Here is a 49,407-nt window from a genome sequence, read left to right on the forward strand (position 1 = left end):
ACAGCTGGTGTTAACAACCGTATGCAAGGTCGTTCTAAATACGGTACGAAGAAACCTAAAGCAGCAAAGAAATAAAAACACAATTATAAGCTTCTTTGAAAGGAGGAAGAAACATGCCACGTAAAGGTCCTGTAGCAAAAAGAGACGTATTACCAGATCCAATTTATAATTCAAAGTTAATCACTCGTCTAATCAACAAAATGATGGTTGACGGTAAAAGAGGTAAGTCACAATCTATCCTTTACTCATCATTTGATATTATTCGTGAACGCACTGGCAAAGACCCAATGGAAGTATTCGATCAAGCTCTTAAGAACATCATGCCTGTTCTTGAGGTAAGAGCACGCCGTGTAGGTGGATCTAACTACCAAGTACCAGTTGAGGTGCGTCCTGAACGCCGTACTACTCTTGGTCTTCGTTGGTTAGTAAACTATTCACGTCTTCGTGGTGAAAAGACAATGGAAGAGCGTCTTGCTAACGAAATTCTTGATGCAGCTAACAACACTGGTGCATCAGTGAAGAAACGTGAAGATACACACAAAATGGCTGAAGCTAACAAAGCATTCGCTCATTATCGTTGGTAAAATCTATTTCATAATAAAAAATACACTCAAACATGGAAGGAGAAATACCAAATGGCAAGAGAGTTCTCCTTAGAAAATACTCGCAATATCGGCATCATGGCTCACATCGATGCCGGTAAAACAACAACAACTGAGCGTGTACTCTACTATACTGGTCGTATTCATAAGATCGGTGAAACTCATGAAGGTGCATCTCAGATGGACTGGATGGAGCAAGAACAAGAACGCGGTATCACAATTACGTCTGCAGCAACAACTGCACAATGGAAAGGTCACCGCGTTAACATCATCGATACACCAGGACACGTAGACTTCACAGTTGAAGTTGAACGTTCTCTTCGTGTACTAGATGGTGCTGTTGCTGTTCTTGACGCACAGTCTGGTGTTGAACCACAAACTGAAACAGTTTGGCGCCAAGCAACAACTTACGGAGTTCCACGTGTCGTATTCGTTAATAAAATGGATAAACTAGGTGCGGACTTCCTTTATTCTTTAAAAACTCTTCATGATCGTCTACAAGCTAACGCTGTAGCCATCCAATTACCAATTGGGGCTGAAGACGAGTTCGAAGGAATCATTGACCTTGTAGAAATGAAAGCTACTTTCTACGGTAATGACCTTGGAACTGAAATTGAAGAGCGCGAAATTCCAGCTGAGTACATGGACCAAGCTGAAGAATACCGCGAAAAATTAATTGAAGCAGTTGCAGAACTTGACGAAGAATTAATGGAAAAATACCTTGGTGGTGAAGAAATCACTACGGACGAGCTTAAAGCTGGTATCCGTAAAGGTACTGTTAATGTTGAGTTATACCCAGTTATCTGTGGTTCTGCTTTCAAAAACAAAGGTGTACAAAAAATGCTTGATGCAGTAATTGCATACCTTCCATCACCATTAGATGTTCCTGCGATTAAAGGTACACTTCCAGATAGTGATGAAGTTATTGAGCGTCATTCTGACGACAACGAGCCATTCTCTGCACTTGCATTCAAAGTTATGACTGACCCTTACGTCGGTAAATTGACATTCTTCCGTGTATACTCTGGTACATTAAGCTCAGGCTCATATGTACAAAACTCTACAAAAGGCAAGCGTGAGCGTGTAGGACGTATTCTACAAATGCATGCGAACAGCCGTGAAGAGATTTCAATGGTATACGCTGGAGATATTGCTGCAGCAGTTGGTTTAAAGGATACAACTACTGGAGACACTCTATGTGATGAAAAGAATCTAGTTATTCTTGAATCTATGGAATTCCCAGAGCCGGTTATCCAATTATCTATCGAGCCTAAATCTAAGGCTGACCAAGATAAGATGACAACTGCACTTCAAAAGCTACAAGAAGAAGATCCTACATTCCGTGCGCATACTGATCAGGAAACTGGCCAGGTTATCATTGCCGGTATGGGTGAACTTCACTTAGATATCCTTGTAGACCGTATGAAGCGTGAATTCAAAGTAGAAGCAAATGTTGGTGCACCACAGGTTGCTTATCGTGAAACAATCCGTAATTCTGCACAAGTAGAAGGAAAGTTTGCGCGTCAATCAGGTGGTCGTGGTCAATACGGACACGTTTGGATCGAATTCTCACCAAACGAAGAAGGAAAAGGTTTCGAATTTGAAAATGGTATCGTCGGTGGTGTTGTTCCTCGTGAATACATCCCTGCTGTTCAAGCTGGACTAGAAGATGCTCTTGATAGAGGACTTCTTGCTGGATACCCAGTAGTAGATATCAAAGCGCGTCTTTATGATGGATCATACCATGATGTTGACTCCTCAGAAATGGCGTTCAAAATCGCTGCTTCTATGGCTTTAAAAAATGCAGCGTCTAAATGTAACCCTGTTATTTTAGAGCCAATGATGAGAGTTGAAGTTATCATCCCTGAAGAATACATGGGTGATATCATGGGTAACATCACTTCCCGTCGTGGTCGTGTTGAAGGTATGGAAGCTCGTGGTAATGCACAAGTTGTCCGTGCTATGGTTCCGCTTTCTGAAATGTTTGGTTATGCGACAACTTTACGTTCAAGCACTCAAGGTCGTGGTGTATTCTCAATGCATTTTGACCACTATGAAGAGGTACCAAAATCAATTTCAGAAGAAATCATCAAGAAAAATAAAGGTGAATAATTGATTTTCACCTATCTTTAAAGTATAACTACTTATGTACGAAGCTGTAGGAAAAGGGATAACTTTTTCCTACTGCATCCATATACTTAACTTTTTTATATTAAAGGAGGATTTCCAAAATGGGAAAAGCTAAATTTGACCGTTCAAAACCACACGTTAATATCGGAACTATTGGTCACGTTGACCATGGTAAAACTACTTTAACAGCAGCAATTACAACTGTACTTGCAAAATCAGGCGGCGGGGAAGCTCGCGGTTATGATATGATCGACAACGCTCCAGAAGAAAAAGAGCGTGGAATCACAATCAACACTTCTCACGTTGAGTATGAAACAGCTACTCGTCACTATGCACACGTTGACTGCCCAGGACATGCTGACTATGTTAAGAACATGATCACTGGTGCTGCTCAAATGGATGGCGGTATCTTAGTAGTTTCTGCTGCTGATGGTCCAATGCCACAAACTCGTGAGCACATCCTTTTATCTCGTCAAGTAGGTGTACCTTACCTTGTTGTATTCATGAACAAGTGTGATATGGTAGACGACGAAGAACTTCTTGAATTAGTAGAAATGGAAGTTCGTGACTTATTATCAGAATATGAATTCCCTGGTGATGATATTCCTGTAATCAAGGGTTCTGCTCTTAAGGCTCTTGAAGGAGAAGCTGAATGGGAAGAAAAAATCGTTGAATTAATGAACGCTGTTGATGAGTACATTCCAACTCCAACACGTGATACTGATAAGCCATTCATGATGCCAGTTGAGGATGTATTCTCAATCACTGGTCGTGGTACAGTTGCTACAGGTCGTGTTGAGCGTGGCCAAGTTAAAGTTGGTGACGTAATCGAAATCATCGGTCTTGCTGAAGAGCCAAAATCTACTACAGTAACTGGAGTAGAAATGTTCCGTAAGCTTCTTGACTATGCTGAAGCTGGAGATAACATTGGAGCACTTCTTCGTGGGGTAGCTCGTGAAGAAATCCAACGTGGTCAAGTACTTGCTAAGCCAGGTTCAATCACACCGCACACAAAGTTCAAAGCTGAAGTATATGTATTATCAAAAGACGAAGGTGGACGTCATACTCCATTCTTCACTAACTACCGTCCTCAGTTCTACTTCCGTACAACTGACGTAACTGGTATTTGTAATCTTCCTGAAGGCGTAGAAATGGTTATGCCTGGAGATAACATCGAAATGAACGTTGAGCTTATCGCTCCAATCGCTATCGAAGAAGGTACTAAGTTCTCTATCCGTGAGGGTGGACGTACAGTAGGCGCTGGCGTTGTTGCTACAATCGTTGAGTAACAACTAATAAATTATAAAGAAAGCAGATGGGTGACGATCCATCTGCTTTCTTTATGCTTTGAGAAATCTCTCCTCTTTATTGTTACAAGCAAGTCGTGCTTTCACTTTCCTCTCGCTAAGAAATATCACTTAAAAAAAGTTTCTTCATTATATAAAACACGAAAACCTCAAGCTCAAAAATCAGCAAGACTTGCAAACTGCCATCCATAAAATTTATCACAAAATCTATAATCAATCCCTTTCCATAAATTGTAGTCTAATTTAATAGTTCGACTATTTACCGCACACTTGAAAACCGTAACGCTTGCCTATATAATAGAAAAAGTGTAATTGATAAAGAAATGAAATTTTATATTGCATTTGCTTTATGATTCATTGTATAATAGACAATGTTGGTCTTTGACTGCGATGATGTGGAAGGTTGCTGACACACCCGGCCGCTTTGCCATGGCGAGTGTGTGGGAAATTTTCACGGAGAATGTCTATTTTAAAATAGGCGAAAAGGAGGGAAAATAATGGCAAAACAAAAGATTCGTATCCGTTTGAAAGCATATGATCACAGAATTCTTGATCAATCTGCAGAGAAAATTGTAGAAACAGCAAAGCGTTCTGGTGCAGCTGTATCAGGTCCGATACCTCTACCAACAGAGAAGTCTGTCTACACAATTCTTCGTGCGGTGCATAAGTACAAGGACTCTCGTGAGCAATTTGAGATGCGTACTCATAAGCGTCTAATTGACATTGTGAATCCAACACCACAAACTGTTGATTCTTTAATGCGTTTAGACTTACCATCTGGCGTAGATATCGAAATTAAACTTTAATTTTGAACGATTAGATGTAACTTAGAAACTTCAAACAATGAAATAAAAGATGATAATTTATAGGAGGTGTGACTGTAATGACCAAAGGAATCTTAGGAAGAAAAATCGGTATGACTCAAGTGTTTGCTGAAAATGGTGATCTTATCCCAGTAACAGTTGTTGAAGCAGCTCCAAACGTTGTTCTTCAAAAGAAAGCTGTTGAAACTGACGGATATGTGTCTGTACAATTAGGTTTTGATGACAAGCGTGAGAAACTTTCAAACAAACCTGAAAAGGGACATGTTGCTAAGGCAAGTACTGCTCCTAAGCGCTTCGTACGTGAATTCCGCGGAGAAGGTTTAGCTGAGTTAGAAGTTGGTCAGGAAGTCAAAGTAGATGTATTCGCTGAAGGCGAAATCGTAGATGTAACAGGAATCTCAAAAGGTAAAGGTTTCCAAGGCTCGATCAAGCGCCACGGACAATCTCGCGGACCAATGGCACACGGTTCTCGTTATCACCGTCGCCCAGGTTCAATGGGTCCTGTAGCTCCAAACCGTGTATTTAAAGGTAAAGCATTACCTGGACGTATGGGTGGAGAACAAATCACTGTACAAAACCTTGAAATTGTAAAGGTTGACGTTGAACGTAACCTATTATTAATCAAAGGTAACGTACCTGGAGCTAAAAAAGCTCTATTAAAAATCAAAAGTGCGGTTAAAGCATAAATCATTAAGGCAGAAAGGAGGAAACAAGAATGCCAAAAGTAACATTGTTTAGCCAAGCTGGATCTCAAGTTGGTGAAATCGAACTTAATGAATCCATCTTTGGTATTGAGCCTAATAACCATGTGTTATTTGAAGCTGTTGTAGCTCAAAGAGCTTCTTTACGTCAAGGAACTCACAAAACAAAAATTCGTTCTGAAGTAGCGGGCGGTGGTCGCAAACCATGGCGTCAAAAAGGAACAGGTCGTGCTCGTCAAGGTTCGATTCGTTCTCCACAATGGCGCGGAGGTGGTACTGTATTCGGTCCAGTTCCTCGTAGCTATAGCTATAAATTACCGAAAAAAGTTCGTCGCTTAGCGATTAAATCGGCATTATCTTCTAAAGTAGTAGAAGAAAACATTTTAGTATTAGAAAGCCTTGCTTTCGAAACTCCAAAAACAAAAGACTTCAAAGGTTTCCTAAATGGTCTTTCTGTTGATTCAAAAGCACTTATCGTTACAGCTGATTTAGATGAAAACGTAGCATTATCTGCTCGTAACATCCCTGGTGTAACTGTTGTAACTGCTAGCGGAATCAACGTATTGGATGTTTTAGGTCATGACAAGTTAATCATGACAAAAGCAGCGGTTGAAAAAGTAGAGGAGGTGCTTGCATAATGGATGCACGCGAAATCATTAAGCGCCCCGTTATCACTGAACGTTCAACTGATTTAATGACTGAGAAAAAATACACTTTCGAAGTTGATGTTAGAGCGAACAAAACTCAAGTTAAAGATGCTGTACAAGAAATCTTCGGCGTTAAAGTTGAGAAAGTAAACGTTCAAAACTACAAAGGTAAATTTAAGCGTATGGGTAAATTTGGCGGTTACACAAACAAACGTCGTAAAGCTATCGTTAAATTAACTGCAGACAGCAAAGAAATCGAATTCTTTGAAGTTTAATTTATTCAAACAAGAAGAGGAGGGAAAATAAATGGCGATTAAAAAGTACAAACCTACCTCCAATGGTCGTCGCGGTATGACAGTTTCTGATTTCGCAGAAATCACAACTGACAAGCCAGAAAAATCATTGCTTGCTCCTTTAAAAAGCAAGGGTGGCCGTAACAACCAAGGTAAGTTAACAGTTCGTCATCAAGGTGGCGGTCATAAGCGTCAATACCGTATCATCGATTTTAAACGTAACAAAGATGGCATTCCAGGCCGCGTTGCTACAATCGAATACGATCCAAACCGTTCAGCAAACATTGCATTAATTAACTATGTTGATGGAGAAAAGCGTTACATCCTAGCTCCTAAGAATTTAGAAGTTGGTATGGAAGTAATGTCTGGTCCTGAAGCAGATATTAAAGTAGGTAACGCTCTACCATTAGCAAACATTCCTGTTGGTACAGTTGTACACAACATCGAATTAAAACCAGGTAAGGGTGGACAATTAGTGCGTTCTGCAGGTACTTCTGCACAAGTTCTTGGTAAAGAGGGCAAATACGTATTAGTTCGTTTAAACTCTGGTGAAGTTCGCATGATTCTTGCTACTTGTCGTGCAACTGTAGGTCAAGTAGGTAACGAACAACATGAACTTATCAACATTGGTAAAGCAGGTCGTTCTCGTTGGTTAGGTAAACGCCCAACTGTACGTGGATCTGTTATGAACCCTAACGATCACCCACACGGTGGTGGTGAAGGACGTGCGCCAATCGGACGTAAGTCACCAATGTCACCATGGGGTAAACCAACTCTTGGTGCGAAAACTCGTAAGAAAAACAATAAATCAGATAAATTTATTGTACGTCGTCGTAAAAAATAACGGGATTGAGCTACGGTTCAACCTAGGAGCCGTAGGGCAATCACGAAGGGAGGTTCAATCATGGGTCGCAGCTTAAAAAAAGGACCTTTTGTTGATGAACATTTAATAAACAAGATCGAAAAGCTTAATGAAACAGAAGGCAAGCAAGTGGTAAAAACTTGGTCACGCCGTTCTACGATCTTCCCACAATTCATCGGACACACAATCGCTGTTTATGATGGTCGTAAACATGTACCTGTATACGTCACTGAAGACATGGTCGGTCACAAGCTTGGAGAATTCGCTCCAACTCGTACTTACAAAGGTCATGCTAATGATGACAAGAAAACAAGACGTTAATGAGAGGAGGCATTCAGATGCAAGCTAAAGCTGTTGCAAGAACAGTCCGTATTGCGCCTCGTAAAGTTCGTTTAGTTATCGATTTAATTCGAGGAAAGCAAGTAGGTGAAGCGGTAGCGATTTTAAAACATACGCCAAAAGCTGCTTCCCCAGTCGTTGAAAAATTATTAAATTCTGCTATGGCAAACGCCGAGCACAACTATGAAATGGACGTTAATAGCCTAGTAGTTGCGCAAGCATTCGTTGACGAGGGACCAACTTTGAAACGTTTCCGTCCACGTGCAATGGGTCGTGCAAGTGCAATCAACAAGCGTACTAGCCACATTACAATCGTATTAACAGAAAAGAAGGAGGGATAATCAGTGGGTCAAAAAGTAAATCCAGTCGGTTTGCGTATCGGAGTCATCCGTGATTGGGAGTCTAAGTGGTACGCAGGTAAAGACTATGCTGATCTTTTACACGAAGACCTAAAGGTTCGTGAGTATATCACTAAGCGTTTAAGTGATGCTTCTGTTTCTAAAGTAGAAATCGAGCGTGCTGCTAACCGCGTTAACATCACTATCCACACTGCTAAACCAGGAATGGTTATTGGTAAAGGTGGTACTGAGGTTGAAGCGTTACGTAAAGCTCTTAACTCACTAACTGGCAAGCGTGTACACATCAACATTCTTGAAATCAAAAAAGCTGATATCGATGCGAAACTAGTAGCGGAAAACATTGCTCGTCAATTGGAAAACCGTGTATCTTTCCGTCGTGCTCAAAAACAAGTTATTCAACGTGCAATGCGCGCTGGAGCTCAAGGTATCAAAACTATGGTATCTGGTCGTCTTGGCGGAGCTGACATCGCTCGTTCTGAAAGCTATAGCGAAGGAACTGTTCCACTTCATACTCTTCGTGCTGATATCGATTATGCTACTGCTGAAGCAGATACAACTTACGGTAAATTAGGCGTAAAAGTATGGATCTATAAGGGAGAAGTCCTTCCAACTAAGAAGAAAACTGAGGAAGGAGGCAAATAATATGTTAGTGCCTAAACGCGTTAAATATCGTCGTCAACACCGTGGAAAAATGCGCGGTCAAGCGAAGGGCGGTACAGAAGTAACATTCGGTGAATTCGGTTTACAAGCAACTGAAAGCTCTTGGATTACAAACCGTCAAATTGAAGCTGCACGTATTGCGATGACTCGTTATATGAAACGTGGCGGTAAAGTTTGGATTAAAATTTTCCCGCATAAGCCTTACACAGCTAAGCCTCTTGAAGTCCGCATGGGTTCCGGTAAAGGTGCACCAGAAGGATGGGTTGCAGTTGTTAAACCTGGGAAAGTAATGTTTGAAATCGCAGGTGTTTCTGAAGAGATCGCACGTGAAGCATTACGACTTGCATCACACAAACTTCCTGTAAAATGTAAGTTTGTAAAACGAGAAGAAATTGGTGGTGAATCAAATGAAAGCTAATGAAATTCGTGACCTTACCACTGCCGAAATAGAACAAAAAGTTAAATCATTAAAAGAAGAGCTTTTCAACCTGCGCTTTCAATTGGCGACTGGACAACTTGAAAATACAGCTCGTATCCGAGAAGTACGCAAAGCGATTGCTCGCATGAAGACTGTTATTCGTGAAAGAGAGATCGGCGTCAATAATCGATAATCTGTGAGAGGAGGTTCGCACAATGAGTGAACGCAACCAACGCAAAGTTTACACTGGACGCGTTGTTTCAGATAAGATGGATAAGACAGTCACTGTTCTTGTCGAAACTTACAAGAAGCATCCGTTATACGGTAAACGCGTTAAGTACTCTAAAAAGTACAAAGCTCACGATGAGCAGAACCAAGCAAAAATCGGCGACGTGGTACGTATTATGGAAACTCGTCCACTTTCCGCAACAAAACGCTTCCGTTTAGTAGAAGTAGTAGAAAAAGCTGTAATTATATAATGCTCGGAATTAGTTTTCATCCCGAAGGGAGGTTACACAAATGATTCAACAAGAAACACGTTTAAAAGTTGCTGATAACTCAGGTGCTCGTGAAGTACTTACAATTAAAGTTCTTGGTGGTTCTGGCCGCAAGACTGCTAATATTGGTGATGTTATCGTTTGTACAGTGAAACAAGCAACACCAGGAGGCGTTGTTAAAAAAGGCGACGTTGTAAAGGCTGTTATTGTTCGTACAAAGAGCGGAGCACGCCGTACTGATGGTTCATACATTCGTTTCGATGAAAACGCATGTGTAATTATCCGTGACGACAAGAGCCCACGTGGAACTCGTATTTTCGGACCAGTAGCTCGTGAACTCCGTGATAATAACTTTATGAAAATTGTATCATTAGCTCCAGAAGTACTATAATTTCAAAATTAATTGCCTTTAAGGAGGTGCGAACAGATGCATGTAAAAAAAGGTGATAAAGTAATGGTCATCTCTGGTAAGGATAAAGGCAAATCAGGTGTGATTTTAGCTGCTTACCCAAAACAAAGCCGTGTCTTAGTTGAAGGTGTAAACATCGTTAAAAAACACTCGAAGCCTAGCCAAGTGAATCCTAACGGTGGAATCATCAGCCAGGAGGCACCTATTCATGTATCAAACGTAATGCCAATCGATCCGAAGTCTGGTGAACCAACTCGCGTAGGCTACAAAGTGGAAGATGGCAAAAAAGTACGTGTTGCAAAAAAATCCGGTGAAGTTCTAGATAAATAGTTCAAATGAAGAAGGGAGGTACAATGAATGAACCGCCTAAAAGAAAAGTATCAAAAAGAAGTAACTCCTGCTCTAATGAGCAAGTTTAATTATAAATCAGTTATGCAAGTGCCTAAGTTAGAAAAAATCGTTATCAACATGGGTGTTGGTGATGCCGTACAAAACGCAAAAGCATTAGATAACGCAGTTGAAGAGCTAGCTACCATTACTGGTCAAAAGCCAGTTGTAACGCGCGCTAAAAAATCAATTGCTGGCTTCCGTCTTCGTGAAGGTATGCCAATCGGTGCTAAAGTTACCCTTCGTGGTGAACGTATGTATGAATTCTTCGATAAATTAGTTTCTGTATCTTTACCACGTGTACGTGACTTCCGCGGGATCTCTAAGAAGTCATTTGACGGTCGTGGTAACTACACATTAGGTGTAAAAGAACAGTTAATCTTCCCTGAAATTGATTATGATAAAGTAAGCAAGGTTCGTGGTATGGATATCGTTATCGTTACTACAGCTAATACTGATGAAGAAGCTCGTGAACTTTTAACTCAATTTGGAATGCCATTCCAAAAGTAATCGCTAAAATAAGGGAGGCGAAAACGTGGCTAAAAAGTCAATGATTGCGAAGCAAAAACGCACGGCTAAATTCAAGGTACAAGAATATACACGTTGCGAACGTTGTGGACGTCCACATTCTGTATACCGTAAATTTAAGCTCTGCCGAATTTGTTTCCGTGAATTAGCATACAAAGGACAAATTCCTGGTGTGAAAAAAGCTAGCTGGTAAACCCCATTTCTGGGAAGGAGGTAAAAAACAATGGTCATGACAGATCCAATTGCAGATTTGCTAACTCGCATCCGTAATGCGAATATGGTTCGTCACGAAAAATTAGAGGTTCCTGCTTCTAATCTTAAGAAAGAGATCGCTGAAATTTTAAAGCGTGAAGGTTTCATTCGTGATGTTGAATATATCGAGGATAACAAACAAGGTATCATTCGTATTTTCTTAAAATACGGTGCTAACAACGAACGTGTTATCACAGGTTTAAAACGTATCAGCAAGCCTGGTCTTCGTGTTTATGCAAAAACAAACGAAGTACCACGTGTACTAAACGGACTTGGTATCGCATTAGTATCTACTTCTCAAGGCGTTCTTACAGACAAAGAAGCTCGCGCTAAACAAGTTGGCGGAGAAGTATTAGCTTACGTTTGGTAATAGAGTTTCTTAAAGAATGGAGGTGCAATAAATGTCTCGTGTAGGTAAAAAACCAATTGAAATTCCAACAGGTGTTACCGTTACTATTAACGGCAACGTCGTTACTGTAAAAGGTCCTAAAGGTGAATTGACTCGTTCATTCAGCTCAGATATGGAAATTGTCGTTTCAGAGAACGTCATTAACGTAGTTCGTCCTTCTGATTCTAAAGAACACCGTACTATTCACGGTACAACTCGTGCACTACTTGCAAACATGGTTGAAGGTGTTTCTAAAGGATTTGAAAGAAACTTAGAACTTATCGGTGTCGGTTACCGTGCTCAAAAACAAGGAAAGAAACTTGTATTGAACGTTGGTTATTCTCATCCTGTTGAAATTGAGCCTGAAGAAGGTATTGAAATCGAAGTTCCTTCTAACACAAAGGTTACTGTAAAGGGTATCAGCAAGGAACGCGTTGGCGCATTAGCAGCTAACATCCGTGATGTACGTCCACCAGAACCTTACAAAGGTAAAGGAATTCGTTACGAAGGCGAATATGTTCGTCGTAAAGAAGGTAAAACAGGTAAGTAATGGCAGCACTAGGTAAACGAAAGGAGTGACCCTAAATGATTACGAAGGCTGATAAAAATGCAACCCGTAAGAAAAGACATGCACGTGTGCGTTCTAAACTTTCTGGTACTGCAGCTCGTCCTCGTTTAAATGTGTTTCGTTCTAGCAAACACATTTATGCGCAACTCATTGACGATGTAAATGGAGTTACTTTAGTAAGTGCTTCAACTTTAGATAAAGAAGTTAGTCTTGAATCTACTGGTAACGTTGATGCAGCAGTTAAGGTCGGCGAATTAGTTGCAAAACGTGCAGTAGAAAAAGGCATCAAAGCTGTTGTTTTTGACCGTGGTGGTTATTTATATCATGGACGTGTAAAAGCACTAGCTGATGCAGCTCGTGAAAATGGATTAGAATTTTAAGAGACAAAGGAGGGACATAATAGATGCGTCGTATTGATCCAAACAAACTTGAACTTGAAGAACGCGTAGTTACCGTTAATCGTGTAGCGAAGGTTGTAAAAGGTGGACGTCGTTTTCGTTTCTCTGCTCTTGTAGTAGTTGGAGACAAAAACGGTCACGTTGGTTTCGGTACTGGTAAAGCTCAAGAGGTACCAGATGCTATCCGTAAAGCAATCGAAGATGCGAAGAAAAACTTAGTCGAAGTACCGATGGTAGGAACAACTCTTCCTCACCAAGTTATCGGACACTTTGGTGCTGGTGAAATTCTTCTTAAGCCAGCTTCTGAAGGTACAGGAGTTATCGCTGGAGGACCAGTTCGTGCGGTTCTAGAATTAGCTGGTGTTGGCGATATCCTTTCTAAATCTTTAGGAACAAACACACCAATTAATATGGTTCGTGCTACTATAGACGGATTAACACAATTAAAACGTGCTGAAGACGTAGCTAAATTACGTGGTAAGTCAGTAGAAGAACTGTTAGGATAAGGAGGGAAATCAAATGGCTAACAAATTAGAAATTACCCTCACTCGCAGTGTTATTGGTCGTCCACAGGATCAAAAGGAAACTGTTAAAGCATTAGGCCTACGCAAAATGCATCAAACAGTAGAGAAAAATGATAATCCTGCAATCCGTGGTATGATTAACAAAGTTACTCACTTAGTAACAGTGAAAGAAATATAATTCAATTCTTCTTAAATAAGGAGGTGCCAACATGAAACTTCATGAATTAAAACCTGCAGAAGGATCTCGTCACGAACGCAAGCGTAAAGGACGCGGTATCGGGTCTGGTAATGGTAAGACTGCTGGTAAAGGTCATAAAGGTCAAAATGCTCGTTCAGGCGGTGGCGTACGTCCAGGATTTGAGGGTGGTCAAACACCTTTATTCCGTCGTTTACCAAAACGTGGATTTACAAACATCAACCGTAAAGAGTATGCGATCATTAACCTTGATGCTTTAAATCGTTTCGAAGACGGTACAATCGTATCTCCAGAACTTCTTATCGAAACAGGGATTGTAAGCAAAGAGAAAGCAGGAATTAAAGTTCTTGCTAACGGCAAGTTAGAGAAAAAGCTTACAATTAAAGCTCATAAATTCTCCTCTGCTGCGAAGGAAGCGATTGAAGCTGCCGGCGGTAATGTAGAGGTGATTTAATGTTTCAGACAATCTCCAATTTTATGCGCGTGGGTGATATAAGACGAAAAATCATATTCACCCTTTTAATGTTGATTGTATTCCGTATCGGTACGTTTATTCCTGTTCCAGGAGTAGATGCAGAAGTGTTAAAGGCTCAAGATGAACTAAGTGTATTTGGGGTACTAAATACATTTGGCGGTGGTGCATTACTAAACTTCTCTATTTTAGCAATGGGTATTATGCCTTACATTACAGCATCCATCATCATTCAGTTGTTGCAAATGGATGTTGTACCGAAATTTTCGGAATGGTCAAAGCAAGGGGAGGTTGGGCGTCGTAAATTGGCTCAATTTACACGCTATTTCACCATCGTTTTAGGTTTTATACAGGCTTTAGGGATGTCGTATGGTTTCAATAACTTAGCCGGCGGAATGTTAATTAACAACCCTGGTATCGGAAGCTACTTACTCATTGCTACAGTGTTAACTGGAGGAACTGCGTTTTTAATGTGGCTTGGCGAACAAATTACGTCCAAAGGTGTCGGTAATGGAATCTCGATTATCATCTTCGCAGGTATCGTTGCAGGAATTCCTTCAACACTAAACCAAATATATGCTCAACAATTTGAAAACGCAGGAGATGCGCTATTCATCCGTATTGTGACGATGCTCCTAATTTTAGTAGCAGTCATTGCGATTATTGTAGGAGTTATTTTCGTAAACCAAGCGTTACGTAAAATTCCAATTCAATACGCAAAACGTGCAGTAGCAGGGCGTACGCCTACTGGTCAATCATCTCATTTACCTTTAAAAGTAAATGCTGCTGGTGTTATTCCAGTAATCTTTGCGATTTCTTTTATTGTAACACCTAAAACAATTGCTCAATTCTTTGAGCAAAACAATGTTACTTTATGGATTCAAACAGTATTTGATTACACACACCCCATCGGTATGGTGGTATATGCTGCATTAATTATTGCATTTACTTATTTCTATGCCTTTATTCAAGTGAATCCTGAACAGGTTGCTGAAAACTTGAAGAAGCAGGGTGGATATGTTCCTGGTATTCGTCCAGGTAAGAATACTCAAGAATATTTAACTCGTGTCTTATATCGTTTAACAATAGTTGGTGCGGTTTTCTTAGCAGTTATTGCCATTTTGCCAGTATTTTTCGTGAATTTTGCTGGTTTACCACAATCTGCACAAATCGGTGGAACAAGTTTGCTAATCGTTATTGGGGTTGCACTTGAAACGATGAAACAGCTTGAAGCTCAGCTTGTTAAACGTCACTATAAAGGTTTCATTAAATAATTCGGTGGTGGGGACAACTGGTTCCCATTCCGTTTTAGCCTAAGGAGGAATTCACGTGAATTTAGTATTAATGGGTCTTCCGGGTGCCGGTAAAGGTACACAAGCCGAGAAAATCGTCGAAAAATACGGCATTCCTCATATTTCAACAGGCGACATGTTTCGTGCAGCAATGAAAGAAGGTACGGAATTAGGCTTAAAAGCAAAATCTTTCATGGATCAAGGTGCACTTGTTCCAGATGAAGTGACAATTGGAATTGTAAGAGAACGATTAAGCAAAGAAGATTGTCATCAAGGATTTTTGCTGGATGGTTTTCCAAGAACCGTTCCTCAAGCGGACGCTCTTGAATCCATTCTTGCCGAGTTAGGAAAAAAGATTGATTTTGTGCTGAATATTGATGTCGATCAAACCATTTTAATGGAGCGATTAACAGGTCGACGCATTTGTAAAAATTGCGGTGCGACATATCACTTAGTATTCAATCCGCCTGCCCAAGAGGGGATATGCAAACGTTGTGGCGGAGAGCTATACCAACGTGCGGATGATAATGCTGAGACGGTAAACAATCGCCTTCAGGTAAACATCGAACAGGCAAAACCATTACTTGATTTCTACGAAACAAAAGGGTACTTGAGAAATATTGATGGTCAGCAGGATATTAACAAAGTGTTTGTTGATATAGATAATCTTCTCGGGGGCTTAAATGCATGATTATATGTAAAACCCCTAGGGAAATTGAAATCATGCGTGAAGCTGGTCGGATTGTGGCATTGACACATCAGGAATTGAAAAAACATATAGCTCCTGGGATTACCACGAAAGGGTTAGACGAAATTGCAGAAGCATTTATTCGTTCACATAACGCTAAGCCTTCATTTAAAGGGTATAATGGTTTCTCTGGCAGCATTTGTGCATCTGTGAATGAAGAACTTGTTCATGGAATTCCTGGTAAACGTGTTTTACAAGAAGGCGACATTATTAGCATCGATATAGGTGCGAAATATGAAGGCTATCATGGTGATTCGGCGTGGACTTACCCTGTCGGAAAAATTGACGAAGTATCTGAACGTCTTTTAGACGTGACAGAACAATCTTTGTACAGTGGTCTTAAGGAAGCTGGTCCAGGTGCACGTCTATCGAACATCTCCAATAGTGTTCAAACGTATGTAGAATCCAATGGTTTTTCTATCGTGCGTGAGTATGTTGGACATGGAATAGGGCAAGACTTACATGAGGACCCACAAATCCCTCATTATGGTCCACCTAATAAAGGTCCATTGTTAAAACCGGGAATGGTGCTTTGTGTAGAACCGATGGTTAATGTGGGAAGTCGTTATGTTAAAACTTTGGCTGATGATTGGACGGTAGTAACAAGCGATGGCAAATGGTGTGCCCATTTTGAGCATACAATTGCGATTACGGAAACCGGTTATGACATTTTAACAATTGTCTAATTAGGTGATCCGATGGTCGACTATCCTAGTACGTTACAATTAGGTCAAATAGTCTTAATTTCACACGGACGAGATGCAGGACAATATGCTATAATAGTAAGGTTGTTAGATGAACGCTTTGTTTTTGTGGCGGACGGCGATAAAAAGAAGTTTGACCGACCGAAGAAGAAGAATCTAGTACACCTCAAGCTTATTGAATATGTATCACCAGAAGTTCAAAGAAGTTTATTAGAAACCGGTCGCGTTACGAACGGAAAACTACGATATGCATTGAAAAAGTTTGAATCAATTTTTCATGAAAATGAAAAATTCTAGAAGGGAGACTAAGTTCGATGGCGAAAGATGATGTAATTGAAATTGAAGGTACAGTACTTGAAACTTTGCCGAATGCAATGTTTAAGGTAGAATTAGAAAATGGTCATACAGTGTTAGCTCATGTTTCTGGTAAGATTCGCATGCACTTTATTCGTATTTTACCAGGGGACAAAGTAACTGTTGAGCTATCCCCATATGATTTAACACGCGGAAGAATTACGTACCGCTTTAAATAATTGAAGCTCTTTTCTCAACAAATCTATTGCACTCCGTACTATCAAGGAGGTTAGGATAATGAAAGTTAGACCATCTGTTAAGCCGATCTGCGAGAAATGTAAAGTTATCCGCAGACGCGGTAAAGTTATGGTTATATGTGAAAACCCTAAGCATAAACAAAAACAAGGTTAATATTAAGGAGGTGCGCATATAATGGCACGTATTGCTGGTGTAGACGTCCCACGTGAAAAGCGTGTAGTGATTTCTCTAACATACATTTTTGGTATTGGTAAAAGTACAGCACAAAAGGTTTTAGCTGAAGCAGGTGTTTCTGAAAACACTCGTGTTCGTGATTTAACTGAAGATGAACTAAATAAAATCCGTGATATCATTGATAAGCTAAAGGTTGAAGGTGACCTTCGTCGTGAAGTATCTTTAAACATTAAGCGTCTAATGGAAATCGGAAGCTACCGTGGTCTTCGTCATCGTCGTGGTTTACCTGTTCGTGGTCAAAATACGAAGAACAACGCTCGTACACGTAAGGGCCCACGTAAAACTGTAGCTAACAAGAAGAAATAATCGGTAAAGGAGGTACTTGAAATGGCTCGTAAAACAAATACACGTAAGCGTCGTGTCAAAAAGAATATAGAACAAGGTGTTGCACACATTCGTTCTACTTTCAACAACACGATCGTAACTATTACTGACGTTCATGGAAATGCAATTGCATGGTCAAGTGCTGGTGCATTAGGATTTAAAGGTTCTCGTAAATCTACTCCTTTCGCAGCACAAATGGCAGCTGAAACTGCAGCTAAGTCTTCTATGGAACATGGAATGAAAACTCTTGAGGTAACGGTTAAAGGTCCTGGTGCAGGTCGTGAAGCAGCTATTCGTGCTCTTCAAGCTGCAGGTCTTGAAGTTACAGCAATCAGAGACGTAACTCCAGTTCCACATAACGGTTGCCGTCCACCTAAGCGTCGTCGTGTGTAATTTTTCTGTATAGAATTTAAATCCCTGTCTATAATGGGATATGATACTAAATTTTTTGTAAATAAAAATACAGAATCATTCATCCAGTTGTTGTGCACAATCGGGAACGTATACAGGGGGAATTTCAGTTAGGATTCTTAACTGAGATTTCGACGTTTTGAAGGAGGGTAATTTGATGATCGAAATAGAAAAACCAAAAATCGAAACGGTTGAGATCAGCGATGATGCAAAGTACGGGAAGTTCGTCGTAGAACCGCTTGAGCGTGGATATGGTACTACTTTGGGTAACTCCTTACGTCGTATCCTATTATCGTCACTCCCAGGTGCCGCTGTCACATCGATTCAAGCTGATGGGGTACTTCACGAGTTTCAAACAATTGAAGGCGTCGTTGAAGATGTTACATCTGTCATTTTAAACATTAAGAAACTTGCACTTAAAATCTACTCTGACGAAGAGAAGACGCTTGAGATTGATGTACAAGGTGAAGGTGTTGTTACAGCAGCAGACATTACTCATGATAGTGATGTTGAGATTTTGAACCCCGATCTTCACATTGCGACCCTAGGTACTAACGGTAATTTGCGTATGCGATTAACGGCTAAAAGGGGTCGAGGTTATACGCCTGCTGATCAAAACAAGAGAGAAGATCAACCGATCGGTGTTATTCCAATCGATTCTATCTTTACTCCGGTATCACGTGTGGCTTTCCAAGTGGAAAATACGCGTGTCGGCCAATTAACCAACTATGATAAGTTAACCCTTGATGTGTGGACAGATGGAAGTACAGGTCCTCAAGATGCGGTTGCATTAGGAGCTAAGATCTTTACAGAACATTTGAATATCTTCGTTGGATTAACGGATGAAGCACAAAATGCTGAAATCATGGTTGAAAAAGAAGAAGATCAAAAAGAAAAAGTTTTAGAGATGACGATTGAAGAACTTGATTTATCAGTTCGTTCATATAACTGCTTAAAGCGTGCTGGCATCAACACTGTTCAGGAATTAGCGAATAAGACTGAAGAAGATATGATGAAGGTACGTAACTTAGGACGTAAATCTCTTGAAGAGGTAAAACATAAATTAGAGGAGCTTGGACTAGGCTTACGCAAAGATGACTGAAACATGTAAGACAAACCCAATGCTTTAGGACTTCAACAAAGGAGGGAAACTTTCATGGGATACAGAAAGTTAGGACGCACAAGCGCTCAGCGTAAAGCAATGTTACGTGACTTAGCTACAGATCTTATCATCAATGAGCGTATTGAAACAACTGAAGCTCGTGCGAAAGAACTTCGTTCAGTTGTGGAAAAAATGATTACACTTGGAAAACGTGGAGATCTTCATGCTCGCCGTCAAGCTGCTGCTTTCGTTCGCAACGAAATTGCAAATGCTGAAGAAAACCAAGATGCACTACAGAAATTATTCTCTGATATCGCTACTCGTTACCAAGAACGCCAAGGTGGATACACTCGTATCATGAAGCTTGGACCACGTCGTGGAGACGGAGCTCCAATGGTAATTATCGAATTAGTGTAATATCACTTTTATGACAGACCAAAGGGGCATAGGACAGTTTAAACAAACTTGTTTCTTGCCCTTTTTCTGTAAGGAAGATTGAACTAAGCCTTTATTCGAGTGTTACGATGGGCATGTACCTATTGGGTTTTTATTTTATGCTAATTCTTTTGTTTTATGAGAAAGGATTATGCCATACATGTCACGTCTAGCTCATGCACCTCTTTGAAAAGGATTAAAAAGAGGTGCAGGCTTTATTTAAAATTTGGAGCCAATGGGAGACATTTGCTTTTAAAAGAATATTGAACTTATTTTCTATTTTTAAACATGTCTTCACATACACAAGGCTCGCCAATTGGCGGGTTTTCTTTTTTATCTTCATTTTATCTCCCCATTAACAATCCTGCGTTAAAAAATGGTATAGTAGATTTCGTTAGGTTGTTTTCGTACGGATGATGGTTATTTGGAATGGTCCTAATTCCGACCATTCCGATTTATACGTAGCACCGTAACACGGTTTGAATAAGCAAGCTCTTTTCTCTGTTGTTTTTTTACTTGCCAATATAAAAGGATTTGCTATTAGAATTTTTTGATAGGTAGCAACAATGTTCGAGAAAAGAGCTTTTCGTTAAGAGTTTAGAAAAGAATAGAATAGTGAAGATGAGCTGAGAGGAGGATACTATGAAAAAACCACTAGTTTCAATTGAACATGTGCATTTTAAATACGATGGACAAGAGGAATATGCTCTTAAAGACGTTTCCTTTCAAATATATGACGGTGAGTGGCTAGCGATTGTTGGCCATAATGGATCGGGTAAATCAACTTTAGCAAAACTATTAAATGGTCTTCAGTATCCGGAAAATGGGAGAATCCAAATAGGAGATTTGGAGTTGACCGAAGAAACGGTTTGGGATACGAGAAAATTGGTCGGGATGGTCTTTCAAAATCCTGATAATCAATTTGTTGGAACAACCGTTCAGGATGATGTTGCCTTCGGGTTAGAAAATAACGGAATTCCCCGAGAAGTAATGGTTGAGAGAGTTGAAAGTTCTCTGAAGCAGGTCCAAATGGATTCATTTATTCAGCAAGAGCCTCATCAGTTGTCAGGTGGCCAAAAGCAAAGGGTTGCGATTGCCAGTGTTATCGCATTGCGTCCACGAATTATTGTCTTGGATGAAGCAACATCGATGCTCGATCCTCGGGGAAGAGAAGAGGTTCTAAACGTGATAAGAGAACTGAAGGATGCCCATGATATGACGGTCATCTCTATTACCCATGATTTAGAAGAAGCAGCAAAGGCGGATCGGATGATTGTTTTAAATCGTGGAGAACTATACCGTGAGGGGACGCCTGAAGAAATTTTTCAAATGGATGAGGAATTGGTCAAGCTTGGCCTAGATATTCCCTTTCCTGTGAAAATGAGCAAAATGCTAAGGGAAAAAGGCATTCCTGTTAGCAAAAGTTATCTATCAGAGGAAGCGTTGGTGGCACAGTTATGGACATCTCACTCCAGCAAGTAGAATATCGTTATCAGGCAAATTCTCCCTTTGAGCGTCTTGCGATTGAGAATGTCTCAATTGACATTCCTTCAGGGACATATCTGGCGATTATTGGCCATACAGGTTCAGGGAAATCGACCATTCTCCAGCATTTAAATGCGATTTTGAAGCCTACAAACGGAACGGTCGTCATTGGTGAGAGGGAAGTTACCAATGCGAAAAAACAAAAGAATTTGAAGGAAATACGCAAGAAAGTTGGAATCGTCTTTCAATTTCCAGAACATCAGTTATTTGAAGAAACAGTGGAAAAGGATATATGTTTTGGTCCGATGAATTTTGGTGTTTCAGAGGAAGCGGCAAAGGCACGAGCAAGAGAGGCGATTAAACAGGTTGGCCTGTCCGAAGATATTTTGCAAAAGTCGCCATTTGATCTCTCAGGTGGGCAAATGAGACGTGTGGCAATCGCTGGTGTGTTAGCGATGGAACCAGAGGTCATTGTTTTAGATGAGCCAACAGCAGGCTTGGATCCACGTGGACGTAAGGAAATTATGGAGATGTTTTACCAGCTTCATAAAGAACAAAATCTTTCAACTGTTTTGGTGACTCACAGTATGGAGGATGCATCCATGTATGCTGACCAAATTGTGATCATGCATCATGGACAAGTATATAAGAAGGGCACTGCAGAAGAGATTTTTCATTCACCCGAAGGCTTGCTTGAGCTAGGGCTAGACGTGCCTGAGGTCGTTCGTTTCCAGCAAAAAGTGGAGAAAGCTTTTCAGACAAAGCTTGGCAAAACATGTTTAACAATAGAAGAACTGACAGAAGAAATTGACAAGCTTTTTAAAGGGGGAGAACGCCGATGATGGATAAAATGATTTTTGGTCGTTATATCCCAGCTGAATCCCCTTTACATCGAATGGATCCAAGGTCAAAACTAATTCTTGTATTTGCATTTGTATGTATTGTATTTATTGCGAATAATGCGATTACGTATGGGTTATTAGTCGTCTATACGATTTTTATGGTCCTTTCTTCAAAAGTTCCGATTCGTTTTTTGCTTGGGGGACTTAAGCTCGTATTGTGGCTTGTCCTATTTACCCTTATCCTTCACCTCTTTTTCACGAAAGAAGGAGAAATTATTTTTCAATGGGGCTGGGTGACAATCTATGAAGAAGGATTAAAGAAAGGGATTTTCATTTCGATGAGATTCTTCCTCTTAATTTTAATCACTTCATTGCTAACATTAACGACAACGCCAATTGAAATTACGGACGGGATTGAGGTGTTACTTGATCCGTTGAAAAAAATAAAGTTTCCAGTTCATGAATTAGCGCTTATGATGTCGATTTCATTGCGTTTTATTCCGACGCTGATGCAAGAAACTGACAAAATTATGAAAGCCCAGACTGCCCGTGGAGTAGAGTTTTCAGGGGGACCAATGAAAGAACGAATCAAAGCGATTATCCCGCTCTTAATCCCATTATTTATCGGCTCCTTTAAACGAGCAGAGGAACTGGCGATCGCAATGGAAGCAAGAGGCTACCGAGGTGGAGAAGGACGAACAAAGTACCGTCAGCTAAGGTGGGGACTTGTCGATACATTGATGCTGTTACTGCTTGTAGTTTTAGCAGGGGCGCTGTTCTTTTTTAGGTCGTAGATAAATGGAGGAAAGTATGCAGAGGTTAAAATGTAAGATCGCCTATGATGGTTCAGCATTTTCTGGTTATCAAATTCAACCGAATAAACGTACCGTTCAAGGAGAGCTAGAGCAGGCATTACAGAAGCTTCATAAAGGGCAAGAAGTGAAGGTCTATGCTTCCGGTCGTACAGATGCTGGAGTGCATGCTAGAGGACAAATCATTCATTTTGATACACTGCTCAAGATCCCCGAGGAAAAATGGCGTGTCGCTCTGCAGACGCTTCTCCCAGAAGACATTGCTATTGAATCTGTCATAAAGGTTGATTCTACATTCCATGCTCGCTTTGATGTAGTGGCAAAGGAATATCGTTATGTTGTCCATACTGAGCAAGTGCGGGATCCTTTTCGTCGTCACTTTGTTTATCATTATCCTTATTCTGTTGATGTAGCGGCCATTCGGGACGCAAGTCAATATTTGCTCGGAGTCCATGATTTTACGAGTTTTTGCTCGGCTAAAACAGAAGTAGAAGATCGGGTAAGGGAAATTTATGAAATCGAAGTGCTGGAAGAAGAGGGGCTTCTTATTTTTCGTTTTATTGGGAATGGTTTCCTTTATAATATGGTTAGAATATTAGTGGGAACGTTGTTACAGGTAGGGTTAGGGAAAATCAAAGTGGCTGAAATCCCTGACATTTTGGCAAAAAAAGACCGAATCTATGCCGGAAAAACAGCACCACCTCAAGGCTTATATTTATGGAAAGTGATGTATGAATGATTTTAAAACAACTTGCCCTGGTGTCAAATAAATTCTTGACATATAGGCCTCAGTGTTTTATCATAATATGGTATGTATTTTAATCCCACGATAAGCCCCGGAACTTATTGTGATATAGAATATACGATGATGAAAATGAATTTTGAAAATGAACAATTTTAGGAGGGTAACTCATGCGTACAACGTTTATGGCTAACGCTAACAATATCGAACGTAAATGGTACGTAGTGGATGCTGCAGGTATGACTTTAGGTCGTCTTACTTCTGAAGTAGCGTCTATTCTACGTGGTAAACATAAACCAACTTTCACACCACATGTTGACACTGGTGATCATGTAATTATTATTAATGCTTCTCAAATCCACTTAACTGGTAAGAAGCTAACTGACAAAATCTACTACCGTCATTCTATGCACCCAGGTGGATTGAAGACAAGAACAGCGCTTGAAATGCGTACAAACTACCCTGAAAGAATGCTTGAGCTTGCTATTAAAGGTATGCTTCCAAAGAATTCTTTAGGACGTCAAATGTTTAAGAAATTACATGTTTATGCTGGAGCAGAGCATCCACATCAAGCACAACAACCTGAAGTTTACGAACTTCGTGGGTAATTAAGGGAGGATTTATAAATGGCACAGGTTCAATATATTGGTACTGGTCGTCGTAAGAGCTCCGTTGCACGAGTTCGTTTAGTTCCAGGCAACGGCAAAATTACAGTAAACGATCGTGACATTACAGATTACATTCCATTCGAAGCACTACGTGAAGTAGTAAAGCAACCATTAAACGCTACTGAAACTCTTGGTAGCTATGATGTTCTTGTTAACGTTAAAGGTGGCGGCTACACTGGTCAAGCTGGCGCAATCCGTCATGGTATCGCTCGTGCGTTACTTCAAGCTGACCCAGAATTCCGTCCAACTCTTAAGCGTGCTGGACTATTAACTCGTGACGCTCGTATGAAAGAACGTAAGAAATACGGTCTTAAAGGCGCTCGTCGTGCACCTCAGTTCTCAAAACGTTAATTTCTGGCGTTTCAAGGCTCTCGAACCTTTTGGTTTGGGGGTCTTTTTTGTTAGAGAAATAATAAAAGTATAGATGCTTCAATAAATAAGCAAAAATAAAATTGAGAATATAGTTCATAAATGTACAAACTAAATATAACGATAAGGCCATTTCTAAATAAAAATAGACTTGGTCTTTTCAATTTATTGTAATAATGGGGCTCTATACTAATAAAAAGGTGAGTAAACAATGATTCATAATGATTTGACTTTTTTTACGAATGAGGAAGAAAATACGTTACAAGCTCGATTTGCCAAGGTTTTAAGAAGCCATACTCAATTTTTTGATATATTAGTTGGTTACTTTAGGACAAGCGGTTTTTTCGAACTTTATCAGTCTCTAGAAGAAATAGAAAAAATAAGGATATTAGTTAGAATAAATGTTGATAAGAAGACCGTGGAATTAATTCATGCTGGGGAAAATGACCAATTGAGCTTTCATTTTTCATCTAAAGAAATAAAGGACCATTATAAAAAAGTGGTAACCAAGGAATTAGAATCATCAGACGATACAAATAAAGTGGAGCTAGGAATTAAAAAGTTCATTGAATACATTAAATCTGAAAAATTACAAATTAGAGTATATCCGCATTCTCCTATACATGCAAAGGTATATATTATGCGAAAAGATTTAACAAAGGTACCAGATCAATTTGGTTCAGTTATAACAGGATCAAGCAATTTCTCTTCTGCTGGACTTATCAATAATCTCGAATTTAATGTCGAACTTAAGGATTATAGAGATGTAACATTTGCTTTGGAGCGTTTTGAGAAATTATGGAGTGAAGGAATTGAGGTTTCAGAGGAGTATATTGATACGATTACCAATAATACCTGGCTTCGGGAGGATATTACTCCTTATGAAATATATTTAAAATTTCTTTATGAATTTTTTAAAGAGGAAATTAATTCGGATAAGGAGTCACTTGAAGGCGTTTTTTTACCAGAGGGATACAAAAAATTACAGTATCAAGAGGATGCTGTTAGTAGAGCCAAAAAAATACTAGATGCCTATGGTGGGGTTTTCATTGCTGATGTAGTTGGTCTAGGTAAAACATATATATGTGCAATGCTCGCACAAAGATTAAAAAAAGGAAAGAAGCTTGTCATATGTCCACCTGTCTTAAAGGATTATTGGAAAAGAGTTATGCTTGAATTTGATGTTTCAGTTCGAGTTGAATCAATGGGAAAATTAGACCGATTAATAGAAGAAGGATTAGAGGGGTATAGCTATGTGTTTATAGATGAAGCTCACAGGTTTAGGAATCAGGAAACGGAGAGTTATCAAAAACTACACCAGATTTGTTATGGTAAAAAGGTTATCCTTATTTCAGCTACTCCACAAAATAATAATCTTAATGATATAGCGAATCAAATATATCTATTTCAGAACAAACATAACAGCGATGTAATCCCCAATGTGAAAAATATAGAACGTTTTTTCGCAAATCTACAAAAACGACTGGAAGAGCACGATCGATCGAGTCCGGAATATCACATAATGGTCCAGGAAAATTCCAAAGAAATAAGAGACAAAGTTTTGCAAAATATTATGGTAAGGAGAACACGGAGGGAAATCGAAAAGTACTATGAACAAGACTTAAAAAAGCAGGGTCTCAATTTTCCAAAATTAACTTCACCGAAAAGAATCATTTATCAGTTCAATGAGTCTGTGGAAGATATTTTTAATAAAACAATTGAGGTTATTCAGCAACTTAATTATGCTAGATATAGACCATTAACCTATCTAAAAAGAAGGGAAAGCCCGGAATTTGCAACAATGCTGGTTGGTCAAAGAAATATGGGTGGTTTTATGAAATCTATCTTGGTAAAACGTTTAGAGAGTAGTTTCTATGCGTTCGGTAAAACCATTGAAAGATTTATTAACTCATACAAGAAATTTATTGAAATGTATAACAATGGGGCTATTTACATTAGTAAAAAAGTAAATATATACGATTTACTCGACAACGGTAATGAGGAAGACGTTTTAAGGTTCATTGAAAGTGAAGATATACAAAAATATATGTCTTTTGAATTTGAACAACATTTCATTGAGGAACTAAGAGAGGATTTAACTCTATTAGAACGTATTAAATACCTATGGTCAAACATTCAAACAGACCCAAAATTAGATGATTTCATTCATTATTTACAAAATGATCATGTTCTTCAGAACAATAAAATACTCATATTTACTGAATCAATGGAGACAGCTGAATATTTACATAAAGAACTTAATCAAGTCCGTCCAGAAGAAATCATTTTATTTACAGGAAAGTCAAGCGATCATCTTCGTAATGAGATAGAATACAACTTTAATCCGGATTATAAAGGAAACGAGTATCAAAACTATTCCATTTTAGTCACAACAGATGTACTTGCTGAAGGGATAAATTTGCATAAATCAAATGTTATCGTTAATTACGATTTACCTTGGAACCCCACAAAAATAATGCAAAGAGTAGGTCGTATAAACCGAGTAGGAACGAAACATAAAGAACTGTTTGTCTATAATTTTTTTCCTACTTCTCAATCAAGCAAACACCTAAGCTTAGAACAAAATATTATTACTAAAATTCAAGCGTTTCACGATACACTTGGCGAGGATTTTAAATATCTGTCAGATGAAGAAGAGGTGTCATCACATGAATTATTTGGCAGAAGATTTTTGGACAAACTTCAATCCTTTCACGATAATGACTTTGAAGAGTCCGAGTCTGAACTGAAATATTTAAAATTATTGCGTAAGGTTAGAGATGAGTCACCAGAAATTTTTAATAAGATTAAAATGTTACCTAAAAAAGCGCGATCAGGGAGTTTATCTGCTAATGTAAATGAAGAAGCAGTATTAACCTTTTTCAGAAAAGGAGCTTTAAAAAAGTTTTTAATTACCGACACGAGTGTAAACCGAGGAACAGAACTAAGGTTATTTGATGCACTGAACCTAATCGAAGCTGATGAATCAACAAAGTCCTTAAAAATAAGCAGTAAATATTATGAATACCTTGACATTAATAAGAAATCTTTTTTAGAATCAATTTCAACAGAAGAGCAGATTATAGGATCAAAGGCTTCAATAAAAAGAAATAAAAGCGATAGTAAAGTAATGAATATGTTAAAAGCCTTAAGAAGGATAATCATTACTGAAAATGAGGAAAACCAATTATCTAGGTTAATGGAAATTTGGGAAAATGGAGTAATTCCTATAAAAATCACAAAAGAAGTATTATCCTCAACAAAGGGAATGACAGATCCACTTAAAGTATTCAATACAATATTAAATATCGTGCCAAAACAATACTTAGCTACAGATGAAAAAATTATAGATAAAATGGAAGGCGATATTGAAATCATCTTGTCTTCATATCTGCAAAAGGGGTAATACGGGTGGCAAAGCTAAAAAGGGAATTGATTAAAGATGTGTTTGAAGCAAAATTTAATTTAGAAGCATTTAAAAAATTAATGATTGAGCTGTTTAACGGGAATATCATACACCATAAAACAAATGGCGAATCCATGATTGAAAAAGAGTACCAAGAGCATATAAAGTCCTTTCATAGCTTATTTACCTATGAAACAAACGGTAAGAAAGTTTTAATTTTAACAGTAGAGTTATTTGAAGAAATAATGATTAAGAGGTCTAGAAATATCCAAAGAAACTTTGTGGCTAAATTATTGGAAATAAATGAATATGATGCAGCGATTGTAGCTTTTTATTCAGCATTTCACGATGATTGGCGATTGTCCTTTGTTAACTTGGAGTATGAATTTACTGAAAAGGGACTTACGAAAAAGATTACTCACCCTAGAAGATCTTCCTTTTTAGTGGGGCAAAAGGAGCCGAGCCATACTGCAAAAAAACAATTACTAACATTGTTTTCCGTGGATGAACCTACTTTTGAAGACATGGAAAATGCCTTTAGTGTAGAAATGGTTACTAAGGAATTTTTCGATAAATACAAGGAGAAATATCTTGAACTTAAGGATCATTTAGATAATGATAAAGAATTTTTAGCGGTTTCTGCTGAAAAGGGATTTAATAGCGAAGAATTTGCTAAAAAGCTACTTGGTCAAATAGCCTTCCTATACTTTTTACAAAAGAAAGGGTGGCTAGGCGTACAAGCAGTTCCCGAAAAACTTTCTACTAAGGAATTTACTGATATTTTTAATACCTTAGAAACCGAAGATGCTCGAGATATATTCAGCAAATCCTTTTCAAAAAGGAATCATGATGACTATGTCTTGCATAAAAAAATGATTAAAGAGTTAAGTGAAGTAGAGGCTGAAATCCTGGCGCAGTCCTTTAAAGGTACCAAACATTACAAGCAATTTGGTAAAGGTGACAAAAGCTTTATTCGAAATTTATTTAATCAAAAGGATGAAAACTCTAATTACTTTAATGATTATTTAGAGCCATTGTTCTACGAAGCATTAAACCAAAAACGGGGAGAAACACATTATTATACACCATTTAATATGCGTATCCCGTTCTTAAATGGTGGCTTATTTGAACCTTTAGAAGGATATAATTGGAGAGATAATGATTTTCATATCCCAGACTTTATTTTTTCAAATAAGGATGAAACCGGGATATTGGATGTTTTTGATTTATATAATTTTACGATTAATGAATCTGAACCTTTGGAAACCGAAGTGGCGATTGATCCGGAAATGTTAGGGAAAATATTTGAAAACTTATTAGAAATATCCGATAGAAAAAGCAAAGGTGCATATTATACACCACGTGAAATCGTACATTATATGTGTCAGGAAAGTCTGATAAATTTCATTTGGAACAAGCTAGGAATAGATAAAGACGATTTACGGAAGTTTGTTGAAATTCATGATATTGCACAAGGTAAATTAAAACATTTTGCTGAGAATAATTCGTTAATTCCTGAATCCATAATAAATAATTGCCAAGCTATAGACAATGCGTTAGAGAATGTAAAGATTGCAGACCCAGCAGTTGGCTCAGGTGCCTTTGCTTTAGGTATGTTAATTGAAATTGTAAAAATTAGAAGTAACTTAACACCATTAATGTCAAAAAACATAGATGAAGAAGAGCTTCAGTCCTTTTACCGTAGTAGAACCCCTTATCATTTAAAATTAAAAACAATGCAAAATAACATCTTTGCAGTTGATATTGATTTTAGTGCAACTGATATTACAAAATTAAGACTTTGGTTATCCTTAATTGTTGATGATGAAATAAACACTGTAAATCCATTACCTAATTTAGAATGTAATATTAAAACGGGCAACAGTCTAATACAAGAGTTTAAAGGAATTAAACTTTTTGATGATAAATTGTTGAAAGCTAGATCTGTTTCCCAAAAGGGTAGAAAAAAAGATGATAAGTTACAACTTGATTTATTTAAGGATCAAAGGGAGGAAATTCTCAAAAATTTAAATAGCTTCCAAAGGCAGTTATTTAACGAACACGATAAGGACGTTAAGAACGACCTTAAGAATAAAATTGAAAAATTGGAATGGATATTAATTGAATACGAATTAGATAGGAACAAGAACCAGGAAGGTTTAGCTTTGATTGAAAAACTAAAAAAACAGAGAAGTAAGCCCTTCTTTCTTTGGAAACAGGTGTTTTCTGAAATCTTTATGAATAATGGTGGTTTCGATATTGTAATAGGAAATCCACCTTATGGAGCAAAGGTAAGTAAAGAAGAAAAGCTAGTCATTCAAAAAAAGATGATTGATACCAATAACTCGAATAGTGCGTCTGTATTTATAGACTATTCTAAAAACTACCTTTTAAATGAACAGGGTATTTTGTCTTTTATTGTTCCTAAATCGCTGCTTTACTCTGAAAAATGGTTTTCACTTGTACAAGCTCTAAATCGAAATACCGAGATATTAGTGGATGTAGAAAAGGCTTTTGAAAAAGTAAAATTGGAACAAGTTGTTTTTATATATAATAAAAATTTCGAAAGTACTGCTTACACAGGGAAAAAATTTATTGATAAAAAATTTGTTCAGTCAACTTCAATTAATAATGACTTAGTTAATAAATTTAGAGCATGGATTTGCGATGTTAAGGTCGAGGATTTAGATATTGTCAACAGCTTGAAGAATGATTTGATCCCAATGAGCAAAATCTCGACTACTAAAAGAGGAGTAGGTCTACAAAAATTCCTAAAGGATGAGGGAGACATTCCCGTTGTAGGTGGAAAGAATCTTGATCGATTCATGATGAAAGGCCATAAAGGCTATATAGCAAAAGATATGATTGAGGGCCATCAAACAAAATTGGCATTTATGCAACAACCCAAAATTATGTCGCAGGATTTAGTTGCTCATATACAAAACCCAGTACCACGAATACGAATAACATCTTGCTATGATCTGAGCGGAAAAATATTAAGTGTTGACACTGTGCAAAATACAGTGATTACGGATGATCATTTTGATGGGTACTTTATTGAAGGACTTTTAAATTCAAATTTTGTAAGCTGGTACACATATAAATTTATTTATTGTTCTGCAATTAGAACAATGCATTTTGATAATGGTTACATTGGGAAGATTGTCATTCCCGCTGCAACTAAAGATCAGCAACGACCTATTATAGAAATTGTGAAAAATATTCATCGTTTAAATGAAAGTTCATTTAATGGATTAGACGAGCATCAATCAAAAGAAATAAAAAAATATATCAATGAACTAAACACATATGTATATAACTTATACGGTTTAACAGCAAATCAAATAGAGGTTATTGAAAGAACCTTTAGATAATATTTTTTAACACACCTTTTATGGGTGTGTTTTTTATTGATGAAGGAAAAAACGCATGGTTTGTAGAATATCAATATAAAAAAGAAAGAGGGGTTTTTATGAACGATAGTCAATTTTTTGAAGTACTAGGTTTTTTGAGTAACAGGAATATATTAATCGAAGCTGAGGTATCAAAAAAAGTTGCAACTAAGTTTGAAAGGGAATACCTAGAAATGACAGGTGAGCTTGTTAGAGGAGTACCGGAATATTATATAATTGACGACAAATGGGGAAAAGAATTAAGGGTCTATATTTCAGACATAGCTAATGTTCCTAGCCAATTAAGTAGTATTTTGAGAACTGATACATACAAAGGCTACCCGGCGAGATTTAATAATAATGATATTATTACTCGAATGTTCAGGTATGGATTTCGTATAGCTTCGGTCCAGGATAGGGCATTAATTGAGAAATCAATACCAGCAGACTATCAAGGAGATTTCAAGAAGGGCCAAGAAATTATACTTTTGAAGTAAGAAATGTCCTATGAACCAAAGTGTGTTGATATAACAGCACACCTTGGTTACAGGTATACGAACTATCCTGTTAGCTTAGGTGAAGCATTACCATTTCATCAGTTCATTTAGAAATACCCTTTCATCCTTAACTTCTGTATCGGTATCTTTGATAACTACATAATGTTCATCAATTCCCCTAATATTAATGGTCGTTACCTTATATTTTTTGGTTTTGTCAATCTTAATGAAAATCATTTTCGCAGGATCTTGATAGTGTAAAATAATCCATACATTTTCATCGGGATGATTTTTAATATATTCAATTTTATCCGGTCTAATCCAGTAATCTGACCCTCTCATTTTTTCCGATCCAGAAACCTCTATTTTAGCAACTTCATCAGTCTGAACTTGTACGCTTAAATCGGGTGAGCCATGTTCTTTCGTATGGGTAAAGATGGCATCTGTGGAATCAGCTCCAAAACCGATAATCTCAACGCTAATATCGCTTCGCTTTGTTTCAATATACTTTTTAACTGCTTCAATTCTAACCTTTTCTCTTTCCCAAGAGCCATTGTTATACAGCGTTTTCCACTTAAATTCATTTTCGAACTTTAGTTGTTTAATATCAACATCCATGCCTTCTTTTAAGTCCCAGGATTGATATATAGCAGGATGCACCCATGTCGTGGAACCATCACGAAAATCAATATAATATCTTACAACGGCTGTTTCCCCTTTTGGTATCCAAGGTTTAATTCTCAAAATTACTGCCAATTTAGTTGCCCCTTTCACCATTTCTCTAACCTTACACTAATTTGACTAAATTTCCATTTATCCTCTTTTTAGTATATATGAAAAATATATTAGAATATAATTAAATCTTTCTGCTCTCCAAACTGTCTTTTTAAGTGCTTTAAAATTTGACTTCATCTTCAAACAGGAATATTATCTAATAGTGTTAGATAAAAGAGAGGGGAGAGATCATGACCTACAAAGAGCTAGCAAATGAACTGTTTGATACGATGAAAAAAATCATTCATAAACCCTTTCAGAAAAAAGTAGGAGATATCACGCAAGGGGAACGAAGAATTTTAGGATTTCTTACCTTTGAAGGAGATGGGCTAACAGCAGGTGAGCTCAGCGAAAAGCTTCACTTTAGCACTCCTCGAATTGCATCTGTATTAAAAAGTTTAGAGAAGAAAGATTTTATTAAGCGTGATCGAGATCCAAAGGATAAAAGGGTTGTTGTCGTTCATATTACGGATACGGGGAAAAGCTTTGTATTAGAAGAGCATGAAAAGGCGATGATGATGCTTGAAGAGCTTCTCGCAAAACTAGGGGAAAAGGATACAAAGGAATTAATCAGAATTATGTCTCGCATCGTCGAAATCACAAACAAGAGTGAAAAAGGGGATTAAAAAAATCATGGTGAAAATCTTAAAATACCTTGAGAAAAAAGATTGGCTTCTCATATTGGGCTGTTTGGTATTCATCGTAACCCAGGTTTGGCTGGATTTAAAGCTACCTGATTATATGTATGAGATTACGATGCTTGTCCAAACAGAAGGAAGTCAAATGAGTGACATTTTGTTACAAGGTGGCTATATGCTTATATGTGCAGTTGGCAGTATGGCTGCAGCGATTGTGGTCGGTTACTTTGCGGCAAAAGTGGCCGCAGGATTTGCAGTTCGCTTGCGTGGAAAAGTGTTTGAAAAGACGATGTCCTTTTCCATGGAAGAGATCAATGGTTTCTCAACGGCTAGTTTAATTACTCGGTCTACAAATGATATTACACAGATTCAATTATTGATTGCCATGGGGCTTCAGGCCATTGTAAAGGCACCGATTTTGGCTGTATGGGCGATCGCAAAAATTATGGGGAAGAGCTGGCAATGGACGGCTGCAACCGGGTTTGCGGTAGTATTCTTAATTTTATTATTATCAATGGTGATTTTTATCGCGATGCCAAAATTTAAAGTCATTCAAGGCCTCACCGATAACTTGAACCGCGTAACTCGAGAAAACTTAACAGGAATACGAGTTGTGCGAGCTTACAATGCAGAGGATTATCAGGAAGCAAAATTTGAAAAAGCAAATGAGGATTTAACGAAAACGAATTTGTTCGTCACTCGATTGATGGCTCTTATGCAACCAAGCATGGGTTTAATAATGTCGGGAATAAGCTTATCGATCTATTGGATTGGGGCCTATCTCATATACAATGCCGCAATGGTCGATCGATTACCGCTATTTTCTGATATGGTTGTTTTCTCTTCCTATGCGATGCAAGTCATTATGGCGTTTATGCTCCTATCGATTGTGTTCTTTTTGCTACCAAGAGCATCCGTATCGGCAAAGCGGATCAATGAAGTATTAGATACAAAGGCAAAGATTGTTGATGGAAACCTGACTGAAGGAAAAGAAGGACAAGTGGGAGAAGTGGAGTTCAAAAATGTTAGCTTCAAATATCCTGATGCGGCCGATTCTATTTTGCAAAACATTAACTTTAAGGCAAGTGTTGGGGAAACTGTCGCTTTTATTGGGTCTACTGGGAGCGGGAAAAGTACATTGATCAATCTAATTCCACGATTCTATGATGCGACCGAAGGGGAAATATTGGTCGATGGGGTAAATGTCAAAGACTATACCCAAGAGGCGCTTCATAATAAGCTTGGCTACGTATCGCAAAAAGCCGTGTTATTTAGCGGTACGGTTTCATCAAATGTTTCATATGGCGACAATGGACAAAATGATCCAGGTGAGGAAGTCGTGAAAAAAGCGATTGAAATTGCCCAAGGTAAGGATTTTGTGGAAAAAATGGAAGGTCAATACGAGGCAAGTGTCGCCCAAGGAGGTACCAATATTTCCGGAGGGCAAAAGCAAAGGCTATCCATTGCACGTGCGATTGCAAGAAAGCCGGAAATTTATCTATTTGATGATTCATTTTCTGCTCTCGATTATAAGACAGATCGAGTGTTGCGCTCAGCTCTCAAAAAAGAAATCGACAACGCCACCACTTTAATTGTCGCTCAACGGATTGGGACGATTATAGACGCCGACCGGATCATTGTGCTGGATCAAGGAAAAGTGGCGGGAATAGGTACACATGAAGAGTTAATGAAAAGCTGCAGTGTATATCAAGAAATTGCGTATTCCCAATTAACGAAGGAGGAGCTTGAAGTTGGCTAATAAAGAAATGGCAAATGAGCAAAAGATGGCTCCTGAGGATAATCAAATAAAAGGAAGCAAAGGCGCTCATCCAGGACCACCAGGTGGTGCAATGGGTGCTCCGGGAGCAAAACCCAAAAACGTAAAAAAGGCGATGAAACAGTTAATTGGCTACTGTAGGAAGTATTTGGCCTTCATCATTATAGCTTTAGCACTTGGGATGGTAGGAGCAATCTTTAATATTGTCGGACCAGAGATCCTTAGTCAAATGACAGATTTAATCGGGGAAGGATTAATGGCAGAAATCGACCTTGATGCCATTATTCGCTTAGCGGTAATTCTGGCAATTTTGTATGGCTTAGGATTTATCTTTAACTATGTTCAAGGATTCATCATGGCGACCATTACTCAAAGCGTAACGAAACGATTGAGAACGGATATTTCTACGAAAATCAATCGCTTGCCGTTAAAATATTTCGATAAAACGAGTTATGGTGATATTCTGAGTCGTGTTACGAATGACATTGATTTAATTGCACAAACGATGAATCAAAGCTTAGGAATGTTGGTGACCTCTTTAACGATGTTCTTAGGTTCTCTCGTGATGATGTTCTATACGAACTGGATCATGGCTCTTTCGGCTGTGCTGTCAACAATCGTTGGTTTTGGATGCATGTCTTTAATTATCTCTAAATCGCAACGTCATTTTATTCAACAGCAACAGGAACTAGGAAAGCTCAATGGGCATATTGAGGAGACGTATTCTGGCCATACTATCGTCAAGGTATACAACGGTGAGAAAGCAGCGAAAAATACATTTCATGATATCAATACAAGATTGTATGATAGTGCCTGGAAATCACAGTTTATGTCCGGTCTCATGATGCCGCTGATGATGTTTGTCGGAAATTTCGGCTATGTTGTCGTTTGTATTGTCGGAGCGGTATTGGTTCACAACGGATCGATTTCATTTGGCGTCATCGTCGCTTTCATGATTTATATACGTCTCTTTACTCAACCTCTTTCTCAACTTGCGCAAGTAGCGACGAGCTTACAATCGACTGCTGCTGCAAGTGAGCGCGTATTTGAATTCATTGATGAGGAAGAACTAGATAACGAAAGCGATAAGATGGAAAAGCTAGAAACAGCGAAAGGGAATGTGGAATTTCGTCATGTCCGTTTTGGGTATAGTGAGGATAAAATGGTCATTAATGACTTTTCCGCAATCGCTAAAGCAGGACAGAAGGTAGCGATTGTTGGTCCTACCGGAGCGGGTAAGACGACGCTTGTCAATTTACTGATGCGCTTTTATGAAATCAATGATGGGGAAATATTGATTGATGGTGTGCCGATTGACAAGCTGACGAGGGAGAATATTCACAATCTGTTTTGTATGGTTTTGCAAGATACATGGCTATTTGAAGGGACGATTCGTGAAAATATTAAATACTCAAAAGAATATGTAACCGATGAAAAAGTAGAAGAAGCTTGTAAGGCAGTGGGGCTCCATCATTTCATTAAAACGCTGCCTCTGGGCTATGACACAATTTTAGATGATAAAGCGAATTTGTCATCTGGTCAAAAACAGCTCATTACGATTGCTCGTGCAATGGTTGAAAATGCACCATTACTTATTCTAGATGAGGCGACAAGCTCTGTAGATACACGAACAGAGGTATTGATTCAAGAAGCGATGGATAAGTTGACTGTCGGTAAAACATCTTTCGTCATTGCTCACAGGCTCTCTACCATAAAAAATGCAGATCTAATCCTTGTGATGAAGGATGGAGATATTATCGAAAGTGGCAATCACGAAGAACTACTCGAAAAAAATGGCTTCTATTCAGAGCTTTACAATAGCCAATTTGAACAAGTTTCATAAGATGTATAGAAAGGCTCTCATTCCACATGGATTGAGAGCCGTTTTTTCTTTATTGACTCTCTTGCATAAAGATGCTGTGCAAAAGAAATGCTAAAAGAAAAAAAGTTTTCCAATAGGTGAAAGTATGGACAATCATAGTAATGATAATTCAGCAAGAAGATACATAGCCCATGTTAGCATTCTAGGTACGACGCAAATTCATCTTCGTAATCCCTATATTATCGCTTGGTGGAGCGCTGCTTTCCCAGGGTTTGGGCATCTTCTATTATCGAAGTATCTTCGCGGTTTCGTGTTGTTTATGTGGGAAGTCGTCGTCAATATTAAATGCAATCTCAATTTTGCCATGATCTATTCTTTCCAAGGTGATATTGAAAAGGCGAAAGATATTTTGGATACAAGGTGGTTATTAATCTATATACCGGTTTATATTTTTGGAATTTGGGATAGTTATCGAACAACCGTTGATATGAACAAAGTATATATTTTGGCAGAGCATGAGGAACACAGATTCAATTCATTTAGTATTGGCTAGCTTGAAATTAATTATTTGGATAAAAGAAATCCAGTCATGGCGATCATATGGTCTCTTTTTATCCCAGGACTTGGACAGTTGTACCTACATAGAATTGTAACAGCCTTTTTTGTGATCATTTGGGTGGTAGTCTTTTTTTATCAATCTCGAGGTTTAGAGGCAATCTCTTTATTGTTTTTAGGAGATATTGAAAAAGCTACTTCACTTATAAACCCTGAGTGGCTCTTATTTTTCCCCTCACTATACGGTTTTTCAGTCTATGACTCCTACATCAATACGGTTGAGAATAACAAATTATTTGATAAAGAACAGCGAGCTTTTTTCAAGAAGAACTATCAATCTCCGTTCTTTAAAGTATTAAAAGGGCAAAAGGTGAATTAGAGCATGCAACTATTTTCCACATTTGAACATACGGCCTATATCGAGATGGCGATTTCTACATTGGAGAAAAAAGGAATTAAGAAAGAACATATATTTGTCGTCCCTCTCGATAACCGAAGTGAGGAGCATAAGTTATTTGATAACATAAAACGCTCTGACGGAACTTCTTTAATTGATATTGGGGCCGCATTATCAACAGCGTTTGCAGTTATTGGAGCAAGTATCGGGTTTAAACTTGCGTGGGGACCGATTTATTGGGGCTTAATTGGCGCTACAGTAGGTTTTGTACTTGGAGTTGTGATTCGTCTTTTCACTGAAGTCGTTTTAAAAAAGAAAAGAAGACTTATGAAGGGATATCACTCTGAAATCATTGTTATTGTTGATTGTGAGGAGGAAAAAGCAGAGACTGTCGAAAATATTCTTTTTAAGCACTATGCCTTAGGGGTCGCAAAAGTGAAATGAGTGAATGCTCCCCCTAGTTAAGAACGGAAATATTTAAGCGAAGTTGCGTAAAAAATTCGAAAGTTGAGATACACTACTTTTGTCTTAAAGTATGCGACAAAGCTGTATTTTGACTTTGTTGATAACGCTATCATACTAAGATAGGATAAGGAAGAACGAACTATAAAGGGGAGATTAAAATGTCTCAGTCTAATATTAAAGTGGCTGTTCAGAAGTTCGGTAATTTCCTTAGTTCTATGGTAATGCCGAACATCTCAGCGTTTATCGCATGGGGTTTAATTACAGCTTTATTTATACCTACTGGCTTCTGGCCAAATGAAGAACTTGCTAAAATGGTTGACCCAATGGTGACCTACTTGCTCCCAGTATTAATTGGATATACAGGTGGTAAGTTAGTTTACGATCAACGGGGAGCCGTTGTTGGTGCGATCGCGACAATGGGGGTTATTGCGGGTGCGGGCATCCCGATGTTCCTTGGAGCGATGATTATTGGTCCACTTGGTGGATGGGTGATTAAGAAATTTGACCAGATGATCGAAGGGAAAATTCGTGCTGGTTTTGAAATGCTAGTCAACAACTTCTCTGCGGGTATTCTAGGGGCGATCCTTGCAATTCTTTCCTTCCTAGGTGTTGGCCCGGTCATTTCAACATTTACAGATGCACTTGTTGCAGGGGTTGACTGGTTGGTAGGTACAGGTTTATTACCGTTAACAAGTATCTTAATCGAACCAGCGAAAGTTTTATTCTTAAACAATGCCATTAACCATGGTGTCCTTTCTCCAATTGCCATTGAACAGGCAAAAGAAACGGGACAATCACTTCTATTCTTATTAGAAGCAAACCCAGGACCTGGTATTGGTGTTCTACTTGCTTATATGTTCTTTGGGAAAGGAGCTGCGAAAAAGTCGGCTCCAGGTGCAGGAATCATTCACTTCTTTGGTGGAATTCATGAAATTTACTTCCCATACATCTTAATGCGTCCACTGTTAATTGTTGCGGTTATCCTCGGTGGAATGAGTGGCGTGTTTACATTAGTATTATTAGGCGGTGGTTTATTCGCTCCATCTTCACCAGGAAGTATCATTGCCATTACAGCAGTTACACCACACCATGCAAGTGCCTATTTAGCTAACTTTGCAGGTGTTATCGTTGCGGCAGCTGTATCATTTCTTGCTTCATCGTTTATCTTGAAAACAGGAAAACAAGGTGAAGATGATCTTGAAGCAGCGGCTCAAAAGATGCAAGAAATGAAGGGCAAGAAAAGCTCTGTTGCGAATGTGTTTGCAGGAGATCAAGGAGCAATGCCTGATAACGTGACAAAAATCATTTTTGCGTGTGATGCAGGAATGGGTTCAAGCGCAATGGGAGCTTCTCTCCTTCGTAAAAAGGTGAAGGAAGCTGGCATGGATGTAGCTGTTACCAATACATCCATCAGCAATCTCCCGGCAGATGCTCAAATTATCATTACTCAAGAAGAGTTAACACCAAGAGCACGGAATAAAGTGCCTAATGCTTACCATATTTCCGTCGATAACTTCTTATCTAGTCCTGAATATGATAAGTTAATAAGCAAGTTACAGTTTCCGGCAAATTCTGAACTACACGAAATTGTCGAGGAAGCAGAAGAAGCAGGAACGGTTAATGAATCACAAGAAGGACAAAGTGAAGACTTGCTTCTTCCGGAAAATGTTTTCTTGAATCAAACGTTTGCAAATAAAGATGAAGCGATTCGTTTTGCTGGAAGAGCATTAGTCAATGCAGGTTACGTAGAAGAAAGCTATGTAGAGGCAATGATTGAACGTGAACAAATGACTTCAACCTATATGGGGAATGATGTGGCGATCCCGCATGGAACGGAAAGTGCGAAAAAAGCTGTGCTTAAATCTGGATTTACGGTAATCCAAGTACCAGAAGGTATTGATTTTGATGGACAGAAGGTTCGTTTAATTTTCGGGATTGCTGGAAAAGATGGTACGCATCTAGAGATTCTTTCTGGAATTGCTGTCACATGCTCTGATATGGAAAATATCGAAAAAATGGTTGAGGCTAAAACTGCTCAAGAGATCATCGATATTATCGGAAAGAAATAAATTAGACTTTAGGAATAGAAAAGCGTAGTTTTGCGCTTTTCTATTCATTGTTTATAGCTATTTTATCAGGAATGAGTTGATAACTATGCACATTACCTCGAGAGAAAAAGCGATTATTGAACTGATTATTAAAACGTCAGGGAAACATACTGCTTTATCGATTTCAACCTCTCTTCATGTAAGTGCTAGGACGATTCAACGAGATTTGAAAGCAGTGGATAAGATCTTAGAATATTTTGATCTGAAACTGTCGCGCAACAAGAACGAAGGACTAGTAATTGAGGGGAAAAATGAACAGATCTTTCGCCTTGTTCAGCATTTAACTTCCCATGATCCCATTGATGAAACACCACAGGAGCGGAAATTACGTCTCCTACTGGCGATTTTGAATGAGGATATGTATAAAACGCAGGTGTTAGCCAATTATCTTGGCGTGAGCACGGCTACGTTGGCGGTCTATTTGGATGAACTAACAGCGTGGTTTAGCCATTTTCAGCTTAAACTTACGAGAAAAAGAGGAGTGGGCGTTGAATTATATGGGAGTGAAGCCAATAAACGTAGGGCACTGGCCTATTTTTTTATTCAAAATTTCCACGATGAATTAATCGAAAAGTTGTTTTTGTTAGAGCAAGACGCACTTCATGAGGATAAAGTACTTCATTATTTTATTCCGGAGCATTTGCAGGAAGTGAACACGCTTGTGACAGCGGCTTTTCATCATGAACCTGAACGCCTCGCAGACAGTGGGTTTTTAGAAGTGATATTACATATTTATATCACGCTGCAACGAAGTGAAACGAATTTCCTTATGGATGAGGAAGTCAGTCTAACGGAGAGCGAGGTTGCAGTAGAGTATGAATTGATGGAGCAAATTGTGCGGCAGCTTGAGAAAACATTTGATGTTGAGGTTTCACAGGAAGATGTTTTTTATTTAGCCCTCATTCTCAAGGGTTCAAAGCTTCGTGCTTCAGATGCTGTACCGAATGACAGTATTATTTTTGCCCAGAAGATCAAAAATGTGATTCAAGCGGTATCTGATCAATTACATGTCGATTTAACGCAAGATTTTTCTTTGTTCCAAGGGTTGCTCGCCCATATGGGTCCATCCCTGTTTCGAATAAAGCAAAAAATGGAGACATTTAATCCATTAAAAGAGGAAATCAAACAGAAATATCCGGTCCTATTTTTAGCTGTAAAAAATGGAGTAGAACGAGAATTTCAAGAAATTGATGATTTCCCAGACGATGAAATTGCGTTCATGGTCTTGCATTTTGGTTCTTCCCTCGTGATGCGTGAAGAAAATTTATTGATTAAAGCATTGGTGATCTGTCCAACGGGAATCGGTACTTCGAAAATGCTGGCGAGCCGAATAAAAAAAGAAATCAGTGAAATCAATGCGATTGAAATTAAGTCAATAAAGGATATAACGGGACAAGTCGATTTAAAAGAGTATGACATGATTATCTCGACTGTGCGCTTGCCGTTTATGAATGTGGAATATACATTGGTAAATCCCCTTTTGACGGAAGAGAATATTGTTACGATAAAGACCTTTTTACAGAATCATATTGAAACGATGACGCAGGGTAAAGAGTATGTAACAGGAGAACCCTTTTCAAAAAGAAACGAGCACCATGTAGAATTGGATGATATGTTGCAGGATTTAAAGGATGTTCATCAAAGCATTGAGTCGCTTATGAATCATTTTCGATTTTATCGAATGGAACAATGGGCGAGTCAAGAGGAGATTCTCGCAGTAATGCTTCGAAAGGCAGAAGAGGAGATGCTGCTTGAGAACTCGGTGGATGTTTTGACAGCTTTAAGAGAGCGAGGGGCGCTGGGTGGACTGGGGATTCCAGAGACGAATATTGCTCTTTTTCACACGCGCAATAAGAATGTGCATCAGCTTATTTTTCAGATTACCCATCTCCCAAATCCATGTCTAGTCAAAGGAATGGATGGTCAAGATGTGTTAATGAAGAATTTGTTGCTCATGCTTGCACCGGAAGAATTGAGTATGAGGGAACAGGAGATATTAAGTTTGATCAGTACGAGTATTATCGAAACAGATGAGGCCCTCCTTATTTTTTCGTCAGCGAACGAAGAATTAATCTATAACAAACTGAAATCGATCTTTGTAAAATATATCGATACCAATTTTAAAATTTTGAAATAAAGGAATGATTCCGATGAAACAAGCTGTACATTTTGGAGCAGGTAATATTGGGAGAGGGTTTATTGGAGCGTTGTTTTCCCAATCAGGATATCAAGTAGTATTTGTTGATATTGCAGACCCAATAATCGATCAATTAAATGAGAAAAAAGAGTATCGAGTGATGCTCGCAACAGATGCGAAAGAGTCGGTAAAAATCGAAAACGTCTCAGGATTGAATAACTTGAAGCAGGAAAATGAAGTGATCGAAGCGATTACGAATGCGGAGTATTTAACAACTGCGATCGGGCCTAATATTCTTCCGAGAATTGCACCGTTAATTGCGAAGGGGCTAGCTGCTAGAGTCGAGAAAAATCATGAAAAGCTTTATGTTATTGCTTGTGAAAATCAGATCTCGGCAACGGATTTATTAAAAGGGTACATAATGGAACATCTTGATGAAGCGACGAAAGAGAAAGTCTTAGCCCAAGTTTCATTCATGAATTCAGCTGTTGACCGCATCGTACCGATTCAAAACAATGAAGGTTCGCTGGATGTTCTTGTTGAGCCATACTATGAATGGGTTGTGGAATCAAGCGAAGAAATTCCTCATATTGAAGGAATGACAATCGTTCCTGAACTTGCACCATTCATTGAAAGAAAACTGTTCACGGTAAATACTGGACATGCGGTAATTGCTTACTTCGGCTATCTTGCCGGCAAAGAAACGATTGATCAAACGTTAGCGGATGAAGCGATTTATAAGCAAGTAAAGGCGACTCTTGGTGAGACAGGTGCTTATTTGATCCATGAATATCAATTGGATGAAGCGGATCATCAGAAATATATCGATAAAATTATCGGACGCTTCGAAAATGCACATTTGAATGATGGTGTTACAAGAGTAGGACGTTCTCCACTTCGAAAGCTTGGTCATGAGGACCGATTAGTCCGACCTGCTCTACAAGCTCAAAAAGCTGGCCTTTCTTACACGAACTTAGCGAAGGCGATTGCCGCTGCGTTAATGTTTGACTTTAGTGGGGATGAAGATGCGGTTAAATTACAGTCGATGATTCAAGAACATGGAGTCGAGTACGTACTACAGGAAGTTTCTGGCTTAGAACCAACAAACGAACTGACAAAGGAAATTGTTAATCAATATGGTGTATTGAAAAAATAAATGCCTTTAGCTGTCGAGAAATTTCTCGATGGCTTTTTTTATCCGGAATTTATAAATTCCCTCGACTTGTGGATAAGTGTTCGTATATACAGTTGGCGTATCGGTATGAAAACATAACAGGAAAGGTTCCGCTTAATAAGCAAACATCATGAAAAAGAGCCGACATAACAGGAAAAATTCCTGCTATTTCCTCAAAAAAAGCCAAAATAAGTGATTTTGCCCTCCATAAGCGGAAAATCTTCCGTTATTTCTCCTAAAAGGGACTTCATTGAGGAGATAACAGGAAAAATTCCGCTTAAGGGTGAGAGATGGTTGGAGCGAATGAGACAAACCGGAAGCTTCCTACATTTTGTAGGAGCTTAGAGCCTTTCCATTTAGATTAAAAATTGGCAATGGGTGCTTGGTATTTCTCTTTCGAAGTCGATAAAGACTATGCGAAAGGGGTGAGCAATCCGTGAATGTGGTGACAACCTTTAATGAAAAAAGAAAAGAGAAGCAGTTAAAATATGAAAAATCAGTGTTAAGGGAAATTTCTCTTAAGGCCTTAAAAGAACGAGTGACACAATTTTTTGGTTCATCGGACTTAACGTCGAGCCTTATTTTACAATCGGGAGTTGAAGAGGCTTGTTATGACGTAGCAATAGAAGCGTATCTATTAGGAGCTCATTTCAGCCGCTTTGGTTACTATGGTGAGGACATTGAGAACGTAAAGAATAGATGTAGGAAAGAGGAAAAACATTTGATGGATACTTTATATAACTTCTTGCTTTATTGGGGGAAAGGGAATGAAGGGATCTATAGTGAGTCACTTTATTACTTATGTGAACAGTATGTCGATAGCTGGTGGATGGAAGGGTTTCGTAAAGGAGAAAGAAGACATAAGCTGAGGCTTCATTAGCGCAAGGCAAACGATAAAGCAGAGAAAAGGAAGGGCTATATTCGTTGTTCTAATCCTTCTACTTGTCCCATATATTGAATTGAAAAGGACGAGCAGGAAGGGTTGGTTAAGGCGCATGAACAGGAAAATTAAAATAGCGGCATTTCTTGTAGGGCTTACCCTATTGATTTTCATTTTACAATATGATTTTCGAGAGAATAATTCCATTAAACCGTGGAACCTTCCCCTCTCAGGGGAGATAATTTTATTAGATCCTGGGCATGGTGGTCCTGATGGCGGTGCTGGTGACAAAGATGCATTAGAGAAAGATATTGCCCTTGAGATTTCCTTTAAGCTACGAGATTATCTGCAACAACAAGGTGCATTAGTGATGATGACCCGTGAGGAAGATAAAGATTTGGCGGATGAGGAAACAAAAGGGCTTAGTCGCCGTAAAACAGAAGACTTAAAGAGAAGACTGGATATGATTAATGAATCTGAAGCGGACTTTTATGTCAGTATTCATTTGAATGCGATTCCTTCACCAAGATGGAGCGGAGCGCAAACTTTTTATGCAAGTCAAATATCAGAGAATGCACGAGCGGCGAAATTTATTCAAGATGAACTGCGCCTTAATTTAGAAAATACAACAAGAAAAGCAAAGCCGATCAATCAAGTATATATCTTAAAATATGCCAAAAAGCCAGGGGTACTAGTGGAAGTTGGTTTCTTATCAAACCCAGCAGAACGTCAAAATCTGACGAAAGAAGACTATCAAGAACAGGTTGCCGCATCTATCTATAAAGGGATATTGCGCTATTATTCAAAAGAGGATGAATTAGAGGAAAGCGAATAGGAAGGCGCTAACTAGCCTTTCTTTTTTCATTTTCTAGGGTGTGATTGAATTAACAGACAGGGATATGTTATATGTTATACTATGATTGGAAACGAATTCAAGAAGGGGTGTCATACATGTTAACGGAAGCAAAAGTTGTTGAAATTCTTAGCGGTATTAAGGAACCTTTCTTACATAAATCGTTAAAAGAATTGAATGCAATCGAGGAAATTAAAATTAAAGAAGAAAAAAATCACGTCAGTGTCAAAATAGCGATTGCTAAAACTGGAACTGCAGAGCAATTACAGCTTCAACAGGAAGTCGTTCGATTATTGAAACAAGGCGGTGCTGAAACAGTTGGAATTCGCTTCTCGCAACTTCCAGAAGAAGTGCTTGCCGAGCATCGAACAGCTGAAGATGAATCTGAAGGCTTGCTGAAAAGTGATACAACCTTTATTGCCATAGCGAGTGGTAAAGGGGGAGTAGGTAAATCTACAGTTTCTGTCAATTTAGCTGTTTCTTTAGCGAGACTCGGCAAAAAAGTAGGACTAGTGGATGCAGACATTTACGGATTTAGTGTTCCGGATATGATGGGGATTACAGAGCGACCAGCTGTTCGCGGCGAAAAAATAATCCCAGTTGAGCGTTTTGGTGTACAAGTCATCTCCATGGGTTTCTTTGTGGAAGATAATGCACCAATCATCTGGCGTGGTCCAATGCTAGGGAAAATGCTCAATAGCTTCTTTAATGAAGTGGAGTGGGGTGACCTAGACTATTTATTATTGGATCTTCCGCCAGGGACAGGAGATGTTGCGTTAGATGTACATTCTATGCTTCCTTCTTGTAAAGAAGTAATCGTTACAACTCCTCATCCTACAGCAGCTTTTGTTGCAGCTCGTGCTGGAGCGATGGCATTGAAAACTGACCATGAAATCCTCGGCGTTGTTGAAAATATGGCGTATTTTGAAAGTCAGTTAACTGGCGAAAAGGAATATGTATTTGGCCAAGGTGGTGGAGAGAAGCTTGCGGATGAGCTTCAAACTGAAGTGTTAGGGCAATTGCCATTAGGACAGCCTGATTGGAACGAAGACGATTTTGCGCCTTCCGTCTACCAAGAAGATCATAAAATGGGTAAAATTTATTTAGACATTGCAGAAAAAGTGAATTCAAAATTAAAACAGTAATTTAGAAAAAGAGGATACCCATTTATTGGACATCCTCTTTTTTTTATTCTTCTTCTTTCTTTTCTTCTCCACCTTCTCCTTCAGCGCCAGCCTTTTCAGTGGCAGCTTTTAGAAGGATATCCTCGATTTTCGCCTTATAAAGAGGGCTTTCAAAGGTTTCGGTCATGACTTTTTGTAAATGTTCACGATATTCTTTGCTTTTCATTAATTCAGTAACTTCCTTTGTTAACTCGGGATCTTTCATGAGTTCAATCATCATCCCTTGATATTCTGGATCCTTCATCAAGTTTTTGATGAGTTTCTCATGTTCCTGTTGCATGCTTTTAGCGAAGGCTTCTGCAAATTTAGGGTCTTCAAACTGTTTTTTCCAAAATTCTGCCCCTTTTTCAGATGTAAGAGACTGTTGGATGGTTGAAGAAACGACTGCTTGATCCATGACGAGACGCTCTTTCATTCCGTCGTCATCCATGACTTCTTGGAGGGCTTTTTTTCCATCGTCTGTTTTTAAAATGTCTACAACCATTTTCTTTGTTTCTTCGTAATCTAATTCTTTACTTCCTGCTTCTGTTTGGGCGCAACCAGCAACTCCAAAAATAAGTAAACCAATGAGGAGCAAAACCATTTTATTCCTCATAACAAAAGCTCCTTTCACTAAATGCTAAATTAGGTCTATAGTTGCAAATCTTAGTGATGAACATATAAGCCTACTTATCGATTAGGATGAAGAAATTCGACAATTTTTATGCGTTTGATCCGAATACCTAGATTTTTCAAACTATGGTTGGTACAATCTAGAGGGGAATCTAGAACTTGGAGGAAAACAAACGTGAAAAGCCGTTATGTTGTTCAATTGTTTATGTCCACATTGTTATTGGGTGGGCTTGCGACTGGAATCATAGGATTTATTGTTCGTTGGGATGAATTTCAACCGTATTTTACGGATTTTGATATTCTAAAAATCTTATCCACATTGTTTTGGTTTATTGGAGTAGGCTTGATTTTTAGTTTAATTAGTCAAATGGGCTTTTTTGCTTACTTGACTGTGCATCGCTTTGGTCTCGGGATATTTAAGTCGGTAAAACTATGGAATGCTGTACAAATTGTTCTTATTTTATTTGTTTTATTTGATTTAGTCTATTTCCGTCTTAGAGCCTTTGGCGGGGAAGTCACTTCTTATTTATTGGATCCAGCTATAATACTCGTGGTGGCACTTGTTGTAGCGTATTTTAAAGCGAAACAAACAAATAGAGAAGCTTTTGTACCAGCGGTCTTTTTTATGATTGTTGTGACGACAATTGAATGGATGCCTGTTCTTCGAGTGAATGAAGAAGGTTGGCTATACTTAATGCTTTATCCATTACTATTATGCAACGGTTATCAAATGCTCATACTTCATAAATTAAATCAAAAATCAGCACAAGAAAAGAAGCCATCCTAATAAAGGGAGGCTTCTTTTCTTGTGCTGAAATGATAATTGTATATAATCAACTCAAATACTTCATTGTTTGCCTTCGATTAGTAAACGTGAAACGGTTACTTTATTTCTTTTGTACTCGAATCAGCATTTACAATCATTTCAGAAACGGTTATAAGCTTATGTCCTTTTTTACGAAGTTCCTTTAATATTGAAGGAAGCGCATCGGCAGTTTGTTTTGCAGAATCAGATGCATGCATCAGGATAATATCTCCTTTTTTTGCTTTCGAGACATTATCTACGATGATTTCAACTCCAGGATTTGTCCAATCTTTCGAATCAACACTCCAATGTACAAGAGTTAGGCCGTAGCGTTCAGCTACTTTTAAAGTTTTTTGATCAAAATGACCTGTTGGAGCACGGGCATGTTTAATATTTTTGATATTCAATTTACTAAACGCTTCTATTGCTGTAGCCAGATCCTTTCGAATTTCCTCTTCCTTGACATCGGTATAATCAATATAGTTGTAACCTAATATCCCGATTTCGTAGCCATCTTTAACAATTCTATTGACTAAGTCAGGATGTCTTTCAGCCCACGATCCAGATAAAAAGAAGGTTGCTGTCGTTATTTTTTCCTTTTTTAAAATGTCGAGAATCGGTTCTGCTTTTTCGTCTCCCCACCCAATATTAAAGGTTAGTGCGAGATCTTTTTCTCCTTTGTAAATGGCCTTTGGGTCATTTTTATCTGAGAAAGTAGGGATATGAATAAAACTTTCTAGATACAAAAACCACGCTGTGAAAAAGGCTGCTACAACAATAAGGGTTAACTGCTTAATCGTTTTTCCATTTAATACGAAAAAAAAGTTCATCTTCCATCACCTCGTCCAATACACTCCTTGTCTCATAGGTATGCTTCGATAAGAAAAATATGTTAATGAAGTCATAAAAATAATTAAAATGGATAACACTACAATAACCATTAAGTTATAGGAGTGGTTAAAGTGTTAGGAATGATGATTAATGAAAAGGAAGTAAAAGAGATTCAATATTTAATTAAAAGAGAAATGGATGAAATTCTTTTTGATTTAGACGATGAGCGGATTGATCATATCGTCAAAAGAGCGATGGAAGAAAGGTATAAAATATTATTTTCTTTATTTAAAAGGGTTGCTCCTACAGAAGAATGTTTAACGTATCTTCGCTCTATAAAAAGCATTTAAATAATTTGCGAAAAAAGTGTTGACTTCACATTGCTATCTTGATATATTAATAAACGTCGCTGATAACAACTGAGTAAAAACAAAAAAGTTTTTAAAAAGTTGTTGACGAAAGTCGAGCGGTGTGCTATATTAAGAAAGTCGCTTACGAGCGATAAAGAAGAATTTTCCTTATGGAAAACCGAGAAATCGCACTTTGAAAACTAAACAAATCATACGTCAACATATAATAGTGAAGGCGACTGTACAGCTTCGACAGACATTGGAGCTTC

58 protein-coding genes and 1 pseudogene are annotated in these 49,407 nt (G+C 38.5%); 56 read left to right on the top strand and 3 right to left on the bottom strand.

Translation table 11 applies throughout. From position 1 onward, the window contains the following. Window positions 1-113: 113 nt before the first annotated feature. From rpsG to BMSHG_RS24580, 43 genes are all read left to right on the top strand, one after another. On the top strand, window positions 114-584 hold the full coding sequence (gene rpsG / locus BMSHG_RS24370) for a 30S ribosomal protein S7 (RefSeq protein WP_019157082.1): 471 nt from the start codon (window positions 114-116) through the stop codon (window positions 582-584). A 51-nt stretch (window positions 585-635) separates the two neighbouring features. Next, on the top strand, window positions 636-2,714 hold the full coding sequence (fusA, locus tag BMSHG_RS24375) for an elongation factor G (protein ID WP_019157083.1): 2,079 nt from the start codon (window positions 636-638) through the stop codon (window positions 2,712-2,714). A gap of 119 nt (window positions 2,715-2,833) precedes the next feature. Next, on the top strand, window positions 2,834-4,021 hold the full coding sequence (gene tuf, locus BMSHG_RS24380) for an elongation factor Tu (protein WP_019157084.1): 1,188 nt from the start codon (window positions 2,834-2,836) through the stop codon (window positions 4,019-4,021). 515 nt (window positions 4,022-4,536) lie between these two features. After that, a complete protein-coding gene (rpsJ, locus tag BMSHG_RS24385) occupies window positions 4,537-4,845 on the top strand; it encodes a 30S ribosomal protein S10 (RefSeq protein ID WP_003354783.1) in 309 nt (102 codons plus the stop codon). Between the two features lie 77 nt (window positions 4,846-4,922). Further along, complete coding sequence (gene rplC / locus BMSHG_RS24390) at window positions 4,923-5,549, top strand: 50S ribosomal protein L3 (protein ID WP_019157085.1); 627 nt, start codon at window positions 4,923-4,925, stop codon at window positions 5,547-5,549. 29 nt (window positions 5,550-5,578) lie between these two features. Next, window positions 5,579-6,202, top strand: coding sequence for a 50S ribosomal protein L4 (gene rplD, locus BMSHG_RS24395; protein WP_019157086.1), 624 nt, complete (start codon window positions 5,579-5,581; stop codon window positions 6,200-6,202). Beyond that, window positions 6,202-6,486 carry a 50S ribosomal protein L23 gene (gene rplW / locus BMSHG_RS24400; RefSeq protein ID WP_019157087.1) on the top strand — a complete coding sequence of 95 codons (285 nt, stop codon included), beginning with the start codon at window positions 6,202-6,204 and terminating at the stop codon, window positions 6,484-6,486. Before rplD ends, rplW begins: the two co-directional genes overlap by 1 nt. Before the next feature lie 31 nt (window positions 6,487-6,517). Beyond that, entirely contained in the window at window positions 6,518-7,348 is an 831-nt protein-coding gene (gene rplB, locus BMSHG_RS24405; protein WP_019157088.1) for a 50S ribosomal protein L2, read from the top strand. Window positions 7,349-7,408: 60 nt separating this feature from the next. Further along, window positions 7,409-7,687, top strand: coding sequence for a 30S ribosomal protein S19 (rpsS, locus tag BMSHG_RS24410; RefSeq protein WP_019157089.1), 279 nt, complete (start codon window positions 7,409-7,411; stop codon window positions 7,685-7,687). A gap of 17 nt (window positions 7,688-7,704) precedes the next feature. After that, the gene (gene rplV, locus BMSHG_RS24415) at window positions 7,705-8,046 is read left to right on the top strand and encodes a 50S ribosomal protein L22 (RefSeq protein ID WP_019157090.1); all 342 of its coding nucleotides are present in this window, start codon (window positions 7,705-7,707) and stop codon (window positions 8,044-8,046) included. Between the two features lie 3 nt (window positions 8,047-8,049). Further along, complete coding sequence (gene rpsC, locus BMSHG_RS24420; protein WP_019157091.1) at window positions 8,050-8,706, top strand: 30S ribosomal protein S3; 657 nt, start codon at window positions 8,050-8,052, stop codon at window positions 8,704-8,706. Between the two features lies 1 nt (window position 8,707). Further along, complete coding sequence (rplP, locus tag BMSHG_RS24425; RefSeq protein ID WP_019157092.1) at window positions 8,708-9,142, top strand: 50S ribosomal protein L16; 435 nt, start codon at window positions 8,708-8,710, stop codon at window positions 9,140-9,142. After that, window positions 9,132-9,335 carry a 50S ribosomal protein L29 gene (gene rpmC, locus BMSHG_RS24430; RefSeq protein WP_003351417.1) on the top strand — a complete coding sequence of 68 codons (204 nt, stop codon included), beginning with the start codon at window positions 9,132-9,134 and terminating at the stop codon, window positions 9,333-9,335. Before rplP ends, rpmC begins: the two co-directional genes overlap by 11 nt. A gap of 22 nt (window positions 9,336-9,357) precedes the next feature. Then, window positions 9,358-9,621 (top strand): 30S ribosomal protein S17, encoded by a 264-nt coding sequence (rpsQ, locus tag BMSHG_RS24435; RefSeq protein ID WP_019157093.1) that lies wholly within the window; start codon window positions 9,358-9,360, stop codon window positions 9,619-9,621. A 40-nt stretch (window positions 9,622-9,661) separates the two neighbouring features. Next, a complete protein-coding gene (gene rplN / locus BMSHG_RS24440; protein WP_019157094.1) occupies window positions 9,662-10,030 on the top strand; it encodes a 50S ribosomal protein L14 in 369 nt (122 codons plus the stop codon). Window positions 10,031-10,066: 36 nt separating this feature from the next. Next, entirely contained in the window at window positions 10,067-10,378 is a 312-nt protein-coding gene (gene rplX, locus BMSHG_RS24445) for a 50S ribosomal protein L24 (RefSeq protein ID WP_019157095.1), read from the top strand. A 27-nt stretch (window positions 10,379-10,405) separates the two neighbouring features. After that, on the top strand, window positions 10,406-10,945 hold the full coding sequence (gene rplE / locus BMSHG_RS24450) for a 50S ribosomal protein L5 (RefSeq protein ID WP_019157096.1): 540 nt from the start codon (window positions 10,406-10,408) through the stop codon (window positions 10,943-10,945). A gap of 25 nt (window positions 10,946-10,970) precedes the next feature. Further along, the gene (rpsN, locus tag BMSHG_RS24455; protein ID WP_019157097.1) at window positions 10,971-11,156 is read left to right on the top strand and encodes a 30S ribosomal protein S14; all 186 of its coding nucleotides are present in this window, start codon (window positions 10,971-10,973) and stop codon (window positions 11,154-11,156) included. A gap of 30 nt (window positions 11,157-11,186) precedes the next feature. Continuing rightward, window positions 11,187-11,585 carry a 30S ribosomal protein S8 gene (gene rpsH / locus BMSHG_RS24460; protein ID WP_019157098.1) on the top strand — a complete coding sequence of 133 codons (399 nt, stop codon included), beginning with the start codon at window positions 11,187-11,189 and terminating at the stop codon, window positions 11,583-11,585. Between the two features lie 31 nt (window positions 11,586-11,616). Beyond that, on the top strand, window positions 11,617-12,153 hold the full coding sequence (gene rplF, locus BMSHG_RS24465) for a 50S ribosomal protein L6 (protein WP_019157099.1): 537 nt from the start codon (window positions 11,617-11,619) through the stop codon (window positions 12,151-12,153). Window positions 12,154-12,188: 35 nt separating this feature from the next. Then, window positions 12,189-12,551: a 50S ribosomal protein L18 gene (gene rplR / locus BMSHG_RS24470; RefSeq protein WP_019157100.1), complete on the top strand. Its 363-nt coding sequence runs from the start codon at window positions 12,189-12,191 to the stop codon at window positions 12,549-12,551. 23 nt (window positions 12,552-12,574) lie between these two features. Continuing rightward, window positions 12,575-13,075, top strand: a complete 501-nt coding sequence (gene rpsE, locus BMSHG_RS24475) for a 30S ribosomal protein S5 (RefSeq protein ID WP_019157101.1) — start codon at window positions 12,575-12,577, stop codon at window positions 13,073-13,075. Between the two features lie 13 nt (window positions 13,076-13,088). Next, entirely contained in the window at window positions 13,089-13,271 is a 183-nt protein-coding gene (rpmD, locus tag BMSHG_RS24480; protein WP_019157102.1) for a 50S ribosomal protein L30, read from the top strand. Window positions 13,272-13,302: 31 nt separating this feature from the next. Beyond that, complete coding sequence (gene rplO, locus BMSHG_RS24485) at window positions 13,303-13,743, top strand: 50S ribosomal protein L15 (RefSeq protein ID WP_019157103.1); 441 nt, start codon at window positions 13,303-13,305, stop codon at window positions 13,741-13,743. After that, the gene (gene secY / locus BMSHG_RS24490; protein ID WP_019157104.1) at window positions 13,743-15,035 is read left to right on the top strand and encodes a preprotein translocase subunit SecY; all 1,293 of its coding nucleotides are present in this window, start codon (window positions 13,743-13,745) and stop codon (window positions 15,033-15,035) included. Before rplO ends, secY begins: the two co-directional genes overlap by 1 nt. Before the next feature lie 55 nt (window positions 15,036-15,090). Then, window positions 15,091-15,744 (top strand): adenylate kinase, encoded by a 654-nt coding sequence (locus tag BMSHG_RS24495; RefSeq protein WP_019157105.1) that lies wholly within the window; start codon window positions 15,091-15,093, stop codon window positions 15,742-15,744. Further along, on the top strand, window positions 15,741-16,487 hold the full coding sequence (map, locus tag BMSHG_RS24500; protein ID WP_019157106.1) for a type I methionyl aminopeptidase: 747 nt from the start codon (window positions 15,741-15,743) through the stop codon (window positions 16,485-16,487). Before BMSHG_RS24495 ends, map begins: the two co-directional genes overlap by 4 nt. A gap of 12 nt (window positions 16,488-16,499) precedes the next feature. Beyond that, window positions 16,500-16,802: a KOW domain-containing RNA-binding protein gene (locus BMSHG_RS24505; protein WP_019157107.1), complete on the top strand. Its 303-nt coding sequence runs from the start codon at window positions 16,500-16,502 to the stop codon at window positions 16,800-16,802. Between the two features lie 17 nt (window positions 16,803-16,819). After that, the gene (gene infA / locus BMSHG_RS24510) at window positions 16,820-17,038 is read left to right on the top strand and encodes a translation initiation factor IF-1 (protein ID WP_019157108.1); all 219 of its coding nucleotides are present in this window, start codon (window positions 16,820-16,822) and stop codon (window positions 17,036-17,038) included. Window positions 17,039-17,096: 58 nt separating this feature from the next. After that, entirely contained in the window at window positions 17,097-17,210 is a 114-nt protein-coding gene (gene rpmJ / locus BMSHG_RS24515; protein ID WP_000868344.1) for a 50S ribosomal protein L36, read from the top strand. A 21-nt stretch (window positions 17,211-17,231) separates the two neighbouring features. After that, entirely contained in the window at window positions 17,232-17,597 is a 366-nt protein-coding gene (gene rpsM, locus BMSHG_RS24520; protein WP_019157109.1) for a 30S ribosomal protein S13, read from the top strand. A 21-nt stretch (window positions 17,598-17,618) separates the two neighbouring features. Beyond that, window positions 17,619-18,008 carry a 30S ribosomal protein S11 gene (gene rpsK / locus BMSHG_RS24525; RefSeq protein ID WP_019157110.1) on the top strand — a complete coding sequence of 130 codons (390 nt, stop codon included), beginning with the start codon at window positions 17,619-17,621 and terminating at the stop codon, window positions 18,006-18,008. 175 nt (window positions 18,009-18,183) lie between these two features. Next, window positions 18,184-19,128, top strand: a complete 945-nt coding sequence (locus BMSHG_RS24530) for a DNA-directed RNA polymerase subunit alpha (protein WP_019157111.1) — start codon at window positions 18,184-18,186, stop codon at window positions 19,126-19,128. A gap of 54 nt (window positions 19,129-19,182) precedes the next feature. Beyond that, a complete protein-coding gene (rplQ, locus tag BMSHG_RS24535) occupies window positions 19,183-19,545 on the top strand; it encodes a 50S ribosomal protein L17 (RefSeq protein WP_019157112.1) in 363 nt (120 codons plus the stop codon). 660 nt (window positions 19,546-20,205) lie between these two features. Next, window positions 20,206-21,045 carry an energy-coupling factor ABC transporter ATP-binding protein gene (locus tag BMSHG_RS24540; RefSeq protein WP_019157113.1) on the top strand — a complete coding sequence of 280 codons (840 nt, stop codon included), beginning with the start codon at window positions 20,206-20,208 and terminating at the stop codon, window positions 21,043-21,045. Further along, on the top strand, window positions 21,021-21,890 hold the full coding sequence (locus BMSHG_RS24545; RefSeq protein WP_019157114.1) for an energy-coupling factor ABC transporter ATP-binding protein: 870 nt from the start codon (window positions 21,021-21,023) through the stop codon (window positions 21,888-21,890). Before BMSHG_RS24540 ends, BMSHG_RS24545 begins: the two co-directional genes overlap by 25 nt. Continuing rightward, a complete protein-coding gene (locus BMSHG_RS24550; RefSeq protein ID WP_019157115.1) occupies window positions 21,887-22,684 on the top strand; it encodes an energy-coupling factor transporter transmembrane component T family protein in 798 nt (265 codons plus the stop codon). Before BMSHG_RS24545 ends, BMSHG_RS24550 begins: the two co-directional genes overlap by 4 nt. 16 nt (window positions 22,685-22,700) lie before the next feature. Further along, window positions 22,701-23,441 carry a tRNA pseudouridine(38-40) synthase TruA gene (gene truA, locus BMSHG_RS24555; protein WP_019157116.1) on the top strand — a complete coding sequence of 247 codons (741 nt, stop codon included), beginning with the start codon at window positions 22,701-22,703 and terminating at the stop codon, window positions 23,439-23,441. 173 nt (window positions 23,442-23,614) lie between these two features. Next, window positions 23,615-24,052: a 50S ribosomal protein L13 gene (gene rplM, locus BMSHG_RS24560; RefSeq protein WP_019157117.1), complete on the top strand. Its 438-nt coding sequence runs from the start codon at window positions 23,615-23,617 to the stop codon at window positions 24,050-24,052. 18 nt (window positions 24,053-24,070) lie between these two features. Next, window positions 24,071-24,463, top strand: coding sequence for a 30S ribosomal protein S9 (gene rpsI / locus BMSHG_RS24565; RefSeq protein ID WP_019157118.1), 393 nt, complete (start codon window positions 24,071-24,073; stop codon window positions 24,461-24,463). A gap of 229 nt (window positions 24,464-24,692) precedes the next feature. Continuing rightward, a complete protein-coding gene (locus BMSHG_RS24570) occupies window positions 24,693-27,887 on the top strand; it encodes a helicase-related protein (protein ID WP_019157119.1) in 3,195 nt (1,064 codons plus the stop codon). A gap of 5 nt (window positions 27,888-27,892) precedes the next feature. Continuing rightward, complete coding sequence (locus tag BMSHG_RS26915) at window positions 27,893-31,261, top strand: Eco57I restriction-modification methylase domain-containing protein (RefSeq protein WP_019157120.1); 3,369 nt, start codon at window positions 27,893-27,895, stop codon at window positions 31,259-31,261. A 98-nt stretch (window positions 31,262-31,359) separates the two neighbouring features. Then, window positions 31,360-31,776, top strand: coding sequence for a hypothetical protein (locus tag BMSHG_RS24580; protein WP_019157121.1), 417 nt, complete (start codon window positions 31,360-31,362; stop codon window positions 31,774-31,776). Window positions 31,777-31,863: 87 nt separating this feature from the next. Here the strand turns inward: BMSHG_RS24580 and BMSHG_RS26925 are convergent, their stop codons facing one another. After that, window positions 31,864-32,532: a hypothetical protein gene (locus BMSHG_RS26925; RefSeq protein WP_019157122.1), complete on the bottom strand. Its 669-nt coding sequence runs from the start codon at window positions 32,530-32,532 to the stop codon at window positions 31,864-31,866. 209 nt (window positions 32,533-32,741) lie between these two features. On the opposite strand from BMSHG_RS26925, the gene BMSHG_RS24590 reads away from it, so the two are divergent. From BMSHG_RS24590 to BMSHG_RS24640, 11 genes and pseudogenes are all read left to right on the top strand, one after another. Beyond that, entirely contained in the window at window positions 32,742-33,176 is a 435-nt protein-coding gene (locus BMSHG_RS24590) for a MarR family winged helix-turn-helix transcriptional regulator (protein ID WP_019157123.1), read from the top strand. A gap of 7 nt (window positions 33,177-33,183) precedes the next feature. Continuing rightward, complete coding sequence (locus tag BMSHG_RS24595) at window positions 33,184-34,947, top strand: ABC transporter ATP-binding protein (RefSeq protein ID WP_019157124.1); 1,764 nt, start codon at window positions 33,184-33,186, stop codon at window positions 34,945-34,947. 25 nt (window positions 34,948-34,972) lie between these two features. Continuing rightward, the gene (locus BMSHG_RS24600; RefSeq protein WP_026073614.1) at window positions 34,973-36,808 is read left to right on the top strand and encodes an ABC transporter ATP-binding protein; all 1,836 of its coding nucleotides are present in this window, start codon (window positions 34,973-34,975) and stop codon (window positions 36,806-36,808) included. Window positions 36,809-36,932: 124 nt separating this feature from the next. After that, window positions 36,933-37,721 (top strand): annotated as a pseudogene (locus tag BMSHG_RS26930) (hypothetical protein). A 3-nt stretch (window positions 37,722-37,724) separates the two neighbouring features. Next, window positions 37,725-38,183, top strand: a complete 459-nt coding sequence (locus BMSHG_RS24610; protein ID WP_019157128.1) for a hypothetical protein — start codon at window positions 37,725-37,727, stop codon at window positions 38,181-38,183. A gap of 179 nt (window positions 38,184-38,362) precedes the next feature. Next, a complete protein-coding gene (locus tag BMSHG_RS24615; RefSeq protein ID WP_019157129.1) occupies window positions 38,363-40,273 on the top strand; it encodes a PTS mannitol transporter subunit IICBA in 1,911 nt (636 codons plus the stop codon). Window positions 40,274-40,358: 85 nt separating this feature from the next. After that, window positions 40,359-42,449, top strand: coding sequence for a BglG family transcription antiterminator (locus BMSHG_RS24620; RefSeq protein WP_019157130.1), 2,091 nt, complete (start codon window positions 40,359-40,361; stop codon window positions 42,447-42,449). 13 nt (window positions 42,450-42,462) lie between these two features. Continuing rightward, a complete protein-coding gene (locus tag BMSHG_RS24625) occupies window positions 42,463-43,605 on the top strand; it encodes a mannitol-1-phosphate 5-dehydrogenase (RefSeq protein ID WP_019157131.1) in 1,143 nt (380 codons plus the stop codon). Between the two features lie 454 nt (window positions 43,606-44,059). Then, complete coding sequence (locus tag BMSHG_RS24630; RefSeq protein ID WP_019157132.1) at window positions 44,060-44,503, top strand: YbaK family protein; 444 nt, start codon at window positions 44,060-44,062, stop codon at window positions 44,501-44,503. A 115-nt stretch (window positions 44,504-44,618) separates the two neighbouring features. Continuing rightward, a complete protein-coding gene (cwlD, locus tag BMSHG_RS24635) occupies window positions 44,619-45,338 on the top strand; it encodes an N-acetylmuramoyl-L-alanine amidase CwlD (protein WP_019157133.1) in 720 nt (239 codons plus the stop codon). Window positions 45,339-45,454: 116 nt separating this feature from the next. Further along, window positions 45,455-46,501, top strand: a complete 1,047-nt coding sequence (locus BMSHG_RS24640; RefSeq protein ID WP_019157134.1) for an Mrp/NBP35 family ATP-binding protein — start codon at window positions 45,455-45,457, stop codon at window positions 46,499-46,501. Window positions 46,502-46,544: 43 nt separating this feature from the next. Here BMSHG_RS24640 and gerD read toward each other — a convergent pair whose 3' ends face one another. After that, on the bottom strand, window positions 46,545-47,135 hold the full coding sequence (gene gerD / locus BMSHG_RS24645; RefSeq protein ID WP_019157135.1) for a spore germination lipoprotein GerD: 591 nt from the start codon (window positions 47,133-47,135) through the stop codon (window positions 46,545-46,547). Window positions 47,136-47,327: 192 nt separating this feature from the next. Between gerD and BMSHG_RS24650 the strand changes: the two genes are divergently transcribed. Then, entirely contained in the window at window positions 47,328-47,939 is a 612-nt protein-coding gene (locus tag BMSHG_RS24650; RefSeq protein WP_019157136.1) for a KinB-signaling pathway activation protein, read from the top strand. Between the two features lie 95 nt (window positions 47,940-48,034). Here the strand turns inward: BMSHG_RS24650 and pdaB are convergent, their stop codons facing one another. Further along, on the bottom strand, window positions 48,035-48,787 hold the full coding sequence (gene pdaB, locus BMSHG_RS24655) for a polysaccharide deacetylase family sporulation protein PdaB (protein ID WP_019157137.1): 753 nt from the start codon (window positions 48,785-48,787) through the stop codon (window positions 48,035-48,037). Window positions 48,788-48,919: 132 nt separating this feature from the next. On the opposite strand from pdaB, the gene BMSHG_RS24660 reads away from it, so the two are divergent. Beyond that, window positions 48,920-49,138 carry a hypothetical protein gene (locus BMSHG_RS24660; protein ID WP_019157138.1) on the top strand — a complete coding sequence of 73 codons (219 nt, stop codon included), beginning with the start codon at window positions 48,920-48,922 and terminating at the stop codon, window positions 49,136-49,138. Window positions 49,139-49,407 lie beyond the last annotated feature (269 nt).

Origin of the sequence: Robertmurraya massiliosenegalensis JC6 (assembly GCF_000311725.1) — a bacterium.
In the GTDB taxonomy this organism is placed as follows: domain Bacteria; phylum Bacillota; class Bacilli; order Bacillales; family Cytobacillaceae; genus Robertmurraya; species Robertmurraya massiliosenegalensis.

What these genes read in the sequence shown, in the direction of transcription:
- rpsG (WP_019157082.1), top strand. Translation starts at nt 114, where the DNA reads ATGCCACGTAAAGGTCCTGTAGCAAAAAGAGACGTATTACCAGATCCA.
- fusA (WP_019157083.1), top strand. Translation starts at nt 636, where the DNA reads ATGGCAAGAGAGTTCTCCTTAGAAAATACTCGCAATATCGGCATCATG.
- tuf (WP_019157084.1), top strand. Translation starts at nt 2,834, where the DNA reads ATGGGAAAAGCTAAATTTGACCGTTCAAAACCACACGTTAATATCGGA.
- rpsJ (WP_003354783.1), top strand. Translation starts at nt 4,537, where the DNA reads ATGGCAAAACAAAAGATTCGTATCCGTTTGAAAGCATATGATCACAGA.
- rplC (WP_019157085.1), top strand. Translation starts at nt 4,923, where the DNA reads ATGACCAAAGGAATCTTAGGAAGAAAAATCGGTATGACTCAAGTGTTT.
- rplD (WP_019157086.1), top strand. Translation starts at nt 5,579, where the DNA reads ATGCCAAAAGTAACATTGTTTAGCCAAGCTGGATCTCAAGTTGGTGAA.
- rplW (WP_019157087.1), top strand. Translation starts at nt 6,202, where the DNA reads ATGGATGCACGCGAAATCATTAAGCGCCCCGTTATCACTGAACGTTCA.
- rplB (WP_019157088.1), top strand. Translation starts at nt 6,518, where the DNA reads ATGGCGATTAAAAAGTACAAACCTACCTCCAATGGTCGTCGCGGTATG.
- rpsS (WP_019157089.1), top strand. Translation starts at nt 7,409, where the DNA reads ATGGGTCGCAGCTTAAAAAAAGGACCTTTTGTTGATGAACATTTAATA.
- rplV (WP_019157090.1), top strand. Translation starts at nt 7,705, where the DNA reads ATGCAAGCTAAAGCTGTTGCAAGAACAGTCCGTATTGCGCCTCGTAAA.
- rplP (WP_019157092.1), top strand. Translation starts at nt 8,708, where the DNA reads ATGTTAGTGCCTAAACGCGTTAAATATCGTCGTCAACACCGTGGAAAA.
- rpmC (WP_003351417.1), top strand. Translation starts at nt 9,132, where the DNA reads ATGAAAGCTAATGAAATTCGTGACCTTACCACTGCCGAAATAGAACAA.
- rpsQ (WP_019157093.1), top strand. Translation starts at nt 9,358, where the DNA reads ATGAGTGAACGCAACCAACGCAAAGTTTACACTGGACGCGTTGTTTCA.
- rplN (WP_019157094.1), top strand. Translation starts at nt 9,662, where the DNA reads ATGATTCAACAAGAAACACGTTTAAAAGTTGCTGATAACTCAGGTGCT.
- rplX (WP_019157095.1), top strand. Translation starts at nt 10,067, where the DNA reads ATGCATGTAAAAAAAGGTGATAAAGTAATGGTCATCTCTGGTAAGGAT.
- rplE (WP_019157096.1), top strand. Translation starts at nt 10,406, where the DNA reads ATGAACCGCCTAAAAGAAAAGTATCAAAAAGAAGTAACTCCTGCTCTA.
- rpsH (WP_019157098.1), top strand. Translation starts at nt 11,187, where the DNA reads ATGGTCATGACAGATCCAATTGCAGATTTGCTAACTCGCATCCGTAAT.
- rplF (WP_019157099.1), top strand. Translation starts at nt 11,617, where the DNA reads ATGTCTCGTGTAGGTAAAAAACCAATTGAAATTCCAACAGGTGTTACC.
- rplR (WP_019157100.1), top strand. Translation starts at nt 12,189, where the DNA reads ATGATTACGAAGGCTGATAAAAATGCAACCCGTAAGAAAAGACATGCA.
- rpsE (WP_019157101.1), top strand. Translation starts at nt 12,575, where the DNA reads ATGCGTCGTATTGATCCAAACAAACTTGAACTTGAAGAACGCGTAGTT.
- rpmD (WP_019157102.1), top strand. Translation starts at nt 13,089, where the DNA reads ATGGCTAACAAATTAGAAATTACCCTCACTCGCAGTGTTATTGGTCGT.
- rplO (WP_019157103.1), top strand. Translation starts at nt 13,303, where the DNA reads ATGAAACTTCATGAATTAAAACCTGCAGAAGGATCTCGTCACGAACGC.
- secY (WP_019157104.1), top strand. Translation starts at nt 13,743, where the DNA reads ATGTTTCAGACAATCTCCAATTTTATGCGCGTGGGTGATATAAGACGA.
- map (WP_019157106.1), top strand. Translation starts at nt 15,741, where the DNA reads ATGATTATATGTAAAACCCCTAGGGAAATTGAAATCATGCGTGAAGCT.
- BMSHG_RS24505 (WP_019157107.1), top strand. Translation starts at nt 16,500, where the DNA reads ATGGTCGACTATCCTAGTACGTTACAATTAGGTCAAATAGTCTTAATT.
- infA (WP_019157108.1), top strand. Translation starts at nt 16,820, where the DNA reads ATGGCGAAAGATGATGTAATTGAAATTGAAGGTACAGTACTTGAAACT.
- rpmJ (WP_000868344.1), top strand. Translation starts at nt 17,097, where the DNA reads ATGAAAGTTAGACCATCTGTTAAGCCGATCTGCGAGAAATGTAAAGTT.
- rpsM (WP_019157109.1), top strand. Translation starts at nt 17,232, where the DNA reads ATGGCACGTATTGCTGGTGTAGACGTCCCACGTGAAAAGCGTGTAGTG.
- rpsK (WP_019157110.1), top strand. Translation starts at nt 17,619, where the DNA reads ATGGCTCGTAAAACAAATACACGTAAGCGTCGTGTCAAAAAGAATATA.
- BMSHG_RS24530 (WP_019157111.1), top strand. Translation starts at nt 18,184, where the DNA reads ATGATCGAAATAGAAAAACCAAAAATCGAAACGGTTGAGATCAGCGAT.
- rplQ (WP_019157112.1), top strand. Translation starts at nt 19,183, where the DNA reads ATGGGATACAGAAAGTTAGGACGCACAAGCGCTCAGCGTAAAGCAATG.
- BMSHG_RS24540 (WP_019157113.1), top strand. Translation starts at nt 20,206, where the DNA reads ATGAAAAAACCACTAGTTTCAATTGAACATGTGCATTTTAAATACGAT.
- BMSHG_RS24545 (WP_019157114.1), top strand. Translation starts at nt 21,021, where the DNA reads ATGGACATCTCACTCCAGCAAGTAGAATATCGTTATCAGGCAAATTCT.
- BMSHG_RS24550 (WP_019157115.1), top strand. Translation starts at nt 21,887, where the DNA reads ATGATGGATAAAATGATTTTTGGTCGTTATATCCCAGCTGAATCCCCT.
- truA (WP_019157116.1), top strand. Translation starts at nt 22,701, where the DNA reads ATGCAGAGGTTAAAATGTAAGATCGCCTATGATGGTTCAGCATTTTCT.
- rplM (WP_019157117.1), top strand. Translation starts at nt 23,615, where the DNA reads ATGCGTACAACGTTTATGGCTAACGCTAACAATATCGAACGTAAATGG.
- rpsI (WP_019157118.1), top strand. Translation starts at nt 24,071, where the DNA reads ATGGCACAGGTTCAATATATTGGTACTGGTCGTCGTAAGAGCTCCGTT.
- BMSHG_RS24570 (WP_019157119.1), top strand. Translation starts at nt 24,693, where the DNA reads ATGATTCATAATGATTTGACTTTTTTTACGAATGAGGAAGAAAATACG.
- BMSHG_RS24580 (WP_019157121.1), top strand. Translation starts at nt 31,360, where the DNA reads ATGAACGATAGTCAATTTTTTGAAGTACTAGGTTTTTTGAGTAACAGG.
- BMSHG_RS24590 (WP_019157123.1), top strand. Translation starts at nt 32,742, where the DNA reads ATGACCTACAAAGAGCTAGCAAATGAACTGTTTGATACGATGAAAAAA.
- BMSHG_RS24595 (WP_019157124.1), top strand. Translation starts at nt 33,184, where the DNA reads ATGGTGAAAATCTTAAAATACCTTGAGAAAAAAGATTGGCTTCTCATA.
- BMSHG_RS24600 (WP_026073614.1), top strand. Translation starts at nt 34,973, where the DNA reads ATGGCTCCTGAGGATAATCAAATAAAAGGAAGCAAAGGCGCTCATCCA.
- BMSHG_RS24610 (WP_019157128.1), top strand. Translation starts at nt 37,725, where the DNA reads ATGCAACTATTTTCCACATTTGAACATACGGCCTATATCGAGATGGCG.
- BMSHG_RS24615 (WP_019157129.1), top strand. Translation starts at nt 38,363, where the DNA reads ATGTCTCAGTCTAATATTAAAGTGGCTGTTCAGAAGTTCGGTAATTTC.
- BMSHG_RS24620 (WP_019157130.1), top strand. Translation starts at nt 40,359, where the DNA reads ATGCACATTACCTCGAGAGAAAAAGCGATTATTGAACTGATTATTAAA.
- BMSHG_RS24625 (WP_019157131.1), top strand. Translation starts at nt 42,463, where the DNA reads ATGAAACAAGCTGTACATTTTGGAGCAGGTAATATTGGGAGAGGGTTT.
- cwlD (WP_019157133.1), top strand. Translation starts at nt 44,619, where the DNA reads ATGAACAGGAAAATTAAAATAGCGGCATTTCTTGTAGGGCTTACCCTA.
- BMSHG_RS24640 (WP_019157134.1), top strand. Translation starts at nt 45,455, where the DNA reads ATGTTAACGGAAGCAAAAGTTGTTGAAATTCTTAGCGGTATTAAGGAA.
- gerD (WP_019157135.1), bottom strand. Translation starts at nt 47,135, where the DNA reads ATGAGGAATAAAATGGTTTTGCTCCTCATTGGTTTACTTATTTTTGGA.
- pdaB (WP_019157137.1), bottom strand. Translation starts at nt 48,787, where the DNA reads ATGAACTTTTTTTTCGTATTAAATGGAAAAACGATTAAGCAGTTAACC.